Origin of the sequence: Halomonas sp. 25-S5, from assembly GCF_029889845.1 — a bacterium.
In the GTDB taxonomy this organism is placed as follows: domain Bacteria; phylum Pseudomonadota; class Gammaproteobacteria; order Pseudomonadales; family Halomonadaceae; genus Halomonas.
Genome location: NZ_JARANV010000001.1, coordinates 227059 through 281607 on the forward strand (window position 1 = coordinate 227059; position 54549 = coordinate 281607).

Consider the following 54549-nt stretch of genomic DNA (forward strand, 5'->3'; position numbering starts at 1 on the left):
GGCGCACTGATGGTCGTGATCCTCCGGGTGCTGGTGGGCATCAAGACCTCGGGCACCTTCATGCCCGTGCTGATCGCGCTGGCCTTCATCCAGACCACCCTGATCACCGGGCTGATCGGTTTTCTGCTGGTGGTGGCCGTGGGACTGGTGATCCGCAACTATCTCTCCTACCTGAACCTGCTGCTGGTGGCGCGAGTGACGGCGGTGATCATCACGGTCATCGCCATCATCTCGGTGTTCTCGGTGCTCTCCTACCGCTTCGGGCTCAACGCCGGCCTGACCATCACTTTCTTCCCGATGATCATCCTCTCCTGGACCATCGAGCGGATGTCGATCCTCTGGGAGGAGGAAGGTCCCAAGCAGGTGCTGATCCAGGGTGGCGGCAGCCTGCTCACCGCGGTACTGGCCTACCTGGCGATGAACAACCCCTGGATCCGCCACATCACCTTCAACTTCCTCGGCGTCCAGCTGATCCTGATGGCGCTGATCCTGCTGCTCGGCAACTACACCGGCTATCGCCTGCTCGAGCTGCGCCGCTTCAAGCCGGTCACGGAGGACTGACACCATGTGGACGACCCCTGCCCGCCTGCATGCCAAGGGAATCATTGGCATGAACCGGCGCAACATCCGCTACATCGGCCGCTACAACAACCGTCGGCTCTACCCGCTGGTGGACGACAAGCTCAAGACCAAGCTGCTGGCCCAGGAGTACGGCATCACCACACCGGCGTTGATCGGCACCGTGACCACCCAGTTCGGCGTCAAGCATATCGGTCCCATGCTCGTCGGCCACCACGGGTTCGTGATCAAGCCGGCCAAGGGCAGCGGTGGCAAGGGCATCCTGGTCATCGAGCGGATCGAAGGCGATCGCTACATTAAGCCTAGCGGCGCCCAGCTGACCCTCGGCGACGTCGAGCGCCATGTCTCCAATATCCTCTCCGGGCTCTATTCCCTGGGGGGGTCGCCTGACGTGGCCCTGATCGAGGCACTGATCAACTTCGACGCATCTTTCTCCGAGTATACCTACGAGGGGGTGCCGGACATCCGGGTCATCGTCTTCAAGGGCTACCCGGTGATGGCGATGATGCGCCTCTCCACTGCCGCCTCGGACGGCAAGGCCAACCTGCACCAGGGGGCCGTGGGCGTGGGCATCGACATCGCCAGCGGCACCGCGATCCGCGGGGTGCAGTTCGACCGCACCCGCCACGACCACCCCGACACCGGGCACGAGCTCGCCAGTCTGCAGATCAGCGACTGGGGCACCCTGCTGCGGCTGGCCGCCGGCTGTTTCGAGATGACCGGGCTCGGGTATCTCGGCACCGACATGGTGCTCGACCGGGACCATGGTCCCATGCTGCTGGAACTCAACGCCCGTCCGGGGCTGGCGATCCAGATGGCCAACGGCGAGGGGCTGCGCTCCCGGCTCGACCTGATCGAACGCCAGTCCGAGGGGGTCGCGCCCGAGGAAAGGGTTGCCTTCTCCCAGCATCATTTCGCCCGCTCCAGCGAGCTGCGCGAGACGGCCTGAAAGGCGTGAGGGTATTGCAGATTGCAGAATTGCTTGGGCTGATCCGGCGGCTTGCCCCCGGCGCCCCACAGTGCGGACGGCTGGCCCCTCGCCGGCCCGGCGCGTAGAATGTTGCATCCTCCCCGCCATCGCCCCGGGTGCCATGACCGATCCCCGCGACATGATCCGACAGGCCGAACGGCAGTGCCAGCAGCGCGGCGCGCGCTTCACGCCGATCCGTCGACGGGTGCTGGAGATGATCGCCGCTGCCCCCGGCAGCCTGAAGGCCTATGACCTGCTCGACCGTCTGGCGGCGGAACACGCGGCGGCACGGCCGCCTACCGTGTATCGCGCCCTGGAGTTTCTCATCGACCAGGGCCTGGTGCATCGCATCGAGTCCCTCAATGCCTATGTGGCCTGCCCCTGCCCCGAGCATGCCCACGGCTTCCAGCTGCTGATCTGCCGCCTCTGTGGCCGGGTCGAGGAGCTGCACCTGGACGAGATCAACGACCACCTGGCGCGTCGCGCCAGGGAGCTGGGCTTCGCGGTCCAGCGCCAGACCATCGAGCTGCTGGGCCAGTGTGACGCCTGCCGACAGGCAACCGAGCACCCCGCCGCCCCTGCGGAGATTTCATGAGCGACACCTTCAAGGCCCTCGAGCGGGCCGCCGGCGACAGCCGCTTCCCCCTGGCCGGGATCCTCGACGCCATCCGCTTCAACGCCGACGGCCTGATCCCGGCTATCGCCCAGCAGCACGACAGTGGCGAGGTGCTGATGATGGCCTGGATGAACCGCGAGGCCCTGGAGGAGACCCTGCGTACCGGCCGGGTCTGCTACTGGTCGCGCTCGCGGGGCAAGCTGTGGCGCAAGGGCGAGAGCTCCGGCCAGCAGCAGCACCTGAAGGGCGCGGCGCTGGACTGCGACGGCGACACCCTGCTGCTGCAGGTGGCGCAGACGGGGCCTGCCTGTCACAGCGGCAGGCTCAGCTGCTTCTACGTGGCGCTGGAGGGTGACGAGGCACGCATCGCCAGTGACCCCTTGATCGACCCCGACGCTCTCTACGGCAAGGGCTGAGACGTGCCCTGCCTGGTCGCCGGGATCCATCGCCTGCTGCGCTGGCTGGGCCGGGCCCTCGGCTGGCTGATGATCGCTGCGGTGAGGCTCTACCAGTTCACGCTGAGCCCCCTGCTGGGCCCGCGCTGCCGCTACTGGCCAAGCTGCTCGAGCTATACGGTGGAGGCGCTGCGGGTGCATGGCCCGTTCAAGGGCGGGATCCTGGCGGTGCGGCGAATCGCCCGCTGTCATCCGGGCTGCGAGGGCGGCATCGACCCGGTCCCGGGCGGACCCAGCGAGCGGCTCTGTCGGGAGGATCCGGAGCTTGACGAGCAGTTCCGCTGCCGGACGGACGACCGGCCGCCAGGCGGCCGCTGATCAGGCGGCCGCTTCCGCCTCGGCCACGCGGTAGATCCGCTCCAGCATGGCGTTGAGGCCGTTGCTGCGGGTCGGCGAGAGGTGCTTGTCGAGCCCCAGGTCCTTCATGAAGTGGGGGCTGGTGGTGCGGATATCCGCCGGGTGACGGTCGTTGTAGATGCGCATCAGCACGGCGATCAGCCCGGAGACGATAGCGGCATCGGAGACCGCATCGAAGTGCAGGGTCTCGCCGTCGCGGCGGTGGTGCATCCACACATTGGACTGGCAGCCCTGGATCTTCAGCTCGTCGACCTTCCACTCCTCGGGAAAGGCCGGCAGCTGCTTGCCCATGTCGATGAGGTACTGGTAGCGATCCATCCAGTTGTCGAACATCTCGAACTCGTCGAGAAGCTCCTGCTGGGCCTGTTCGGCGGTGGTCTCGGCAGTCATGGTCTCTCCTGGAAAAGGCGTGTGCCATTATAACGGCTCACGGCCGTCATCTCGATCATCGGTGTGTGCTGCCCTCGCCCGTCCGACCCCCAGTCCGTGCCGCGCCTGCTGGCGATGCCACTCCTCGTCCTCGGCATGCAGGTAGCGCACCGTGGTGTCGAGACGCGAGTGGCGAGCCGTCGCGGCCAGATAGCGCAGTTCCACCCCGGCCTGGGCCTGATGGGTCAGGGCCGTATGACGCAGCCAGTGCGGTGTCGCCCGACGCAGGCGCAGCACCTCACCCTGCGCCGCCTCGCCCGCCTCCCGCTCGAGCGCCTCGGCCGCCTCCCGGAAGCCATCACGGACCAGCCGATAGAGGCGGTTGTCGCCCAGCCCCCGCCGGCCGTCCAGGGCCCGCAGCAGAGGTGAGGCGTCATCCGGCGATGGTTTTCCCACCAGGCCCAGCGACCGGCGCCACGCACCCAGCAGTTCCATCATGTCCGGCGGCACCGGGATACGCGCCACCTTGTCGCCCTTCCCCACTACGTTCCACCACCAGCGCCCCTCGCGGCGCTGGAAGTCGTTCATGCGCGCCGCGCTCATCTCGCCGATCCGTGGGGCCAGCAGGTAGGCAAAGCCGAACACCAGCCGCAGCCGGGTCAGCTCGTAATGCCGCCGGGGCGAGGCGTCCTCCTCCGCCGGCCGGTTGAGCCAGTCCCATAGCCAGTCCCACAGGGGGCGCTCCAGGTAGCGCTCGATGCTCCCCTGGCGGTTGTCCAGGCGCCGGCGCTTGTCGCGCATTAGGCGGAAGGGATTGTGGCGGACCCAGCCCGCCTCCACCAGCCAGGCGAACATGCCCTGCAGGATCACCAGGCTCTGGCGGCGGCTGGCGGGCGACAGCGGTCCGCGGAAGGGACGCCAGCGCGGGTCGCGACGCGGGCGCACCGGCCCGATCCAGCGCTCGGCGGGTCGCGGATCGGCCAGGAAGGCCTCGAAGAGGTCCAGGTCTTCCCGGCGCAGCGCATCGAGCCCCCTGCCCTGCTCTGCCAGCCACAGCAGCAGGCGCTGCGCCTCGCGGCGATAGGCACGCAGGGTCCGGGGGCTGGCCCGGTATTCGTCGAGCCACTGCGCCACGGCTTCGGCATCGCTGCCGGCGGTGATGTGCAGGCCTTGCCGCTCTCCCGTCTCACCGGGCGACAGCGCGAGTCGCTCGAGCGCCGTCGATGTCGCCTCGCGCCTCTCGCCGGGCGCTGCCGGCCACGTCTCACTGTCCATATCCGCTCCTTGCGCCTTGCGCCTTGCCGCTCAGTATCCGGCCTTCCAGGCATGAAAATCAAGATAAGCCGCGTAATCTTGATTTTCTTCTGCATACCGTAAATAAAATTACATCGAACATAAAACGTAATTACCTTCAATATCGAACCGCCCGCGGGTACACTGCCCACGAAAGCCCAGGGGCAGCCCCGGCAGACAACCACGAGGACACGACCATGGCGCGCAGCGGCGTGCGTTACGAGGATGTTCAGCGGGCCATCGATGCCCTGCTGGAGAAGGGAGAGGCGCCCAGCGTGCACAAGGTGCGCGAGGTGCTGGGCACCGGCAGCTTCACGACCATCAGCGAGCACCTGCGGGAGTGGCGGACACGGCGGGAGGAGAACCGCGACCTGCCCCCGCCGCGGGGCATGCCCGAGGCCCTGCAGGAACTCGCCGAATCGCTGTGGGCGAAGGCCCAGGTGTCCGCCAACGAGGCCCTCGCCCACTACCGGCAGGAGGCAGAGGGCCGGGTGGAGACGGCGCGGGAGGAAGCCGGCGAGGCCCTGCGCCGGGCCGAGGACGCCGAACAGCGGGAGTCGGCGCTGGCCGCCCACCTGGCGCGAACCGAGCAGCGCCTCGAGGAGCAGAGCGGCGAACTGGCGCGCCGCGAGTCAGAGCGCGATGTCCTGGCGGAGCGCGAGGCGAAGCTCGCCACCCGGCAGACTCGCCTGGAGGCGCAGCTGGCGAGCCTGCAGCAGGAGCACGAGCGGCAGGCACGCGAGCAGCAGCAGGCCCTCAGCGAGCAGGCCGCGCACCACCAGGAGCGCCTGGCCCGGGAGGAAAAGCGTCACGAGAGCAGCGAGGCGCGGCTGATGGGGCTGCTCGACGAGGCGCGCCAGGAGCGACAGACCGCCGAGAAACGCCATGCTCAGAGGCTGCAGCAGCTCGAGGCGCGACTGGAGCGGGCTCAGCAGGTCGCGCAGGAGGCACGCGGCGCCCTGGCCGAGGAAGAGAAGCGTCACCGCGAGACCGAGTGGGCGCGCCTCCAGGCCGAGGAGCGAACCCGGACCCTGCAGCATGAGCAGGCCCTGATGCAGGCGCGCATCGACGAGCAGAAGCAGCTGCTGGAGGAGCAGGTGCGTCGCTTGCGCGACCTGGAGACCCAGCTCCATCGCTGCCTCTGGCAGGCGCCGGTGCCTGCCCGGAATCGCGAGGAGGTGCCCGAGAACGACGAAGGCCCCGCGGATGCGGGGCCTTCGGGGGCAAGATGAAAGGGTAAAAAGGACAACGAGTTTCGTGGGAGCGATCTTCAGATCGCGATGGAGGCCGAAGGCTTCCTGAAAGCGGGCGCCTAGGCCAGCAATCGCGCCATGAATTGTGCTCCCGGATGGGAGTCCGAGCGGCCTAGCGGTAGTAGGCGTTTGTGGTGTCCGTATGGTCGGTCACGTCGCGGATCCCGGCGAGCTCCGGGATGCGCTCCAGCAGGGTCCTCTCCACGCCGTCCTTGAGGGTGAGGTCCACCGCGGCGCAGCCCTGGCAGCCGCCGCCGAAGGCCAGCACCGCGAACTGGTCATCGGTGAGTTCGACCAGTTTGATCTCGCCACCGTGGGAGGCCAGTCCCGGGTTGATCTCGCTATAGAGGATGTAGTTGACGCGATCCTCGAGTGGGCTGTCGGCATTGACCTTGGGCATCTTGGCGTTGGGCGCCTTGATGGTCAACTGCCCGCCCATGCGATCGGCGTTGAAGTCGACCACGGCCTCCTCAAGGAAGGCCAGGCTGTTCTTGTCCAGGTAGACACGGATCTTCTCGAGCTCTAGCAGCTGATCGCTGGGCTCTTCTTCGCCGGGCCGGCAGTAGGCCAGGCAGGTCTCGGCGTAGGGGGTGCCCGGCTGGGTAATGAAGATGCGGACTGCAATGCCCTCGACGCTCTGCTTCTCGAGCAGTTCGGCAAGGTAGTCCTGGGCGCTGTCGGTGATCTGGATGCTGTCGCTCATGGTGCTCTCGCTATCGTGACATGTCGCGCCGGGGTGGCGTCGCGACAGGTACAGAAAGTGTGCTGCCCTCAATGGTAAGCGACCCGCGCGGCTGACACAATCCCGACTGAATTGCTGGGTTTTAGCCTGCCCCCTGCCGCAGCGCCGTGGCGTTTGCTAAGATGAGCGCCTTTCCCGGCGGCCTGCCGATGTCCCGGAGTCCGGCAGGACCGCCCCTGGCCCGCAGCGCCTACCTTCGACAAGACGCCCCAGGCGCCCCGCTGCCGGCTCGACCCTTGCCCCACGCTGGAGATTGATTCGACCCATGGCCGCCGCTCCTACCACCCTGACCGCCACGCTCCATGACAGCCTCGCGCGACGCATCCTGATGCTCGATGGTGGCATGGGCACCATGCTGCAGAATGCCGGGCTTTCCGAGCAGGAATTTCGTGGTGAACGCTTCACCGACTGGTCGAGCGACCTCAAGGGCAACAATGACCTGCTGGCCCTGACCTGTCCCGACCTGGTGACGCGCATCCACCGTCAGTACCTGGAGGCCGGCGCCGACATCGTCGAGACCAACACCTTCAACAGCACGCGTCTCTCCCAGTCCGACTACGGCATGGAAGACCTGGTGCCCGAGCTTAATCGGGAATCGGCGCGTCTGGCCCGTGCAGTCTGTGACGCCGTCGCCGAGGAGACCGGCGTGCCGCGCTACGTGGCCGGCGTGCTGGGGCCCACCTCGCGTACGGCTTCCCTGTCGCCGGACGTCAACGACCCGTCCAAGCGCAATGTCACCTTCGACGCCCTGCGCGAGAACTACTACGAGGCTGCCGAGGCGCTGATCGGGGGCGGCGCCGACCTCATCCTGATCGAGACCATCTTCGACACCCTCAATGCCAAGGCGGCGATCTATGCCCTGGAGGAGCTGTTCGAGGCACGCGGCGAACGGCTGCCGGTGATGATCTCCGGGACCATCACCGACGCCTCGGGACGCACCCTGTCGGGCCAGACCACCGAGGCCTTCTGGAACTCGGTACGCCATGCCCGCCCGCTCTCCGTCGGGCTCAACTGCGCCCTGGGGGCGGCGGAGCTGCGGCCCTATGTCGAGGAGCTCGCCACCAAGGCCGACACCTTCGTCTCGGCCCACCCCAACGCCGGCCTGCCCAACGAGTTTGGCGAGTACGACCAGACCACGGAGGAGATGGCGGCGATCGTCGCCGAGTTCGCCCAGAGTGGCCTGGTCAACATCATCGGCGGCTGCTGTGGCTCCACCCCCGAGCACATCGCGGCGATCCACGCCGCCATCCAGGGGCTGGCGCCGCGCCGGGTGCCCGAGCGGGCGCGCGCCTGCCGCCTCTCCGGGCTCGAGCCCTTCAACATCGAGGCCGATGCGCTGTTCGTCAACGTCGGCGAGCGTACCAATGTCACCGGCTCGGCGCGCTTCAAGCGGCTGATCGTCGAGGAGGACTTCACCACCGCGCTGGAAGTGGCCCTGGAGCAAGTGGAGAACGGCGCCCAGATCATCGACATCAACATGGACGAGGGGATGCTCGAGTCCGAGGAGGCCATGGTGCGCTTCCTCAACCTGATCGCCGGGGAGCCCGACATCTCCCGGGTGCCGATCATGATCGACTCCTCCAAGTGGGCGATCATCGAGGCGGGGCTCAAGTGCGTCCAGGGCAAGTCCATCGTCAACTCCATCTCGATGAAGGAGGGCGAGGACGCCTTCCGGGAGCAGGCCACCGCCTGTCGGCGGTACGGCGCCGCCATCATCGTCATGGCCTTCGATGAACAGGGTCAGGCCGATACCTTCGCCCGCAAGACCGAGATCTGCCAGCGTGCCTATCGGATCCTGGTCGACGAGCTGGACTTCCCGCCGGAAGACATCATCTTCGACCCCAACATCTTCGCCATCGGCACCGGCATCGAGGAGCACAACAACTACGCCGTTGACTTCATCGAGGCCACCCGCTGGATCCGTGAGCACCTGCCCCATGCCCTGGTCTCCGGTGGCGTGTCCAACGTGTCGTTCTCCTTCCGTGGCAATAACCCGGTGCGCGAGGCCATCCACTCGGCCTTCCTCTACCACGCCATCCGCGCGGGCCTGACCATGGGCATCGTCAACGCCGGCCAACTGGCCGTCTACGACGATCTGCCGGCGGAATTGCGCGAGGCCGTAGAAGATGTGGTGCTCAATCGCCGCGCCGATTCCACGGAACGGCTGCTGGAACTGGCCGACAAGTACCAGGGCGATGGCAGCGGCCCGGCCAGGAAGGAGGACCTGGAGTGGCGCTCCTGGGAGGTCGAGAAGCGCATCGCCCACTCCCTGGTCAAGGGAATCACCGCCTACATCGAGGAAGACACCGAGCTCGCCCGGCAGCGGGCCGAGCGGCCCATCGAGGTGATCGAGGGGCCGCTGATGGACGGCATGAACGTGGTCGGTGACCTGTTCGGCGCCGGCAAGATGTTCCTGCCCCAGGTGGTCAAGTCGGCCCGGGTCATGAAGCAGGCGGTGGCCTATTTGTTGCCCTACATCGAGGCGGAAAAGAGCGAGCTCTCTACAGAAGGTCAGCAGGCCAAGGGCAAGATCGTCATGGCCACGGTCAAGGGCGACGTCCACGACATCGGCAAGAACATCGTCGGCGTCGTGCTCCAGTGCAACAACTACGAGGTCATCGACCTCGGGGTGATGGTGCCCGCCGAGAAGATCCTGCAGACCGCCCGCGACGAGAACGCCGACATCATTGGCCTCTCCGGCCTGATCACCCCGTCGCTGGACGAGATGGTCCATGTGGCCAAGGAGATGCAGCGGCAGGGCTTCACCCTGCCGCTGCTGATCGGCGGCGCCACCACCTCCAAGGCCCACACCGCGGTGAAGATCGAGCCCGGCTATGAGCATCCGGTGATCTACGTCACCGATGCCTCGCGCGCCGTGGGCGTGGCCGGCAAGCTGCTCTCGCCGACTCTGAAGCCGGCCTACATCGACGAGATCCACGCCGAGTACCAGACGGTGCGGGAACGCAACGCCAAGCGTCGCCCCAAGGCGGCCGATCTCTCCTACGCCGAGGCCCGCCAGCGCAAGCCGGCCATGGACTGGGACGGCTACTCGCCACCGCGACCTGCCATCACCGGGCTCAAGGTGTTCGACGACTATGACATCGAGGAGCTGGTGGAGCGCATCGACTGGACCCCCTTTTTCATGAGCTGGCAGCTGGCCGGCAAGTATCCGAAGATCCTCGACGATGCCAAGGTCGGCGAGGCGGCCCGCCAGCTGTTCGCCGATGCCCGGACGATGCTGCGCAAGTTGATCGACGAGAAGCGCATCCAGGCCCGTGGCGTGATCGGCCTGTGGCCGGCCAACAGCGTCGACGACGACGTCATCGAGGTCTATGCCGACGAGTCGCGCAGCGCGGTGATCGAGCGACTTCACCACATCCGCCAGCAGACCACCAAGAACCGCGACGGTGTTTGCCACAGCCTGGCCGACTTCATCGCGCCTCGCTATGACGCCAACGGAGAACCGAGCGGCACGCCCGACTGGATCGGCGGCTTCGCCGTCACCACCGGGCATGGCGTGGAGGCCCTGGCCGAGCAGTACAAGGCCACCGGCGACGACTACAACGCCATCCTGGTCCAGTCGCTCACCGACCGCCTGGCCGAGGCGTTCGCCGAGCGCCTGCACGAGCGGGTGCGCAAGGAGTTCTGGGGCTACGTGCCGGACGAGACCCTGGGCAACGACGCCCTGATCGCCGAGAAGTACCAGGGCATCCGCCCGGCACCGGGCTACCCGGCCTGTCCCGACCACACCGAGAAGGCGACCCTGTTCCGCCTGCTCCAGGCCACCGACAACGCCGGTATCGACCTCACCGAGAACTTCGCCATGTGGCCCGCCGCCGCGGTGGCCGGCTGGTACTTCTCGCACCCCCGCTCGAAGTACTTTTCCACCGGCAAGATCACCCGGGACCAGGTCGAGGCGCTGGCCAGCCGCAAGGGCATGACCGTCGAGGCGCTCGAGCGCTGGCTCGCGCCGGTGCTCTCCTACGACCCGGCCTGACCCATCTGGTCCGCTGCGGCGGGCCGCCTGCCCTCACCTACCCGGAACACGGATGCTGCCCGAGTCCACCCGACGCCAGACGATCCAGCGCCTCGCCCTGCCGATCATCGCCGGCATGCTCACCCAGAGCCTGCTCAACCTGATCGATGCGGCCCTGGTGGGCTCGCTCGGCGAAGTGCCGCTGGCCGGCGTGGGCATCGGCGGCTACGCCATGTTCCTGATCACCGCCGTGGTCTTCGGGCTCTCCTCCGGCGTCCAGGCGCAGACGGCGCGTCGCCACGGCGAACAGGACTGGGCGCGGTGTGCCATGGCGCTCAACGCCGGCCTGGCGATCGCCCTGACGCTGGCCCTGCCCCTGACCCTGCTCTGCCTGTGGCAGGCGCCGCGCCTGCTGGCGCTGATCAACCAGGACCCGGCGGTCACTGTCGAGGCGGTGGAATACTTTCGCTGGCGGGTCGTCTCGCTGCTCCCGGTGGCGATGATCTTCTGCTTCCGTGGCTACTGGAACGGCATCCAGCAGACCGGCCTCTACCTGCGCATCATCCTGGTGATGCATGCCATCAACGTGGTGGCGAGCATCGTCCTGATCTTCGGGCATCTCGGCCTGCCGGCCATGGGCGCGGCCGGCGCCGGGGCTGGCACTACGCTGTCGCTCTTCGTGGGGCTCGCCATCTGGGCCGGGCTCAGCCTGCGCCACGCCACCGCCAGCGGCTTCCTGGCCGGCCTGCCCCGGCGGCCTACCCTTGCCACCACCCTGCGCCTGGCCACGCCCCACTCCTTCCAGCAGGTCTGGTTTGCCGCCGGCTATGCCGTGCTGTTCTGGATCCTGGGTCAGATCGGGACCGCCAGCGTTGCCGTCGGCCACGTGCTGGTCAACCTCTCGCTGCTGCTGATCCTGCCCGGCGTGGGGCTCGGCATGGCGGCGATGAGCCTGGTGGGCCAGGCGCTGGGCCGCCATGCCCATGGTGAGGCCCATCGCTGGGGATGGGACGTGGTGCGGCTCGCCTGGCCCTGCCTGGCGGTGCTGGCCCTGCCGATGGGACTGTTTCCCGAAGCGGTACTGGGCCTCTTCCTGCATGACCCCGAACTCGTCACCATGGGCACGTTGCCCCTGCGCCTGACCGCCGCGATGATCGTGCTGGATGCCGCGGCACTGGTGTTCGCCCAGGCCCTGCTCGGCGCCGGTGCCCACCGCACGGTGATGGCGACCACCCTCACCCTGCAGTGGCTGCTCTTCCTGCCGCTGGCCTGGTGGGTCGGGGTGGTGCATGACCAGGGGCTGGTCGGCATCTGGTGGGTGCAGCTTGGCTATCGCGTCCTGAACTCGGCCGGCTTCATGCTGATCTGGCAACGGCGGCGCTGGCAGGTGCTGGTCATCTGAGCCGCCGTCATTCCATTTTGCATATAAACTATAAACATTTATTCTTTTCTAGAATAAAAGACAGGCGGTAAGGTAGCGCCATAGTCCGCCACTTCCCAGCATCAGGAATGCGCTGAATGTATCGTTACGACACCCACGACCAGACCCTGGTCGATGAACGCGTCGCCCAGTTCCGCGACCAGATGCGCCGCTATCTCGCGGGCCGGATCAGCGAGGAGGAGTTCCTGCCGCTGCGCGTGCAGAACGGCCTCTACATCCAGCGCTATGCCCCCATGCTGCGCATCGCCATTCCCTACGGCATGCTGGCGTCCTATCAGCTGCGCAAGCTGGGCGAGATCGCCGCCCGCTACGATCGCGGCTATGGCCACTTCACCACCCGCACCAACCTGCAGCTGAACTGGCCGAAGCTCGAGGACGTACCGGATATCCTCGCCGATCTTGCCAGCGTGCAGATGCACGCCATCCAGACCAGCGGTAACGACATCCGCAACACCACCACCGACCAGTTCTCCGGCGTGGCGGCCGACGAGGAGGTCGACCCGCGCCCCTGGTGCGAGCTGATCCGCCAGTGGTCGACCTTTCACCCCGAGTTCGCCTATCTGCCACGCAAGTTCAAGATCGCCGTGACCGGCGCCGTCGAGGACCGCGCCGCCATCCAGGTCCACGACGTGGGCCTGCGCCTGTGGCGCGATCACGATGGCGAGGTGCGCGTCAGGGTGCTGGCCGGCGGCGGGCTGGGCCGCACGCCGATGATCGGCGAGGTGGTTCGCGATGACCTGCCCTGGCAGCACCTGCTGACCTACCTGGAGGCCCTGGTCCGGGTCTACAACCAGTTCGGTCGCCGCGATAACAAGTTCAAGGCGCGCATCAAGATCCTGGTCAAGGCACTCGGCGTCGACGAGTTCCGTCGCCGCGTCGAGGAGGAGTGGGCCCACCTCAAGGATGGCCCCCAGACCCTGACCACCGGCGCCGTCGAGTCCGTGGCGGCACACTTCGTCGAGCCGCCGCGCCGTGAAGTGCCGGCCGAGGCCATTGCGGCCTTCGAGGGGCTGCGCGGCGAGAACCGCGCCTTCGCCCGCTTCGTCACCAACAACGTTAGTGACCACAAGGTGTCCGGCTACAAGGCCGTGACCCTGTCGCTCAAGCGTCGCGAGCACTCGCCCGGGGACGTCACCTCGGAGCAGATGGTGGCCATCGCCGACCTGGCCGACGAGTTCGGCCACGGCGAGCTGCGGGTCACCCACGAGCAGAACCTGGTGCTCACCGACGTGCCGGTGGACCGCCTGGAGGAACTCTGGCAGCGGCTGGAGGCCCTGGGCATGGCCAACCCCACGGTGGGCACCCTGGCCGACCTGATCTGCTGCCCCGGCGGCGACTACTGCGGCCTGGCCAATGCCAAGTCGATCCCGGTCGCCCATGCCATCCAGGAGCGCTTCGAGGATCTCGACTTCCTCTACGACCTGGGACCCCTGGAGCTCAACATCTCCGGCTGCATGAACGCCTGCGGCCACCATCATGTCGGCCACATCGGCATCCTCGGCGTCGACAAGAAGGGCGAGGAGTACTACCAGATCTCGCTGGGCGGTAGTCAGGGCAACGGCACCTCCCTGGGCAAGATCCTGGGGCCCTCGTTCTTCCGCGAGGACGTGCCGGAGGTGATCGACAAGCTGCTGCAGGTCTATGTCGGCAGCCGCCAGCCCGACGAGACCTTCCTCGATACCTATCGCCGCATCGGCCTCAAACCCTTCAAGGAGCGTGTCTATGCCTGAGCAGACCGTCACCCGCCCGCTGATCGTCAAGCGCCGCCTGGTCGAGGACCACTGGATCCGCCACGACGGGGAGACCGCCCCGGCGCAGGGCCCCGCCCTGGTCCCCCTGGCGGTGTGGCAGGCCGCCGGCCGGCGCGAGGACCTGGCCCCCTGGCTGCCCAGCGACACCGAGCTCACGCCGGCGCTGGCCGACGAGCTGATGGCGGCCCCGCTGGTCGGCATCGACTTCCCGAAGTTCACCGATGGGCGGGGCTACAGCATCGCCCGGCTGCTGCGCGAGCGGCATGGCTACCGGGGCCAGATCCGCGCCCTGGGCGACGTGCTGATCGACCAGCTGTTCTACATGTCCCGCTGCGGCTTCGATGCCTTCTCGCTGCGCGAGGACCAGGTCGTCGAGGATGCCCTGCGCGCCCTGGATACCTTCAGTCGCGGCTACCAGCCGGGCACCGACGACCCCGAGCCGCTGTTCCGTCGTCGCCTGCGCGAACTCGGGCAGCAACGCGCGCAACCCGCGCTGGCCTGACGCCCCCTGCCCGTGCGGAGCACGCTGCCGGCCCTCGGGCCGGCAGCGTCGTTTTCCCGAGGACCTCAGCCCCGCCGCTTCTGCTGCCGCTCCCGGTTCGCGGACCTCGCCCGCTCGCTCTTGCGCAGCATCACCCAGGTCGCGCTCAAGCCGCCGTCTGCCTGGCCCGCCGAGACGTAGGCCTGGACCTCGTCGAAGGCGCCGAGCCACTTCGCCAAGTAGGAACGCAGCACGTTGGGCGGGCTGTCGATCTCGCGCCCGCGGCCATGGACGATCAACACCGAGCGCAGGTCGTGGGCGTAGGCCTCGCGGATGAAGGGCGGCAGCAGGCGCCGACACTCCTCCAGCGGCCGACGCAGCAGGTGCAGGCTGGCCTGCACCGGGTAGCCGCCGTGGCGCAGGCGGTCGACCACCGCCTGCTGGATGCCGTCCCGGTGGAAGGCCAGGGGGTCGAAGGGCGGCACAAGGTCGACGAAGTCATCGGAGAGGAAGTCGCGGCCCGCCGCCTCGGCCGCGGCACTCTCGCGCCGAGCCCGCTGGGCCTCGTTGGGCTCGCCACGTGTTCGCCCGGGATCGGCCCGGTTGATGGCGTGGTTCAAGGGCCGCACATCCTCCATCAGTGCCCGGAAATCCACGTCGTCGCGATTCGCCTGGCTCATGGGCACCTCCTCCTGGACGTCATGGGGAGATCCCATCCTAGCAGAGCCGCCCCGGCGGCTTAAGTCGACAGCCCGATCATGGCAGGATGACCCCTTGCCCCATGACAAGGATGCCCCATGCGACCCCTCAAGTGGCTGGGAGCCCTGGCCCTCGGTACTCCGCTGGCGATGGCCGGCTGGCTATGGCTCTCCCTGCTCAGCCCCTGGACCTACGATCGCCCCGACCAGTTGTCCCCCATCCAGCAAGGCCCCCACCGGGTCTTCGTCTATGGCACCCTGACCCATGCACCGGTCCGCTGGCTGGTCTACGGCCGAGTCGGCGACCCCGAGCCCGCCGTGCTGGAGGGCTACCGACGCGTCGACCTCGATCTGCAGGAGGCCCCTCGGGGGCAGGTGGAAGGCCTGGTGCTGACCGTCGATGCCAGAGAGCTGGCCCGCCTGGATCGCTACGAGAGACTTGGCATTCGCTATGATCGCGTCCGGGTGACGCTGGCGGATGGCCGCCGCGTCTGGGCCTATCGACGACGCGATTAGGCGGCTGCACCCGTCGCCCCCCCCGACCCTCGGAAATCGTTTCGGCTCAAGGAGGTGGCATGGAAAGCGAGATCTCGCTGTTCGATATGTTCGCCCGGTTGTGGCGAGATTCGGCCGCAGCCTACAATGAGCCCCTTCACTTCTCTTCTCGACTGATTTCCATCCGCTCGCGGCCCTGCCTCCTCAGTCCCTCAGGAACCCCCATGACCGAACACCGCCCCTATGTGCTGATCCTCTTCTACTCACGTCATGGCGCCACCCGCGCCATGGCCGAGCACCTGGCTGCCGGCGTCGAGTCCTGCCCGGGCATCGAGGCCCGCCTGCGGACCGTGCCACCGGTCTCGGCCAGCTGCGAGGCCGTCGACCCCGAGATTCCCGAGGCGGGCGCCGTCTATGCCAGCCTCGATGACCTGCGCCACTGCGCGGGCCTGGCCATCGGCAGCCCGACCCGCTTCGGCAACATGGCCGCCCCTCTCAAGTACTTCATCGACGGCACCAGCGAGCTATGGCTCGGCGGGGCCCTGATCGACAAGCCGGCCACCGCCTTCACCTCGACCTCCAGCCTGCATGGTGGCCAGGAGACCACGCTGGTCTCGATGCTGTTACCGCTGCTGCACCATGGCATGGTCTATGCCGGCCTGCCCTACAGCGAGATCGAGCTGATGGAGACCACCACCGGCGGCACGCCCTACGGGGCGAGTCACCTCGCCGGCAAGCGCAGCGACCGGCCGCTGGATGAGCATGAGCGCCACCTGGTCTTCGCCCAGGGCAAGCGTCTGGCACGGCTGACCCTGGCCCTCGAGGCCTCGCGCCGGGAGGTCTCATGAGACAGTGGCTGGAAGGACTGGAAGCCCGCAAGGGACTCGACCGGCTGACCGATGGCTCGCGACGGCTGGTACTCGGCAGCTACGGACTGCTGCTGGTGCTGATGATCTATCGTGGCGTGATCGTCACTACCGACGGCAACCCCCTGGTGCCCCTGGTGGCCTTCGTGTTGCCGCTGGTGCTCTTCCTGCCCTCGATCCTCACGCGCCGCCCCCGCGGCCATGCTTGGCTGGCCTTTGTCAGCCTGCTCTACTTCACCCAGGGGGTGATGGTGGCCACCCTCCCCGGCCAGGGACTTCGCGGCAGTGCCGAGGCCCTGGTCGCCCTGGCTCTGTTCGTCGGCTGCACGGCCTATGCTCGCTTTCGCAGCCGGCAACAGCGTGCCGACTAATGTTACGACAAGGAGGTCGACGTTGCGTCACTCTCACGCCTGGCGGGAGGCGGGTGTCACCACCCTGCCCGTGATGTTCGGCTACCTGCCGCTGGGGGCGGCCTTCGGCATCCTCGCCATCGAGGTGGGCATCCCGGCCTGGGGAGCGCTGCTGATGTCGCTGCTCATCTATGCCGGGGCCGGGCAGTTCCTGGCGGTCACGTTGCTGGCCGCCGGCGCCGGCCTGGTGGAGGTGGCCGTGGCCACCCTGATGCTGAACTCCCGCCACCTCTTCTATGGGCTCTCCCTGCTGCGCCGCTTCCAGGGCGCCGGCTGGCGCAAGCCCTACCTGGTCTTCGCCCTTACCGACGAGACCTACTCGCTGCTCACCACCCACGCCAGTGATGCCGGTCTGGACCATGCCCAGGCCTTTCGCGTCAGCCTGCTCAACCAGCTCTGGTGGGTGCTGGGCTCGATGGCGGGGGTGCTGGTCGGCACGACCCTGGCGTTCGACAGCCGTGGTATCGAGTTCGCCCTCACGGCGCTGTTCATCGTCCTGACTCTGGAGCAGGCGCGGCGGCTACGCCAGTGGCTGCCCTTCACCATCGCCCTGGCCACCGGCTTCGGGGCCATGCTGCTGTTGCCGGATCGCCATCTGCTGCTTGGGGCCATCGGAGCGGCCAGCCTGGTGCTGTTGGCCGACTACCGCCATCGACACAACCGGCAGCCCGGAGGTTGCCCATGAACGGCCTCGAACTGCTGGGTTTCATCATGGTCTGTGCCGCGGCGACTCTCGCCACCCGAGTGGTGCCCTTCGTGGCGCTGGCGCGCCAGGCAGAGCACCCGCTGATCCTCCACCTGGGTCGCTACCTGCCGCCGGCGGTGATGATGATCCTGGTGCTTTACGCCCTGCGCGACTTTCAACCACTGGCCGACGGCCACCTTAATGCCGCGGCCGACGGCTGGCCGATGATTCTCGCCTCCCTGGCGGTGGTGGGCCTGCACCTGTGGCAGCGCAACGCCCTGCTGTCGATCATCGGCGGTACCGGCGCCTACATGGCGATGGTGCAACTGGGCTGGGCACCATAAGCTTAGCCGAGAATATCTACCGCCCGCCCTGCCCGGGGTATTGAGCTCGACACGGCGAGCGGCGACCATGGCACAAAATCCGAGGAGAAGGTCATGACACGCAAGATTGCCGACATCCGGCGCGACTATGAAGGCGGCCAACTCGACGAATCCGCCACCCCCGACGAGCCCATGGCGCTGTTCGACGAGTGGCTGACCCTGGCGCTGGAGGCCGAGGGGGACGACGGCAATGCCATGACCCTGGCCACCGCGGACAGCCAGGGCCGCCCTCATGCCCGCATCCTGCTGCTCAAGGGCATCGACGACAAGGGGTTGGTCTTCTACACCAACTACCACAGCCACAAGGGCAGTGAACTGACCAACGTGCCTCATGCGGCCCTGGTCTTCTGGTGGCCGTCGCTCTCCCGCCAGGTGCGGGTCGAGGGGCGTGTGGAGCAGGTCGCCCCCGAGGAGTCGGATGCCTACTTCGCCACCCGCCCGCGCGGCAACCAGCTGGGCGCCTGGGTGGCCACTCAGAGCGTGGTGATCCCGGATCGCACCTGGCTCGCAGAGCGCGAACAGCGCTTCGAGCGCGCCTACGAGGGACAGGATATCCCCCGGCCCATCCACTGGGGCGGCTACCGGGTCGTTCCTGACATGATCGAGTTCTGGCAGGGCCAGCCGAGCCGGCTGCACGACCGCATCCGCTACGAGCGGCGCGATGGCAGCTGGCACCGCTTCCGCCTGGCGCCCTGATCGCGAGCACTAGCCCTCGACGGACGGCCCCGCCGAGTTGCGGGACCGTCGTCCTTCCGACGGCTGGCTCAGTCCGGCAGGCTCTCCAGGCGATGCCGCTGCCAGTCGCTCTCCGGCTCGTTGAGCCGCAGTACCGCATCGACCACCTGCTCCTCCATGTTGTAGCGCAGCTTGAAGCCCAGGTGTTTCATCAGCGCCCGCATCGGGTGGTTGTCGACCATGATCTTGCCGATCATCTCCAGGGTCCCCACGCTCCTGCAGTAGCTGATCATCTTCTTCATCAGCAGGCTGCCGATGCCCAGTCCCTGGAGGTCATCGCGGATGATGACTGAAAATTCCGTGCGAATGTTATCCGGGTCGTTCCATACGCGGGCCACCCCGAGCATCTCCTTGCTGCCGTCATCGCGGAGGTGCTCGGCGATGAAGGCCATCTGCCGGTCGTAGTTGATGTGCGAGAGATTCGACAGATCCCGCTGGGTCAGGTCGGCCTTGTTGTGGAAGTAGCGGAAACGGATACTCTCCTCGGAGAGCTGCTCGTGGAAACGGGTGATCAGCGGCGCATCCTCGGCGCGGATCGGGCGAACCTCGACCCGCCAGCCGTTGTTGAGCGTTACCCACTCGCGAAGCTCCTCGGGATAGGGCATGATCGCGAAACGCGCGGGGGTGCCGAGGTCCATGGCGAAATCCACCGCCACCACCCCATCGCGGTTGAGCAGCAGCGGATTGAGCTCCAGGCCGCGCAGCTGCGGCAGGTCGCTGGCCATCTGTGACAACTTCACCAGCAGCTCGCAGAGCCGTTCCAGGTCGCGTTCGGGATAGCTGGAGTGTTCGCGGATCAGTCGTGCGGCATGGGTGCGCCCTACCACGTCCGCGGCTAGGCTCATGTTGAGCGGTGGCAGCGCCACCTGGCGGTCGGCCAGGATATTGACCTTGTAGCCGCCGATACCGAACACGATCACCGGGCCGAAGACCGGATCACGGGTGATGCCGGCGCACAGCTGCATGGAGTGCTTGCCACGCTGCATGGCTTGCAGGCAGTACTCGCGGACCGCGATGTCCGGAAACTTCTCCTTCACTTTGTCGCCCAGACGGCCCACGGCCTCGGCGACCTGTTCCGGGCTCGCCAGGTCCTGGATCAGGCCGGCGGAGATCTTGTGCGGATGCTGGCGGTAGCGGAAGGGGCGGCAGTTGCCCTCGTGGATCACCTTGAGGGCCATGGGCCCCTCGAAGTCAGCCGCCGCCTCGGCGGCCTCCGCGGCGGTCTGGGGGTAGCGGCTCGGCGCCACCGGGAGCCCGTAGGCCTCCAGCACTCGGGCCGTCTCGGAGTGCGTCAGGCATTCGCGCCCCGCCTCGCGGGCCTCCTCGATCAGCGACCGGCAGTGCCGGCGGATCTCCGGGGTGGTGGCGAAGGGCAGGCTCGGCGGGATTTCCTGGAGCAGTGCCTGCACCCGCTGATAATCGACCATGTGCATGAAGGCCTTCACCGCCTTCTCCGGGGAGATGTAGGTGGGAATGCCGGCCAGGTTGCACTCGTGGCGCGCCGAGAGGGCCTCCTCCAGGCCCATCCAGCTGGTCAAGAGGTTGCGCCGGAAGCGCTTGCGTGCGGCGATGATCGCCTGGGCGGTCACCTTCGACGGGGCCTGGCGGGTCGGGGCATGGACGACCAGCACGGCATCCGCCCCCGGGTCGGCCGCCACGATCTCCAAGGCCTCCACGAGTCGCTCCGGCGTGGCATTGCCGCCCAGGTCCACCGGGTTCTCGCCGGGCTTGCTCATGTCGAAGCCGTCGCGGCGCAGGGCCTCGCGGGTCGCCTCGCTGAAGTGTGCCAGCTTGCCCCCGGCGTTGATCAGTTTGTCGATGGCCAGCATCGCCGGCCCCAGGCCATTGGACACGATGGCCAGGCGGTCCCCTTTCAGGGGCTTCATGCGCGAGAGTGTCTCCAGGGCATCGAACAGCTCGTCGGAATCATCGACCCTCACGACCCCCGCCCGGGCGAAGGCCGCATCGAAGACCTGGTCACGATTGGCGACACCGGGCGTCGGCGGCAGGCCGGAAATATCGGATTCCGCGGTGCGGCCGCTCTTGATGGCCAGCACCAGGCGATTGCGCGAGGCATCGCGCAGCGCGGTCATGAAATGCTGGGCATCCATGATGCGCTCGAGGTGAAGCAGGATCGCCTGGGCGGGCGAAAACTGGTTGATGTAGTCCATCAGGTCGGGCAGCAGGACGTCGACGCTATCCCCCACCGTGAGCAGGTGGGAGAAGCCGATGCCGCGGCCGGCGGCCCAGTCGATCATGGCATTGCCGAGCATTCCCGACTGGCCGAGATAGGCCACGCGACCGGCCTTCACCGGCTGGCTGGCATAGGAGGCGTTGAGCTTGCGTCCCGGGACGATCAGCCCCATGCACTCGGGCCCGAGAACGCGGATGCCCGATGCCCTGGCGGCGCCGAGCATGCGGCTACGCAGCGAGCCCTTGTCGTCACGCTCCTCGTCGAGATGGGCACCACCGGACAGCACCAGCGCGGCCTTGACGCCGAAGCGCCCGAGCGTGTCGATCAGGCCCGGTACCGTCTCCACCGGCGAGCAGATCACCGCCAGGTCCGGCACCTGGGGCAGTTGCGAGACCCGGCTGACACAGGGCATCGCGAAGACCGCGTCGTAGCCCTTGGGGTTGACCGCCCAGACGCTGCCGGCAAAGCCGCCTTCCCGGAGGTTGCGGATCACCTGGCCGCCCATGGAGTGGGGCTTCTCGGACGCCCCGATCACCGCGATGGTGCCAGGCTCGAAGAAGTGGCGCAGGAAGCGGGTGCTCAAGCAGGATCCTCCCTGAAGGGTCGTTGCCCTTCATTGTGTAAGACTTATTGACACTGGCCCGCAAGCGGGCGTCACGATTAAGGTGACCTCAGTCATTTCGGAGCCAGTGCATGATCACCGCTTACATTACTCACCCCGACTGCCACTTGCACCACATGGGCCCCGAACATCCCGAAAGCCCGCTGCGCCTGGATGCCATCCGGGCGAGGTTGATGCTGTCTGGCGTGCTGCAGCAGACCATGCAGTCCGACGCGCGAGAGGCCACCGAGGAGCAGCTGGCCCGGGTCCACCCCCTTCGCCACCTGCGGGCCCTGGACAAGTGCGTGCCGCAGCACGGCATCGTCACCCTCGACAGTGACACCATGATGAACCCGGACAGCCTCAAGGCGGCACGGGTGGCAGCGGGGGCGGTAGTGCGTGGCGTTGACCAGGTATTCCGACACCAGGCCGACAACGTCTTCTGCGCGGTGCGCCCCCCGGGGCACCATGCCGAGGCCAGCGACGCCATGGGCTTCTGCTTCTACAATAACGTGGCGGTGGGCGCGGCCCATGCCAGGGCCAAGTACGGGGCTCGCCGGATCGCCATCCTCGACTTCGACGTCCACCAGTGCAACGGCACCATCGATATCTTCAAGGATGATCCCGAGGTGCTGGTCTGCACCAGCTTCCAGTTTCCATTCTACCCCTGGCGCTACCTGCGCAGCGAATGGCACAACGTGGTCAATACGCCCTTGCCCGCCGGCACCGACAGCGCGGCCTTCCGCCAGGCGATCGAGGACGACTGGCTCCCTGCCCTGCATGCCTTCAAGCCGGAGATCGTGCTCGTCTCGGCGGGCTTCGACGCTCACCGTGATGACCCCCTGGCAGAGCTCTGCCTGGAGGACGAGGACTACCACTGGATCACCCACATGTCGCTGGAGATCGCCGCGCTCTATGCCGATGGCCGCCTGGTGTCGGTATTGGAAGGCGGCTATGACCTGGACTCCCTGGGGCGTTGTGCCGAGGCACACCTCAAGGCCCTGCTCGGGCTGCCCTTCGGCAATTGACCCGATTGTTTCTCGATGCCGGGAAACGGGTGAGCTTGCCACCGGTTACCCCGCTCTCCCGTCGCCCTTTGGCATGACGGGGGCGCTGGCGTGGGGCCGCGTGCGGAGACTGTGGTAGGCTGGGGGAAACCTCGTTTCCGATAGTGAACAGCGCATGACCGCCACCACCGATCAGGACGCCGCCCTGCGCATCGCCGCCGGCCGCAAGCCCTTCGTCGAACCGCTGCGCCTCGGCGAGCGCCTCAAGGAGATTCGCCTGGCCCACCGGTGGACGCTGGAGGACGTTAGCCAGCGTACCGGCCTGGCTCGCTCCACCCTCTCCAAGATCGAGAACGATCAGATCTCCCCCACCTTCACGGCGGTACAGAAGCTGATCAATGGCCTGGGCATCGACCTGCCCCAGCTGCTCTCGCCCCCCCGGGTCCAGCCCCTCACCCTGGGGCGACGCGACCTCACCCGCCAGGGCGAGGGCCAGCGCCACCCCACCCCGACCTACGAGCACGAGCTGCTCAGCTGCGAGCTCGCCCAGAAGCGCATGATCCCCTTCAAGACCATCGTGCGGGCGCGGGCCTTCGAGGAGTTCAGCGAATGGGTGCGCCACGACGGCGAGGAGTTCCTGATGGTGCTCGACGGCGAGATCCTGCTCTACACCGAGTACTACGAGCCGCTGGCCTTGGGCAGCGGCGACAGCATCTACTTCGACAGCGCCATGGGCCATGCCCTGGTCTCGGTCAGCGACGCCGATGCCGTGGTGCTGTCGGTCTGTACACGGGGCGACAGCAGCGCCTGAGACTCACGCCCGCGCCCGGTCCCCCGGGCGCTGCGCGGGAATGGCATCGAGCTCGAGCCGCCCCGCGCCATGGATCGCCTGGAAGTGGCGCCCCTTGGCCCGGGCGATCAGCAGCACGCCGAAGCGCTCGGCCAGCTCCACGCCCTTCTGGGTCACGCCAGACCGCGACACCAGCACCCCGATCCCCATCTGCGCCACCTTGAGCACCATCTCCGAGGTCAGCCGCCCGGTGGTGTAGAAGATGTCGGCATCGCTGCTCTCCGCCTCCGCCAGCCACTGGCGGCCGGCCAGGGTGTCCACGGCATTGTGCCGCCCCACGTCCTCGACGAAGTCCAGCACCGACGCCTGGCGACACAGCGCGCAACCATGCACGGCGCCGGCACTGCGATAGGTCTCGTTATAGGCGCCGAGGTTGTCGAGCAGCCGGTAGAGTACCGACTGGCGCATCACGGTGGCCGGCAACGGGTGCAGCGAGGTCGCCTCGAGCAGCCGGCCGAAGACCGTCCCCTGGCCGCAGCCGGTGGTCACCGTGCGCTGGCCCAACCGCTCCTCCAGGTCCTCCGGCAGGTGGCGGGTGACCACCGCGGCCGCCTCCACCTCCCAGTCCACGTGCACCGCCTGGAGGTCCCGCTGGTCGATGAGCAGCCCCTGATTGCGCAGGTAGCCGACCACCAGGGCCTCGGGGTCGGCGCCCAGGGTCATCAGGGTGACGATCTCCCGCTTGTTGAGGTAGACGGTCAGGGCCCGTTCCGCGGCGATGGCTTGCTGCTTCGCCGCGCCGAACTCGTCGAGCACCTCGATCTCCAGGGTGGCAGGCAGGCGCGCCCGGCTCAGGCTGATGTCGTGCATCCACGGCTCCTCGACACAACGTTGATTGATAATGATGGCATTGTCCTCCCCCTATTGTCTTTACTACAGGGGCACAAGGCCGGAGCACGTCACATGTCGCCAATCAGCAGCTCTCGCTCCCTCAGCTTCGATGTCGTCGGCGAGCCGCTCTCCATCAAGGGCTTCACCACGACCCGCTGGAGGATCATCGACCTCGCCCCCGGGCACGCGGGTCCCTGGACACTCGACCTGCAACTCTACATGACCGAGCGGGCCGCCTACCGTTTCAACCTGACCAGTGCCACCCCCCGCCTGTTCGTGCGGGCCGGTGAGGCTGGCGCCAGGCCGTCACCCACCGCCATCACCGCCAGCCAGGAGGTGGCCGCGGGCTGGCTCGATGGCGAGCATCGGGTGCTGGACGTCGACATGCCGCTGGCGATACAGGCCTGGCTCGAGGGCTACCTCGCCCATCATGGCGAGGCCCCGGCGGAGGGGCGCAAGAAGAAGCGCAAGGGTGCCGGGCGCGCCCGGGAGATCCAGACATGAGCCGATTCGAACGATGGTCCCGTCTCAAGCGCGGCGAGCTTCCGGCGTCACCGGAGGCGCCGTTGCCGCCACGCAGGGCCGAGGCGCAGGAGGGCGATGAGCCAGGCCGGGAGCCGCTGGAAACTGACCTTCTCGAACGGGATGCCGCGCCGTCCGGCTCTCCTGCGCCCGGCAGTCTCGATTATACCCTGCCCGACCCGGACACCCTGCCCGCCGGCAGCGACATCAAGGCCTACCTGGCCTCCGGGGTCAGTAGCGGCCTGCGCAAGCGCGCCCTGCGGCGTCTCTTTGCCGCAGACCATTACGGCATCCGTGACGGTCTCGACGACTACGACGATGACTATCGGAAGAAGCTCCAGCCCCTGGCCGGCGAGGTGGCCGAGCGGCTGCGCAGCTGGACCCGGCGGCAGCCGGACGATGACCAGGCCCCGGAAGCCCCTGCCAGCGAGACATCACGCCCCGATGCCGAGCCGGCTGCCACCGAACAGGCAGTCTCCGAACACGCAGTCTCCGAAGACGATCCGGTCATGGCCTCACCAGACTCTCCAGAGCAAGCCGAGGACAAGGGCCCCGAGGAGCTGGCGGACGACGCCGCTCGCCCGCCCGCCCGGTGCACCTTAGACCAAGGGAGCGTTTGCGCGTGGCGCCGATTCGACCAACACTGATAAATTAGCACTTCACAACAAGAACACGTTCAACCTACGCAACCCGACCGTGAGACTGCATGAACCAGCGAATCGATATCATGCCGGTGGATAACGACCGCAACCGGCAGGCGCGGGAGGCGGCCCGTCAGCGTGTCTCCTGGCCGGTCAATCTCACCCCGGCCAGTGTCGGCTACCACAGCGAGGGGCATGCCCTGGTGCTCGGCAACGAGCGCGATGTCCGGCGTGCCGCCCGGGCGCTGCACGACCGGGGCCTGCCTCTTCCGACCCTGCTCTTCACCGAACCGATGGCCGACGGCGAGACGCACGAGGACGACGAGGCGCTGTTCACCGACACCGTCGACATGACCCACCAGCGGCTATCCCGGGCCCAGTCCCGTACGCTCGAGATCGAGGGCTACCTGGGGCACTTCTCGCTCCGCCTGGCTGGCGAGGATGACACGCTCGACCTGGCACGGGCACTGGCCGATCGCGAGCACTTCGACCTGGTGCTCGACCTGGGCGAAACCCCGGTGCTGGCCCTCGAACTGCCCCCGCCCGGTTATGTCGCCCTCTCCTGGCATGACCCGCAGCGCGACGAGCAGCTGGCGGTGCTCGCCGGCCTGGTCGGCGAGTTCGACAAGCCGCGCTACTTCCAGATCGACAATGCGCTCTGCGCCCACTCTGCCAGCGGCTACACGGGCTGCACTCGCTGCCTGGAGGTCTGCCCGGCCGATGCCGTCACGAGCCACCAGGGGCGTATCGAGGCGTGGATCGAGATCGACCCCTTCCGTTGCCATGGCGTCGGCAGTTGCAGCAGCGCCTGCCCGACCGGGGCGATCCAGTTCCGCCTCCCGGAGACCGCCCGCCAGCAGGAGACCCTGCTGGCCTGGCTCGCCGCCTACCGGGACGCCGGCGGCACGGCACCGGTGGTGCGCTTCGCCGAGGCCGGCGACCTGGCCGCGGAAGGCGACGCCGCGGGCCATGTCCTCGATATTCCCCTCGAGGAGCTGGGGGCCGCCGGTCATGACCAGTGGCTGACCGCCCTGGCCGGCGGTGCCGCCGAGGTGCGCATCCAGTGCCGCCCCGGCATGCCCGACCGCCTGACGGCCTTCATCGACGATCAGCTCGCCCAGGCGCATGCACTGCTGAACGCCCTTGGCCATTCGCCGTCGCGGGTGACGCGCCTGATGGCCGGCGACGAGATTGCCCGTGACGCCCTGCCGGGCGAAGCGCCGCTGGAGGGCACTCCCCTGGCGCTCACCGGCAGCGACAAGCGCGACCGCCTCGATGGCGTGCTGGCCCATCTGGAGCGTCTCGGCACCCCCGATGGCCAGCGCCACGCGATGCCGGCCGGCGCCGCCTATGGCGGCCTGGCGGTCGACGGCGAGGCCTGCACCCTGTGCCTCTCCTGCGTGTCCAACTGCCCCACCCCGGCACTGGCCGCCGGCGACGACCGCCCCCTGCTGAGCCTGCGCGAGGCGGACTGCGTGCAGTGCGGGCTCTGCGCCGAGGCCTGCCCCGAGGATGCCATCACCCTGGTGCCCGGCTTCCTGGCCGACGCAATGCGACGCGAACGCCGGGTCCAGCACGAGGAGGCGGCCTTCCCGTGCATTCGCTGCGGCAAGCCCTTCGCCACCGCGAGTACCGTCGCCACCCTCAAGGCCAAGCTCGCCGACCATCCCTACTTCGCCGGCGATGCCCTGGCACGCCTGGAGATGTGCGAGGACTGCCGGGTCAAGGATGTCTGGCAGGCCATGGCCCGTGACCCCGAAGCGCAGCTGAAGGTATGAGCCCCATGAACGAGTTGAACGAGCGCGACGCCCTGCGAGCCGATGTCTACCGGCTGCTGGCGCGGCTGCTGCGCGAGGCTCCCGATGCCTCGTTGCTCGAGTGGCTGGCCGGGCTGGAGGTCGAGCAGGACGGCACCCTGCTCGCCGAACGCTGGGCGTCGCTGGTCGCCGCCGCGGGCGCGGCCACGGCCGAGGCCCTCCAGCGGGCTCACTTTCGTCACCTGGTCGGGGTGGTGCAGGGCGAGATCACGCCCTACGCTTCCTGGTACCGCAACGGCGAGCTGATGGACGCGGCGCTGGTCGCCCTGCGCCGTGACCTCAAGGCGCTGGGCTTCCAGCGTGCCGAGCACAGTCGGGACCCGGAGGATCACCTGGCCGCCCTCTGCGAGGTGATGGCCATGCTGATCGAGGCCCGCGCCCGGGACGAGGCACGGTTCTTCATGACGCACCTTGCGCCCTGGGCCGCGGACTGCCTGGCGGATCTCGGCCGGGTCGACACCCCCTTCCACGCGCAGCTTGGCCGGCTCGGCCAGGCCTTCATCGAGGAGGAGTCCCGGCGACTCGAGGCCGAGTCGCGCGAGGATCCCGTCAGGATCGTCGAACCCTGACGCCCCACACCGGACCGTGATGCCACCAACACAAAGACCATCACAACAAGGGCCCGGCTAGGGCCACAGACAGCATGAGTAGAGGAGACATCCCCATGCCCAACACACGCAACCCGGAGCGCCGGCGCTTCCTCAAGACGCTCGGTATCGGTACCGCCGCCGCCGGCGCGGCGGCGGCCGTCGGCCACGTGACCCTGGCCCAGGCCGACGCCAAGCCGACGACGAAGGAGGCCAAACCCTCCGGCGAGTATCGGGAAACCCCCCACATCCGTGCCTTCTACGCCACGCTGCGTGACTGACGGCCCCGAGCCAGGAGAGCGATACCATGCGTCTGACACCTAGATCCGATACCCCGAGGGCCGGTGGACTGGGCATTTCCCGCCGCCAGTTCCTCAAGCGCAGCGGGGCCACCACCGGCGGGCTGGCCGCCGCAGGCTTTATGGGCGCCCCCATGATGCAGCGCGCCGAGGCCGCCGAGAAGACTGCCATCTCCGACGCCCCGGTCGAGACCAAGCGGACCGTCTGCTCCCACTGCTCGGTGGGTTGCGGCGTCTATGCCGAGGTCCAGGAAGGCGTCTGGACCAAGCAGGAACCCGCCTTCGACCACCCCATCAACCGCGGTGCCCACTGCGCCAAGGGCGCCTCGCTGCGTCAGCACGGCCACTCGAGCCGCCGCCTCAAGTACCCCATGAAGCTGGTGGGCGGCGAGTGGCAGCGGCTGAGCTGGAATGAGGCCATCGAGGAGATCGGCAGCAAGGTGCTGGAACTGACCGAGGCGCACGGCCCGGACAGCATCTACTGGCTGGGTTCGGCCAAGTTCAACAACGAACAGGCCTACCTGATGCGCAAGTTCGCGGCCCTGGCCGGAACCAACAACACCGACCACCAGGCGCGCATCTGCCACTCCACCACCGTGGCCGGGGTCGCCAACACCTGGGGCTACGGGGCGATGACCAACTCGCTCAACGACATCCAGCACAGCAAATCGATCATGTTCATCGGCTCCAACCCGTCCGAGGCGCACCCGGTGGCCATGCAGCACATCCTGCTGGCCAAGGAAAGGAGCCAGGCGCAGATCATCGTCGTGGACCCGCGCTTCACCCGCACCGCGGCCAAGGCCGACAGCTATGTGCGGATTCGCCCCGGGTCTGACGTCGCCTTCATCTGGGGCCTGCTGTGGCACATCTTCGAGAATGGCTGGGAGGATCAGGAGTACATCGACCAGCGCGTCTACGCCATGGACGACGTGCGCGACGAGGTGGCCCAGTTCCCGCCCAGCGAGGTGGAGCGCATCACCGGCGTCTCCGAGGAGGCGATGCGTGACACCGCTCGGCGCATTTCCGAGAATCGCCCCGGCTGCGTGGTGTGGTGCATGGGCGGGACCCAGCACACCACCGGCAACAACAATACCCGTGCCTACTGCATCCTCGAGCTGGCCCTGGGCAACATCGGCAAGTCCGGCGGCGGGGCGAACATCTTCCGCGGCCACGACAACGTCCAGGGCGCCACCGACCTGGGCCTGATGTCCCACTCCCTGCCCGGCTACTACGGCCTCTCCGAGGGCGCCTGGAAGCACTGGGGCCGCGTCTGGGATCTGGACTACGAGTGGCTGAAGAGCCGTTTCGATCAGGCCGAGTACACTGACGGCCAGCCGATGTATTCCAGCGGCATCACCGTCTCGCGCTGGATCGACGGCGTGCTCGAGCAGGAGGAGGACATCTCCCAGCGTACCCGGCTCAAGGCGATGTTCTACTGGGGCCACGCGGTCAACTCCCAGACGCGCGGTCCCGAGATGCAGAAGGCCATGAAGCAGCTCGAGATGATGGTCATCGTCGACCCCTATCCCACCGTGGCGGGGGTCATGCACGACCGCCAGGACGGCGTCTACCTGCTGCCGGCGGCCACCCAGTTCGAGACCTACGGCAGCGTCACCGCCACCAACCGCTCCATCCAGTGGCGCGACCAGGTGATCGAGCCGCTGTTCGAATCCAAGCCCGACCACGAGATCATGTACCTGCTGGCCAGGAAGCTGGGCTTCGGTGAGGAGCTCGTCAAGAACTACCAGATGAATGGCGACGAACCGCTGATCGAGGACATCACCCGGGAGTTCAACGCCGGCATGTGGACGGTGGGCTACACCGGCCAGAGCCCGGAGCGCCTCAAGGCCCACCAACAGAACTGGCACACCTTCAGCTTCCGTGACCTCAAGGCCGAGGGCGGGCCCGCCGACGGCGACTACTACGGCCTGCCCTGGCCCTGCTGGGGCACCGCCGAGATGGGCCACCCCGGCACGCCGATCCTCTACGACACCAGCAAGAAGGTATCCGAGGGCGGCCTGACCTTCCGCGCCCGCTTCGGCATCGAGCGCAACGGCGAGAACCTCCTCGCCGACAGTTCGTTCAGTGAAGGCTCAGAGCTCGAGGACGGCTATCCCGAGTTCACCGACGCCATGCTCAAGGACCTCGGCTGGTGGGACGACCTGACCGAAGCGGAGAAGGCCGAGGCGGAAGGCAAGAACTGGAAGACTGACCTCTCCGGGGGCATCCAGCGGGTGGCGATCGCCCACGAGTGCGCCCCGTTCGGCAATGCCAAGGCGCGCTGCAACGTCTGGACCTTCCCCGACCCCATCCCCAAGCACCGCGAGCCGCTCTATACCAGTCGCCGCGACCTGGTGGCCGACTACCCGACCTGGGACGACGTGGCCTCCCACTACCGCCTGCCCACCCTCTACAAGACCATCCAGGACAAGGACGTCACCGGGGAGTACCCGATCATCCTCACCTCCGGGCGCCTGGTGGAGTACGAGGGCGGCGGCGAGGAGACCCGCTCCATGTCCTGGCTCGCCGAGCTGCAGCAGGAGATGTTCGTCGAGATCAATCCGGCCCTCGCCAACGACCTGGCCATCGCCGAGGGCGACATGGTGTGGGTCGAGGGCGCCGAGGGTGGCCGCGTGAAGGTCAAGGCGCTGGTCACCCCGCGGGTCGCCCGCGAGGTGGTCTTCATGCCCTTCCACTTCGGCGGCATGTTCCAGGGCGAGAGCCTGCATGACCGCTATCCGGAAGGCTCGGCACCCTATGTGCTCGGCGAGGCGGCCAACACCGCCACCACCTACGGCTATGACTCGGTGACCCAGATGCAGGAAACCAAGTGCACACTGTGTCGCATCGAGAAGGCAAGCTGAGGAGAACACCATGGCCACTATGAAGTTCATGTGCGACGCGGAGCGCTGCATCGAGTGCAACGGCTGCGTCACCGCCTGCAAGAACGCCAACGAGGTGGAATGGGGCGTCCAGCGCCGTCGCGTGGTGACCCTCAACGACGGCGAGCCCAGCGAGGTCTCCATTTCGGTGGCCTGCATGCACTGTGACGATGCGCCCTGCATCGCCGTCTGCCCCACCGAAACCCTGTTCCAGCGCGATGACGGCATCGTGCTGCACGACAAGGACCTGTGCATCGGCTGTGGCTACTGCCTCTACGCCTGTCCCTTCGGCGCCCCGCAGTTCCCGAAGCAGAACGCCTTCGGCGAGCGGGGCAAGATGGACAAGTGCACCTTCTGCGCCGGCGGTCCGGCGGAGACCAAGGAGGAGGAGTACCAGAAGTACGGGGCCAACCGCATCGCCGAGGGCAAGCTGCCGCTGTGTGCCGAGATGTGCTCGACCAAGGCACTGCTGGCCGGCGATGCCCAGGAGGTCGCCGATATCTTCCGCCAGCGGGTCGTCCAGCGGGGACACAAGGATGGCGGCTGGTCGGGGAACCCCAGGGCCGACGCCGATTCGCTGGCCTACGACGCCACCCAGCAGGGGTAAGGAGGTCATATCATGAGCAAATCCACACCCTGGCGGGCGCTGTGGCAACTGCCCCTGCTGGTGCTGGCCCTGGTGGCCAGCCTGGGGCTTGCCCAGTTCGCCCTGGCCCAGGCCGACCCCGATCGCGAGGCGGCCACGGCGGTTCCCGCCCTGGATGCCGATGCCTGGCGGCAGATCAAGAGCGGCGAGACCGGGCCCAACTACCGGGACAGCCGTTTCGACTCCAACTACAACCTGATCAACGCCAGTGGCGAGACCTGGCGGCAGCTCCGTGAGCGTTGGGTCTCCCCCTTCGGCGTGATTGTCGTGGTGGGCATGATCGTAGTGATCGCCGTCTTCTACCTGGTGGTCGGCCGCAAGAAGCTCGACGAGCCGCTAACGGGCCGCAAGCTGCTGCGCTGGTCCTTGGTGGTCAGGTCCCTGCACTGGACGGTGGCGACCCTGTTCATCCTGCTCGCCCTCACCGGACTCAACCTGGCCTATGGCAAGGCCGTCTTCCGCCCGCTGTTCGGTGACGGCTTCTGGGCGGCCATGATGTCCGGCACCAAGCTGATCCACAACTACCTGGGGCCCCTGTTCGGCGTCCTGCTGGTGATCCTGCTGCTGCGCCTGCTGGCCCACAACATTCCGCGCAAGCATGATCTGGCCTGGTTCGCCAAGGGCGGCGGCCTGGTCGGCAAGGAGCATCCGGATGCGGGCTTCGCCAATGCCGGCGAGAAGCTGTGGTACTGGCTGCTCGCCACCGCCGGCATCGCGGTGATCGCCAGCGGCCTGGTGATGGACTTTCCCAACTATGGCCAGGTCCGCGACACCATGCAGTGGGCCAACATCATCCATGCCGTGGGTGCCTTCGGCCTGACGGCGGTAGCGCTGGGCCACATCTACATCGGCACGCTCGGTACCGAGGGCTCCTTCGAGGGCATGGCCAGCGGCTATGTGGACGCGACCTGGGCCAAGGAGCATCACAACCTCTGGTACGAGGAGGTCAAGGACCAGGCCGTTCCCGAGGAGCAGCTGGCCGAGAGCCGCCCGACATCCGAGGGCGACGCACCGGCGCCGCGCTCCGGCTGAGCGTTGGCAGGGAGCCGCCCACTGACACCGCCTACGGGCGGTGTCTTTTGTTAAGCTGGTGCGACAGACGCAATCGCCACCCCGAGGAGACCTCCATGCAGCATCTCGACGACGCCACTCGCACCGAGCTTGAGGCAGCCGCCTTTCGCCGCCTGCTCCGCCACCTGGATGAGCACAAGGAGGTGCAAAACATCGACCTGATGATCCTCGCCGACTTCTGCCGCAACTGCCTCTCCAAGTGGCTGGTGGCCGCCGCCGACGAGCGCGGTGTCGACTTCGACTACGACAGCGCCCGGGAGCACGTCTACGGCATGCCGTACGCGGAGTGGAAGACCAGGTACCAGCAGGAGGCCACCCCCGAGCAGATGGCCGCCTTCGAGGCGCGCCAGGCCGCCAAGCAGGAGCAGAAGGACGGATGAGCGAGCCGATGACTCCCCTCTCCATTGCGGTGCTGACCATCACCGATACCCGCAGCGAGGAGACCGACCGCAGCGGCCAGGCACTGGTCGAGCGCCTGACCGCCGCCGGCCATCGCCTGCACGAGAAGCGCATCGTGCCCGACGACGTCTATCGCATCCGCGCCGTGGTGGCCGGCTGGATCGCCGATCCCGACGCCCAGGTGATCCTGACCACCGGCGGCACCGGCTTCACCGGCCGTGACTCCACGCCCGAGGCGATCTCGGTGCTGCTCGACAAGCAGATCGAAGGGTTCGGCGAGCTCTTCCGACACCTTTCCTGGCAGGAGATCGGCAGTTCCACCGTGCAGAGCCGCTGCCTCGGCGGACTGGCCAACGCCACCGTGGTGTTCTGCCTGCCCGGCTCCACCGGCGCCTGCCGTACCGCCTGGGACGGCATCCTGGTCGAGCAGCTCGACAGTCGGCACAAGCCCTGTAACTTCGCTAACCTGGTGATCCCCGAGCGAGGCCAGCATGGCTGAGCTGCAATCGATCGAGGTGGCACTGGCGGCGCTGCTGCGTGATGTGGCCACCACACCGCCGGAATCCCTGCCCTGTGACGAGGCGGCGGGCCGCGTGCTCGCCGAGGCCATCGAGGCCCGGCTCGACGTGCCCGCCTTCGATAACAGCGCCATGGACGGCTATGCCCTCCACCACCGGGATGCCGGCAAGTGGCTGCCCATCGCCCAGCGCATCGCCGCAGGCTCACCGGCCGCGCCCCTGGCGCCCGGCACCTGTGCGCGCATCTTCACCGGGGGCGAGATTCCCCCGGGGGCCGACTGCGTGGTGATGCAGGAGCGCGTCGAGGTGGCGGCCGGACTGGCCGCGATACCGCCCGACATCCCGGCCGGCGACAATATCCGCCGCCGCGGGCGTGACGTCGCGGCGGGCGCCCCCCTGCTGCCGGCCGGCGAGCGGCTGGAGGCCGCGGCGCTGGGCCACCTGGCCGGTCAGGGCATCACCGAGGTGGTGGTCCGACGTCGGCCGCGGGTGGCGCTGCTCTCCACCGGCGACGAGATCGTCGACCCGGGCCAACCCCTTGCCGCGGGCCAGATCTACAACTCCAACCGGGCGATGCTCAGGCGGTTGCTCGAACGCTTCGGCGCGGAACTGACGCTGGTCACCTCGATTCCCGATGACCCGGCGGGCACCCGCGAGACGTTGAGCGCCGCCGCCCAGGAGGCCGACCTGGTGATCAGCACCGGCGGCGTCAGTGTCGGCGAGGAGGATCACGTCAAGGCGGCGCTGGAGTCGCTGGGCCGGCTGGACCTGTGGCGACTGGCGATCCGACCCGGAAAGCCCCTCGCCCTGGGCCGCCTGCCGGGACCTGCGGGCCAGGACGTGCGCTTCGTCGGCCTGCCTGGCAACCCCGTCTCCTGCTTCGTCGGGGCGTGGCTGTTCCTGCGTCCGCTGCTGGGTGCCCTGCAGGGGTGCCCGGCACTCGCGCAGCTGCCCTGCCTGCGGGCCCGGGCGGATTTCTCCACGCAAACCGGCCCGCGGCGCCATTACATGCGCGTGATGCTCGAGTTCGGCAGCGACGGGATCCTGGCCCGGGCCTTCCGAGATCAGAATTCCGGCGTGCTCTCCTCCTGCATCAGCGCTGATGCGCTGGCGGTGATCCCCGCCGAGAGCCGAATCGAGCCGGGTGATCCGGTCGACTGCCTGTGGCTCAGGGTCGAGTGACCCCTCCCTGGGGTGAGGCAATCCCCAGGGCATCATTGACCGCGGGCCAGAGCCTTTCGAAGTCCACGGCGAGTCGCTCGTAGTCCTCCTCCAGCCAGGGCACCAGCTCGGCCAGGCGGTTGGGACCGGACAGCCGCCGGCCGATGCCCTCGATGGCCCGGCAGGTGAAGGCAAAATCGGCGTAGCGGTTGAGCCAATCCTGCTCCACCAGGACCGGCATCATCGCCGCCAGCCGCGCCGGGGCGGGTTGCGTCCCCAGTACCCGGTAGCAGCGATGAACCAGCCGGCGCCGCTCATCGCCAGGAAGCGACCGAGCCGCGAAGTGGTCCCAGACCAGGTCCAGGGCGATGCCGGCATAGCGGCGTTGCCTGCGAGGGGATCGTGCGAGCACGCCCGAGACCACCGGATGGCCATCGACGAAGGCGTCTACCCGCCGATGGTGGCGCATGCCGGCGGCCTGCTCGGCATTCCAGGCCGACAGGTCCGAGCCCTTGACCCCATCGGCGATCAGGTTGCCGTAGAGGAAGTCATCGTGGCCGCCCCGGGCGAGCCAGCCATGCGCAAGGAAGTTCATGATCGGCGGGTCACAGGCAATGGGTGGGCTTGGGCAGGCCGGCCAGGCGGGCGGCGACCTTGGCCGGGCTGCCCGGGAAGAGTCGCATCAGGTGGATGGAGCGCCCCTTCTCGGGGCCAAGGGCCCGCCCCACCGCCTTGACCAGGGGGCGCATGGCGGGCGCCATCTCATAGCGCGCATAGAAGTCGCGCAGCACCTGGAGGATCTCCCATTGCTCCGGTGTCAGTTCAATGCCCTCTTCTTGCGCCAGGGCCTCGGCGACCTCCGGCGACCAGTCATTCATGTCGACGAGATAGCCTTCCGGATCCAGGCCATATCGCCGTGATCCAACAGGAAGATAACGGTATATTTCTGTCGTTGCCATCAGTACCAGCTCACCGTACGCTCGGCTTCCTCGGTCAGCTCCACGAAACCATCCACATCGACCACCTGCACGCTGGCATCGCAGCGCCCCAGCAGCCCGCGGGACTCCAGGTCCTCCTTCAGGGCAAACAGGCGACCCTCCAGGCCCGTGTAATACCGCACCAGCTGAGGGAGCGCCCCCTGGACCCCATCCTCGATCAACAGCAGGCGATCGTCCGGCGACATGCCGGCCAGGGCCTGCTGATAGACCCGGCTGGTCGCCGGAGAACGGTTCACGACATGCAGCAGCATTGGCGCACTCCTTGCGACAGGCTAGAAGGTCAACACCAGGCGATGTCCGCAGAGGACACGCGCCAGTGCCATGGGCGACAAACACGCCACCTCGAGCATCAAGTCGTCGCTCGAGAGGCCGAGACACGATAGCCCCTGCTCTTCCACCAGCAGGGTCTCGATATCATACATCTCCAGCATCTCCAGCGTTGCGGCCGTGCCCTTCTGCCCCAGGGGGCCCACCTGCTGCCCCGGCAGCAGTGCCGTCACCCCCTCGCCCATGAACAGCAGGGAGACGCGGCGCCCGAAGGCGGCGGCGACCAGGGCGGCATCCAGGCCCTCCCTCAGCCAGCTGCTGCCGTGGGGACCGTGGCGCAGGATGACCAGCAGGTCACTGTCGTCGTGGTGTTCTTGCATCGGGACTCCGTCGAATGCCCTCAGGGGCCGAAGGTGACCAGGCGGTCGCAGCGGGTGCCGAGATCGACCAGTTGGCCCAGCCCGGTCAGCTCGAAGGGCGCCTGAACGCTGACGCCGTCCTTGCCATGCCTTGCCGCTTCCCGTTCGTCCAGCAGGCCGCGGCGCAGCGCGGCGGCGATGCAGACCTGCAACGCGACCCGATGCTCGTTGGCGAGCGCCGCCCATGCATCGACCAGGTGTGGCTCGTCCTGGGGGGGAGCGGCCAGCCGGGCGGCATTGTGCACCCCATCATGGTAGAAGAACACCGCCTCGAGACGGTGGCCCCGTGCCACCAGGGCACGGGCGAAGCGCAGGGCGGAGTGGCTCGCCTGGTCACTGTAGGGGGCACCCATCAGCAGGATGGCATAGCGCATGGGGGTCCTCCTGAAACAGCCTGGCCCCGCCGGAAGGCGGGGCCAGGGATCCGTGATGTGGCGGTGGCCGTCAGTCCTGGCTCATGATCCCCAGGATGGAGAGCAGGCTGATGAACAGGTTGTAGATCGAGACGTAGAGGGTAATGGTGGCGAGGATGTAGTTGGTCTCGCCGGCCCGATGGATAATCTCGCTGGTCTGGTAGAGGATCGCGGCCGAGGCAAACAGCACGAAGCCAGCCGAGACCATCAGCGACAGTGCGGGGATCTGCAGGAAGATGCCCGCCACCATGGCAATGATCAGCACGATGGCACCGGCCATCAGGAAGTTCGCCAGGAAGCTGAAGTCCTTGCGCGTGATCAGCGCCACGACCGAGAGGCCGACGAAGGTCACCCCGGTCATGCCCAGCGCGGTCATGATCAGCTGGGCACCGTTGGGCAGGGTGAGGTAGGCGCTGAGGATCGGCCCCAGGGTGAAGCCCATGAAGCCGGTGAAGGCGAAGGTGGAAAGCAGGCCGAGCGCCGAGTTGGCGGTCTTGTGCACCAGGAACATCAGGCCATAGGCGCCGATGAAGAACACCAGGATGTTCATTCTCTCGATGCCCATCGACATGGCGGCACCGGCCGTCACGGCGGAGAACAGCAGGGTCATCGCCAGCAGGCCATAGGTATTGCGCAGGACCTTGCTGGTACCGACGGCCTGGGTCTGCTGCCGTGTCATCTGCGTGTCTTGGTAAGCCATGGATCCGAAGCTCCCTGTGTGGTTGATCTAGTCACTTGACCTAGCATGCCGCCAGAAGGTTCCCGACGCAAGAGACTGGCTAGTCTGGCTTCAACGCGCTTTCTGCGGACATCGCCTCGGCCAGCACCCGGCGCGCCACGCGAGCGGCCGAGTCACAGACCTCCCCATCGTCCTGCTCGAGTGCCGCGAGGTCCATCCAGCGCAGCTCGGTGGCATCGTCGGCAGCCGCCTCCACCCCGCCCTGCCACTCAAGCTGCACCACCACGATGACGAAATGCATCCTCAGCAAGCCCGCCTCGTCGTGGTCGAACAGGTCGATGGCTGTCAGGATGCGTCGGGGCGCCGCGAGCACACCGGTCTCTTCCATCAACTCCCTCGCCGCCGCCTGCTGGAGACTCTCGCCCGCCTCCACCTTGCCGCCGGGCAGGGCCAGCATACCCACGCTGGGCGGGTTGCGTCGTCGCACCATGAGGATGCGGTCACCCTTGATCACGGCGGCCGAGACGGCAGGGACCGGACGAACCCCGGCGCTCACTGTGGGCTCAAGCATGATGCTCTCCTGCCGTTACTGATTTCTTCATTGTGCCTCACCTCGCCATGAGAGGCCTAACATCTTGATCCCTAGGCGCTCTTGACCCGGCGGGGAAAGCTGGTAGTATACCCACCGGTAAGCCGGAGGGATGGCAGAGCGGTTGAATGCACCGGTCTTGAAAACCGGCGAAGGTGAGAGCCTTCCCAGGGTTCGAATCCCTGTCCCTCCGCCACTTCTTATTAAGAATCAGGCGCCTACGGGCGCCTTTTTCATGGGGCGGACATCCTGCCCATTACCCGGGCAACGCTTGTCATTGTCGTCGCCCTCCTCACCTCAGCAACTCGCGTGCATCGACCAGCGTCAGGCGGCCGGTGCTGAAGGCGCCGGTGTCGAGGTAATGGACGTTGCCCAGGGTCAGCGGCCGCTCCACGATGGTGTGGCCGACGACGACGGCGTCGATCCCCGCCACCGGCGTCGCGTCGCCCCGCTGGATACGCGAGCGCCCCCAGACCAGCGTTTGCGGGTCGGCCGCCTCGATACACGTCCAGTCGGCCGGCGGCTCGGCGTGCACCATGCCGACGCGCTTGCCCATGACCGCGACCTCGCGCGCCAGGGGCAGATGGCGAAGCGCCGCCTGCAGGACCCTTCGCGTCTCGCTCACGCCGCTCTCGACGACCCAGCCACCGCCATTGATCATCCACAACGCCCAGGCACTGCTGCCCTCGCCGTCCCACAGCGCGTTGTGGGCCAGTTCCTCATGGTTGCCGCGCACGGCGTGACACCACGGCATGAAGGCGAGCTTCAGACAGTCGAGCGAATCAGCACCTCGGTCGATGAGGTCGCCAACGCAGAACAGACGGTCCTCCGAGTGGCTGAAGGCGACGCCCTGCAAGGCTTCCTGCAGCAGGCGGTACTGGCCGTGAATGTCACCCACGAAGAAATCGCGGCCCCTGATGTTCGCTGCGTGCTTGGTCAGCATGGTACGACCTCCTTCCCCCGACGACGGCGACCAGGTCATATGTCATGATGGCAGGCCCTATTTCCCAGAAGGGCGAGCGGCTTAGCCACATGGCACTGAAGGCAATGATCCACAAGGTCCAGTTGCAGATCGCCGACATGGACCGGCACTACTATGCAGACCACACCCTGACCGTGGCTCGCCATCCGTCGGAAACCGATGCGCGCATGATGGCCAGGCTGCTGGCCTTCGCCCTGAACGCCGATGAGTCGCTCGCCTTCGGGCGTGGCGTGAGCACCGAGAACGAACCCGACCTCTGGCGCAAGGACCTGACCGGCGACATCGAGCTCTGGATCCAGCTGGGCCAGCCCGACGAGAAGTCCGTTCGCCGCGCCTGTGCCCGCGCCAAGCGAGTGGTTCTGTATACCTACAGCGGCCAAGGCGCCGCGATCTGGTGGGACTCGCTTGCTGGCAAGCTCGCCACCCTCGACAACCTGACGGTGGTCGACGTCTCACCGGTATCGGTCGAGGCGCTGAGCGGGCTGGCGGCGAAAAGCATGACGCTAAGCTGCATCATCGAGGATGGCGGTGTCTGGCTGACCAGTCCAGAGCGAGGGGCTGTCGAGGTGCAACTCGAGGTGCTCAAGGACGCGCGCGCCGGTTGATGCCCGGGATGGCCACGGGTCAGTAGAGCCTGAGCCCCACACGGGTGACCTTGTTGCCGTCCATCTCGCTGACCACCCAGTGGATGCCGTGCCAGTCCACGTCATCGCCCACCACCGGGTGACCACCGACCCGCAGGGAGATGAACTCGGCCAGCGTCATGTCCTGCTCGCCGGGGCTCAGCGTCAGGCCATAGGCATCGGCGATGTCGCGCATCTGGGCCTCGCCGTCGAAGGTGAAGGTACCGAAGAAGGCCCGCTCGCGCTTGAGCTTGGCATCCCCGTTGAACAGGCGGTTGAGCGCCGGCAGATCGTCGGTGCGACCGATCACGCAGATCACGTCACCCAGCCGCAGCCGGGTGCTGCCCTTGGGGTGCAGCATGGCATGCTCGCGGAAGAGCGCCGAGATCAGCGCCCCGGAGGGAAAGCGCAGCAGCCGGATCGGCACGTCCTCGAGGTCGGCGTTCTCGACCTCGTAGACGAACATCTCGTAGTCGTTCTCGGGCAGGATGCCCAGTGGCCCGCGCCGGTTAGGCGTCACGCTGGGTGGCAGCTCGACCCTCATGCGACGCGCCATCCACGGCAGAGTGCCGCCCTGGATCAGCAGCGACAGCAGCACCACGGCGAAGGCGACGTTGAAGTAGAGCGAGGCATTCTCCACCCCGCCGATGACCGGGAAGATCGCCAGCACGATGGGGACCGCCCCGCGCAGGCCCACCCAGGCGATGAAGCCGGTCTCCCGCCAGCGGAACTTGAAGAAGGGCTTGACGGCGACCAGCACCGCCAGCGGCCTGGCGACGAAGATCAGCGCCAGGGCCACCAGCAGTGCCGGCAGCGCGTAATCCAGCATCTCGCTGGGGGTGACCAGCAGGCCCAGCACCAGGAAGAGGCCGATCTGGGAGAGCCAGGCCAGGCCATCGTGTACCGGCAGAATGAAGGCGAGGTGGCGCCCCGGCCGGTTGCCGATCATCAGGCCGGCCAGGTAAATGGCCAGGAAGCCACTGCCGCCCAGCGCACTGGTCAGGCCGAAGATGCAGAAACCCAGGCCCAGTGCCAGCAGCGAATAGAGCCCCGGGGCCAAGTCCAGCCAGCTGAGCAGGCGCGCACTCAGCCAGCCGAAGCCCACGCCGATGACGATGCCCAGGCCGAACTGCTGCACGAGGAACAGCAGGGTCTCGCCTACCCCGCCGATATCGCCGACCAGCACGTCCACCAGCATCACCGTGAGAAATATCGCCATGGGATCGTTGGTCCCGGACTCGATCTCCAGCGTCGCCCCGACCCGCTCGTTGAGATTGACGCCCCGGCCACTGAGCATGGAGAACACCGCCGCGGCATCGGTGGAGCCCACGATGGCCCCCACCAACAGCCCCTGCACCAGGCTCAGGTCGAACAGCCACATGGCAAACACGCCCACCAGCGAGCTGGTGATGAAGACCCCCAGGGTGGCCAGGGAAAGCGCCGGCCGGAAGCCGACGCGGAAGGTCTTGAGGCGAGTTCTCAGGCCACCGTCGAGCAGGATCATGGCGAGCGCCAGGTGGCCGATCAGAAACGCCAGCGAATAGTCATCGAACTGGATGCCGAGCAGGCCCTCCTCCCCGGCCAGCATGCCCAGGCCCAGGAAAATCAGCAGCAGGGGGACCCCGGCCATCGAGGAGAGCCGGCTGGCAAGAATGCTCAGGGCCAGCAGGAAGCCGCTGAGCAGGAAGAGGGTATTGATCGAATCCATGGCATCCTGCCTCGGCTGCGAGAGAACGGATTATCGCATGCCGCGCCGGTCACGGCGATTTGCGTTTGTGGTCATGACTGGCCGCGGCCCGTGGGCAGCGGTTAAGGTTGTGCGGCACCAACGCAAGACCGGATAGCGCGCATGGCAGGAGACCCGTTCCGATGATCACATCCGTTTTTCGGCGGTCTCTTTGCTGGAGCCTGCTGCTGTCGGCAACCGCCCTGCTGGCGACGCTACCCGTCGCAGCCGACCCACCGGCCGCCGCCGTGGAACCGCAGGAGGGCTACCCGCCGCTGGGCACCGAGGTGATGGTGCCCGACCTCAAGGCCCTTGCCGACGAGGCGGCAAGGGCCGCCGCCGAGGCCGCGGCCTGGGCCGAGACCCGCCGTCGCTACCGAGAGGCCCCGACCGGGCCCAGCGTCGACACGCCCTCGCGCCCCAGCGTCCCGGCCATCGCCCTGCGCCCGGCGGAACCGATCGAGCCGCCGCCGGTCACCTCGCTACGCATCATGCTGGACGGCTATCCCAGCCCTCGTCATGCCGCCCTGTTCGTCGCCCGGGAGAGAGGCCTGTTCGCCAGCCGCGGACTCGAGGTGACCCTCGCGACACCGGCCGATCCGGATGTGCCCAGCAAGCTGCTGGCGGCGTCACGGATCGAGCTGGCGGTGGCCCGCCAGCCACTGTTGCACCTCGAGGTCGATCGCGGCATACCGCTGGTCCGCATCGCCACCTTGGTCGCCATGCCCTTGAGCGCCCTGGTAGTGCGCGAGGACGGGGCCATCGAGACCCCTGCCCAACTGGCCGGTTCGCGCATCGGCCATGCCAATATCGACAGCCGTGACGTGCTGCTGGCGGCCCTGCTGCGCGGCGCGGCGATCCGCGACGACGAGATCGAGACCGTGGCGCTGCACTTCCGGCTCGACGATGCCCTGCGTGAGGGGCGCGTGGATGGCGTGATCGGCGCCATGCGCCATCTGCTGCCCCGCCAGCTCGCCGACGAGGGGCTGGCCACCCGGGTAATGCGCGTCGAGGAGTTGGGCATCCCGCTCCATGATGGCCTGGTGCTGCTCGCCAATCGCGACCACCTGGCACCGCAGCGGGACGCCATCCGCCGCCTGGTGGCGGCCATCGAGACGGCCACGGCCTGGATCGCCAACCACCCGGACGAGGCCTGGACGCTGATCGCGAACGCGGAGCCGGCCCTGAACACCGCGGTCAACCGCGAGGCCTGGGAGATGGTCCGCTCGCGCCTGAGCCTCAGCCCGGCGGCCCTGGACCAGGGCCGCTACCGCCGCTTCGAGGACTACCTCTTCGAGGCCGGCCTGATCCGGGAGCGCCACCCGGTATCGCGACTGGCCATCGACCCCGGAGCGCCGCCCCGCTAGCCCTCCACGCGCTCGAGGAAGGCGTTGACCGCCGCCTGAAAGGCCTTGGGCTGCTCGGCATGCAGCCAGTGGCCCGCCTCCAGGGTCTCGATCTCGGCCCGCGGCAGCACCTCGCGCAGCGCCGGCAGCATCTCGTCGGTCACGTAGCGTGAGCGGGCACCGCGCAGCACCAGGGTCGGCCCGTCGAAGGCGCCCTCTCCCGCCGGCTCTCCCATGATCGTCTCGTAGTCGTCCTGGATCGCGTCGAGGCCGATGCGCAGCCGCAGGATGCCCTCGTCGTCGCGCTCCAGGTTGGTGGCCAGGAAGAGGCGCACCGCGGACTCCTCGACATGCTCGGCGAGCAGCGCGTCGGCCTCGCGGCGATTGGTGGGCTGACCCGTCTCGACGCGGCGCAGGGCGGCGAAGACGCTGTCGTGGTCGTGCCCGTAGGCGAGCGGCGCGATATCGGCGACGATCAGCGAGGCCAGGCGGGACGGGGCCAGCCTGGCCAGGCTGATCGCCACCTTGCCGCCCATGGAGTGACCCAGCAGGTGGGCCTTGGCCACGCCGAGCCGATCCAGCAGGGCGAGGAGGTCCTCGGCCATGGCGTCGTAGCCCATCCCCGCGACATGCGGCGAACGACCATGGTTACGCAGGTCGACGGCTATCACCCGATGCCGGCGCTGCCACTGCTTGAGGTGGGAGCGCCAGTTGTCGGCACTGCCGAGCAGGCCGTGGACGACCACCAGCGGGGTCTCGTCGCCCCCGGTATCGATGTAGTGAAGTGCGATGGGCATCTCAGTCTCCTCGGCTGGGGGTAGAGTCAGATTCGGGCCCGTGCCGCGCCGGGCATCAGGTCGGGGCTGCCCGTCACGGCCACCAGGCGGCGGCTGAGCCAGGCCAGCAGCACGCCATACAGGGGCAGGAAGAACGCCAGGCTGATGCCGAGCTTGATGACGTAGTCGACCCAGGCGATCTCCGGCCAGTTGGCGGCCATGAAGGGATCGGGGCTCTCGTGGAAGGCAATGGAGAAGAAGGCGAAGGTATCGACCAGGTTGCCGAGCACCGTGGAGACCGCCGGCGCCACCCACCAGGCCTTCAGGGTGCGCAGGCGGTCGAAGACCTGCACGTCCAGCAACTGGCCCAGCACGTAGGCCATGAAGCTTGCCAGCGCGATCCGCGCGACGAAGAGATTCCCCTCGCCCAGCCCCTCGAGACCGGCAAAGCCGCCGCGCGGAAAGACCACCGAGACGACATAGGAGATCACCAGCGCCGGCAGCATGACCCTCAGCACGATGGCTCGCGCCGGCTCCTTGCCGAACAGGCGCACGGTGAGATCGGTGGCCAGGAAGATAAAGGGGAAGCTGAAGGCGCCCCAGGTGGTATGGAACCCGAACAGGGTGAAGGGCAGCTGGACCAGGTAGTTGCTGGCGGCGATGACCAGGATATGGAAGGCGACCAGCAGCGCCAGGCAGCGCCGATACTGGGCATCGGAAAGCACGAACATCACGGCATCCTTTTTTGGGGAGGGGTGAGGGAACCCTCGTGTCACGGGAGCCGCCCGTGGGGCGGACGGGCCGGGCATTATACGGCCTGACCCGGCGCCTGGCCATGGCTCGCCCTGCCCCGGAGACGCCGCCGCCCTTCAAGGGCGGCGGCGTCTTGCGGTCGAGGTCAGGCGTCGGCGCGGCTGGCGTCAGATCGGGCGGGCCTCGTGGGCGGTACCCACCGAGCGATCCTTCATGGCCTCGTGCACGTCCTGCAGGCTCGCCGGGTCGTCGATGGTCGAGGGCACGCCGAACTCCTTGCCGTCGGCGATGTTGCGCAGCAACTTGCGCAGGATCTTGCCGGAACGGGTCTTGGGCAGGCGGTCGACCACCAGCACCTGCTTGAAGCAGGCGACGGGCCCGATCTTCTCGCGCACCAGGGCGATCAGCTCCTCCTCGAGCGCGACCTCGTCACCGTCGAAGCCATCCTTGGGAATCACCAGCCCCACCGGCAGCTGGCCCTTGAGGGCATCGTGAATGCCGATCACCGCGCATTCGGCCACGGCGGGATGGGCGCCGACGACTTCTTCCATCTCGCCGGTGGAGAGCCGGTGGCCGGCGATGTTGATGACATCATCGGTGCGCCCCATGATGAACAGGTAGCCATCCTCGTCGAAGTAGCCACCGTCACCGGTCAGGTAGTAGCCGGGGAAGGCCGCCATGTAGGCGCTGTGGAAGCGCTTCGGGTCACCCCAGATACCGCTCAGACAGCCAGGCGGCATCGGCTGCTTGATCACCACGCTGCCCTGCTCCATGGCGCCGACCGGCTCTCCTTCGCGATCCAGGACCTGGACGTTGAAACCGGGCACCGGCACCGTCGCACTCCCCGCCTTGGTGGGCATCGGCTCCAGGCCCTGGAGGTTGGCGGCAATCGGCCAGCCGGTCTCGGTCTGCCACCAGTGGTCGATCACCGGCACGTCCATCAGGTCGTCCAGCCAGTGGAAGGTCGGTGGATCCAGGCGCTCACCGGCCAGGAACAGCGCCTTGAGGCAGGAGAGATCGTACTGGGCCATCAGCCTGGCGTCCGGGTCTTCCTTCTTCATGGCGCGGAAGGCCGTGGGCGCGGTGAAGAAGCTCTTGACCCGGTACTCGCTGATCAGCCGCCAGAAGGCCCCGGCATCCGGGGTCTTCACCGGTTTGCCCTCGTAGACCACGGTGGTGCAGCCGCGCAGCAGGGGGGCATAGACGATGTAGGAATGGCCGACCACCCAGCCCACGTCGGAGGCCGAGAAGAAGACGTCGCCGGGAGCCACGTCGTAGATGGTGTCCATGGAATAGCTCAGTGCCACGGCATAGCCGCCGGTATCGCGCACGACCCCCTTGGGCTTGCCGGTGGTCCCGGAGGTGTAGAGGACATACAGCGGATCGCTGCCCTTGACCGGCACGCAGTCGGCCGGTTCGGCCTTCTCGACCAGGGTTGCCCAGTCGTGGTCGATCGCCCCCAGTTCAACGCGATGCTGGTCGCGCTGGAACACCACGCAGGCCTCGGGCTTGTAGCGGCTCTGCTCGATGGCCGCGTCGATGATCGGCTTGTAGGGCAGCACCCGGTCGACCTCGACCCCGCAGGAGGCGGCGACGACGACCTTGGGCTCGGCATCCTCGATGCGCACGGCCAGCTCGTGGGGGGCAAAGCCGCCGAACACCACCGAGTGCACGGCGCCCAGGCGCGCGCAGGCGTACATGGCGACCAGCGCCTCGGGCACCATGGGCATGTAGATCACCACCCGGTCGCCCTTCTCCACGCCCAGCGCCTTCAAGGCCCCGGCGAAGCGGGCCACCTGGTCACGTAGCTCGGCGAAGGTGAGGGTCCGCTTGCTGTCGGTGACCGGGGAGTCCCAGAAGATGGCCGGCTGATCGCCACGGCCCTGCTCGACATGATGATCGAGGGCGGCATGGCAGATATTGAGCTCGCCATCCACGAACCAGCGAGCATGGCCCGCCGCGTCGTATTCGAGAATGGTCGTGGGCGGGGTGAACCAGGGAATGCGCCTGGCCTGCTCGGCCCAGAAGGCCTCGGGGTGATCAATGGAGCGGCGAAACTCGTCTTGGTACATGCTCATCTGCATCCTGTCAGCAATCGAAGGGGCGTTAATTGTTGACACTCTAGAGCAACTTCGCGGTCCTAACCTCATACCATCGGCTAATCATCGACAAAAGTGCAAGGCATCCGGGCTCAATTGTCGACAACAAGGCGGGCGACGCAGCGGATTCGCCATTGATCCAGCGTTGACTCGGCGACAGACGCCAAGCTGGACTATTATTGAGGATAAGCTGAATCAGGATATGCACGAGCAACTGACGCCACCCGCGAACGGCGGGCTCATGGGAAGGCACTCAACAGCGCAGGCAACCGGCAACCGGGATGCCGGACCTGCCCGGCAGGGGACAGATCATGGGCAATACCAGCGGCGCTGCAGCACGCCTCCTGGAAGGCGGCACAGCGGTTATCGACGAGGCCAGCGCCCTGCTCAAGGCGATGGCCAACGACAACCGGTTGCGGATACTCTGCCTGCTCGACGGCACCGAGCTGTCGGTGACCGAGCTCAACCAGCGACTCTCGCTCAGCCAGTCGGCGCTCTCCCAGCACCTGGCGATCCTGCGTCGCGAGAACCTGGTCAGTACCCGCCGCGAGTCCCAGACCATCTACTACTCCTTGCATGGCAAGCGGGCGAGAACCCTCATCGAGGCCCTCGGCAGCCTGGAATTGGGCGGCAGGCCTTAGGAGCCTGCCGATCAGCGCTTCTGCCAACGCCCGGCATCGAGCATCTCCAGCCCCCGCTCGATGCTCTGCTCCACGCCCCGCGAGACCGCCAGGCCCAGACGGTCGCCGAGGCTGTGCTTCTGTTCCAGCTTCAGGCTGATCACCTGCGCCTGCTGCATGCGCTCGACCAGGTAGGCCTCGCTGGTACCCAGGGCATCCACCAGGCCTCTGGCCAGGGCATCACTGCCGTACCAGATCTCGCCGGTGGCCACCGCCTCGATGTCGAGCCCCGGACGCCGCTCGGCCACATGGCGCTTGAAGAGCTGGTGGGTGGTCTCGAGGTCCTCGAGGAACTTCTCGCGGCCCTCCTCGGTATTCTCACCGAAGACCGTGAGGGTGCGCTTGTAGCGCCCCGCCGTGAGCAACTCCACGTCGATGTCGTGGCGCTTGAGCAGGCGATACAGGTTGGGCAGCTGGGCGACCACCCCGATGGAGCCGATCACCGCGAAGGGGGCGGCTCGCAGCTGGTCGGCCGCGCAGGCCATCAGGTAACCGCCGCTGGCGGCCACCTTGTCGACACACACCGTGCTGGAGAGGCCCGCCTGGCGCAGGCGATCCAGCTCGGCGGCCGCCAGGCCGTAGCCATGCACCAGGCCGCCGGCCGACTCCAGGCGGATCACCACCTCGTCCCCCTGGCTGGCCACCGCCAGCACCGCCGAGACCTCCTCGGCCAGCTGCCCGGTGCCACTGGCCTTGATGTCACCATGGAAATCGAGCACCCAGACCGTCGGCGAGGCCTCCCCTTCCTCCTTGCGACCGCGACGCTCATGTTTCTTGTCATCGCGCCGGAAGGCCTTGGTCAGCCGTTTGCGCGCCCCCGGCTGGCTGGCCGCCAGCTGCATGCGCCGACGGCGGTAACGGCGCGTGCCGTTGAGCTCCTCGAGTCGCAGTCGGGTGCGCTCCCCGGTCTCGCCCCTGACCCGCAGGATCACCGCCACCGCCAGGCCGATGACCACCACCAGGGTCAACAGCTGCGCCACGAACATGCCGAATTCCGTCAGCCACTCGTTCACCGTTTTCTCCTCTGTCCTCGCTGTCCCGACATCCTGCCCGCGGCCTTCCCGCCGGCACAAGGGCGCTTGATTAAAACGATCGTTTCAAATACGCTCTGACACCGGACACCCTCCCCTGCGATCAAGGATCCCCATGTCAGACGCCACCATCGACAAGCTCCAGCGTCGCTTCGACGCCGAGGCCGCCAGCGGCATGCATGAAGTCTTCCAGTTCCACTTCTCCGATGCCGACGACCATTATCTGGTCGTGGACGACGGCACGCTGGACGTCCACGAGGGCGAGCACGACGACCCTTCGGTCAGCCTGAGCATGAGCCGCGAGACCCTCATGGGGGTGATGAACGGCGAGATCAACGGCATGAACGCCTTCATGACCGGCAAGCTCAAGGCCACCGGCAACGTCATGCTGGCCACACAGCTGACCCGCCTGTTCCCCGGCCACTGAGCACTCATCCTGGGGTCAGACCCTTCAGCATCCTAGCCCCGAGGCTCGACCTCCCTGAGGTGGGTCTCGATCAGCGCCCGGGAGATGGAGTAGAGCGGCGGCAGCTGGGGCAGGCGCCGCGGGCTGAACCAGGCGGCATCGGCGATCTCGACGCCGTCGATGCGGATGCGCCGGCTGGCCGCCTCGGCAAAGAACCCCAGCATCAGCGAGTGGGGGAAGGGCCAGGCCTGGCTCTTGTAGTAACTGACGCGCCCCACGCTGAGCCCCACCTCCTCGAAGATCTCGCGGCGCACGGCCTCCTCGGCCGATTCGCCGGGCTCAATGAACCCGGCCAGGGTCGAGTAACGCCCCGGCGGGAAGCGCGGACTACGGGCCAGCAGCAGCGACTCGCCATGGGTGACCAGGGTGATGATGCAGGGCGAGATGCGCGGGTAGTTGCGATGGCCGCACTGCTCGCAATGCATGGCGAACTCGGCATCGAGGCGCCTCGTCGGCGCACCGCAGCGGCCACAGAAGCGGTGGTTGTCGAGCCAGGCCGCCACCTGGAGCGCCGTGGAGACCAGTGGGTACCAGGATTCCGGCAGGCGGGCCAGCCAGGCCCGGGCGTCGAGCCAGTCTTCCCCGGGCTGTGCCTCCAGCGAGAGCGCCACCGGCTCCTCCTGCCACCAGCACAGCGGCTGCATCCGCTCATGCCAGGGCTGGAAGGCTTGCAGCGGACCCTCGTCGACCCCGGGCGCGATGCGCCCCCCGGCCAGGCGAATGACCCGCCCGGCCGCCTCTTCGCTGGGCAGTTCTCGCCGCAGCATCAGGGTGACGGCTCACCGACGGGCAGGCCGGGGTGAGCATCCCAGCGACACTCGCCGGCCGCATCGCGGATACGTTCCAGCTTGGCCCGATGGGCCGCCAGTTCCGCCTCGTCGGGTGGCACCACCCGCAGCTGGCCCGGGGAAAGGGACAGCCGGCGGATGGCTAGCCCCTGCGGCTCACCGGCACGCCCTTGCGAGGTCGCCGAGGCGTCCAGGGAGAGCAGGGTCTGCCCCCCGGTCATGGCCAGGTAGACGTCGGCGAGGATCTCGGCGTCGAGCAGAGCGCCGTGCAGGACACGATGCCCGTTGTCGATCTCGTAGCGCTTGCACAGGGCGTCCAGGCTATTGCGCTGGCCGGGATGCTTGTCGCGCGCCAGGGTCAGGGTATCGAGGATCCGGCAGTGGTCGGCCACCGGACCGAGCCGTGGCTCGCCGCGCCGCGTGTTGAGCCTGCCGAGCTCATGATCGATGAAGCCCACGTCGAAGGGGGCGTTATGGATCACCAGTTCGGCCCCCTCGATGAAGGCCCAGAAGGCATCGGCGACCTCGGCGAAGACCGGCTCCTCGGCCACCCGCTCGTTGGTGATGCCGTGCACGCCCACGGCCTCGGCCTCGATCTTGCGCTCGGGGTTGATGTACTGGTGATAGCGATTGCCGGTAAGGCGGCGGTTGACCATCTCCACCGCCCCGATCTCGATCAGGCGATGGCCGTCACGGGGATCGATGCCGGTGGTCTCGGTATCCAGAATGATCTGACGCATGGCAGTCTCTCGTCGGGTCGCAAGGGAAAAGCGGGACGTCAGGCGCGGGCCCGGTGTTCGTCGATGGCCTGGTTGGCCAGCTCGTCGGCCCGCTCGTTGCCGGGATGGCCACTGTGCCCCTTGACCCAGTGCCACTCGATCGCGTGGCGATGGGTCTCCTCGTGGAGCTCTCGCCATAGCTCGGCATTCTTGACCGGCTGGCGGGAGGCGGTCTTCCAGCCACGCTTGATCCAGTTGTGGATCCACTCGGTGATGCCCTTGCGCAGGTACTCCGAGTCGGTCCACAGCGCCACCCGACAGGGGCACTTGAGCTCGCGCAGCGCCATGATCGCCGCCATCAGCTCCATGCGGTTGTTGGTGGTCTCCGCCTCGTAGCCCTTGAGCGCCTTCTCGTGGTGACCACTGACCAGCAGGGCCCCCCATCCGCCGGGGCCGGGATTACCGCGGCAGGCCCCGTCGGTATAGATCGTCACTGTCTGCGGGGGCTCGGCGTGGCGTCTGTCAGTCACCCTTGCGGTTCCTTTCCGGTTGTGGCCCGACCCGCGTGGCGCTGCCCAGCGCCGGCCCGACCAGGGGGCGGGCCAGCTCGAAGTGCGAGCGCTGCGACTGGGCGAGTTGCGCCCGGCGGCGGGCATGAATCATGTAGCTGTCACCCAGCGGCAAATTGTGGCGCCGCCCGAGGGTCTCCAGTACGGTATTGCGCGGCAGGCTGCCGGGCAGATGAAAACCGCAATAGTCTACCCGCTCTATCTCGAAGTCGACAAACGCCAGCCAGTCGCCAAGCCGCCCGGGAGAGCGCCAGTGGCCTCGCCAGGGCATGCGACGTCGTCTGCCCGGCCAGGCCCGCGAGAGCCCACCGGCGCTCAGCGGACACCAGCCGAAGATGATCAGTCGTCCATTGTCGGCGGTGACACGCGCCGCCTCCTGCAGCATGTGGTGCGGTTCGTCCACCACCTCAAGCAGATGGTGGACCACCACCAGGCTCAGGCTATCATCGGGGAGAGGCAGGGCATCCGGGGGGCACACCAGGGTCGCGTCATGGTCGGCCATCTCGCGGCTCGGTGACCAGCCCAGGGCATGGCGGATCGGGCAGATGTCGCTGAGCACGGGGGCCATGCCCAGCTCCAGACTGTGCTGCCCGACGAGGCGTTCGCAGACCGGCCCCAGGCAGGCGCGCTCGGCCCGCCACAGCGCCTGACCGGCCGTTGAGGCCCAGTAAAGCCGTCCCTCACGGACCAGTCGCGTCAGGGTGTGGGGATCCCGCGAATTTGACATAGTGCCGTTTTCCCTCCACAGTGCCGGATTTTGTAAACCCTATCGCAACGAATCGCGGCAGCGTCTGGCAACGCCTCCGTCAAGGACCCCAAGCCCATGTTGAGCGTGACACCGATACCCGCCTTTAGCGACAACTATATCTGGTTGCTGCGCCAGGACACGAGCCAGGCAGTCTGCGTGGTGGACCCCGGCGATGCAACGCCGGTGATCGAGTGGCTGGAGCGCGAGGGGCTGAAGCTGGGCAGCGTGCTGATTACCCACCATCATCACGACCACACCGGCGGCCTGGCGGAGCTGATCAAGCGCTATTCGCCGCGGGTGATCGGCCCGGACAACCCCGAGATCGAAGGCATCGACGAGCGGGTCGGCGACGGCGACGAAGTACGGGTAATGGGCCGGCTGTTCGAGGTGTACGCCCTGCCCGGCCACACCCTGGATCATATCGGCTTCTTCACGCCGGGCATCCCGCCGCTGCTGTTCAGCGGCGACGTGCTGTTCAGTGCCGGCTGCGGCCGGCTCTTCGAGGGCACCCCGGCACAGCTGCATGCGTCGCTGTCGCGCCTCGAATCCCTGCCCGAGGACACCCTGGTGTTCGCCGCCCACGAGTACACCCTGGCCAACCTGGCGTTCGCCCGCGCCGCCGACCCGGACAACCCCGATGTCGAGGCCGCCGTGGCGGAGTGCCAGCGCGCCCGTGAACTCGACCGCCCCACCCTGCCCACCACCCTGGGTCGCGAACGGCGCATCAATCCCTTCCTGCGCTGCGCCTCGGCCGGCGTGCGCCAGGCCGCGGCGGCGCATGGCGACACCGACAGCGATCTGGCGACCTTCACCACGCTGCGCGCCTGGAAGGATGCCTTCTGAACACGCCGTTGTTGGACGACACGAAGCCTGCCCGTGGCGGCAGGCCCCTGCATGACCAGGAGATCACCTTTCGATGACCTACCACACGACACGTCGACGGATCCTGGGCTTCACCAGCTGTCTCGCGCTGATGGGTTCACTGATGGCCACCACCGGCAACAGCCAGGCCTCACCGACACCCCAGCGCGTATTCAAGGACGATTCGGCCAGCCACACGGCCCAGCCTACCCCGCTTCCTCCGAACCAGAGCTTCTGGGATGCCCTGGCCCTCGAGCCCGGGGATGCCTGGTCGCGCCTCGCCGAGGCCTTCCAGTGGCAGGAGGACGCCGATCAGGCACGCGTGCAGCAGTGGATCGACCACTACCGCCAGAGCCCCCACAACATCGTCGAGATCACCGAGCGCGCCCGGCCCTGGCTCGCCTGGATCACCGCGCGGGTGGAAGAGCGCGGCTTGCCCGGCGAGATCGCCCTGATCCCCTTCATCGAGAGTTCCTTCGACCCCACCGCCCGTAGCCACCGCGGCGCGGCAGGCCTCTGGCAGTTCATGCCCGGCACCGGCAACGCCCTGGGGCTGCGCCGCGGCGGCGGCTACGATGGCCGCCTGGATGTAGCGCGCTCCACCCGTGCCGCCCTGGACTACATCGAGATGCAGGCCGAGCAGTGGTACGAGGGTGACATCGCGCTCTCCCTGGCCGCCTACAATGCCGGTGCCGGCACCGTGAACCGTGCCCGCAGCGCCGCGCTCTCCCGAGGGCAGGCCGGCAGCTATTGGGACCTCGATCTGCCGCGAGAGACCATGGCCTACGTCCCCAAGCTGATTGCCATCTCGGCGATCATCGCCGAACCGGAACGCTACGACGTCGAACTGCCCCAGATCGACGCCGCGCCGGCCGTCGCCGAGGTCCCGGTGACCCGGACGCTGAAACTCGGCGAGGCGGCCCGCCTGGCGGGCGTCTCACGCACAGCGCTGGCCGACCTCAATCCCGGCCTGCTCGGTAACCGGGCCGACCCCCGCCACGTCAAGCGGCTGCTGGTGCCCGCCGACAGTGCCACGCGCATGGTGGCCCGCCTGCGCAGCGATACCCCCGGGCGCACGACTGTCGACGACGAGGTCTACGTGGTCCGCCGCGGAGACAGCCTCTCCGCCATCGCCTCGCGCCACGCCGTGGCGCTGGCTGACCTGGCTCGCTGGAACAGCATCGAGCGGCCCGACGCTTTACAACCGGGCCAACAGCTGACACTTTCCGGTAGTTGATGATCGGGGCCACGCCCCCGCCTGCTACAAGGAACCTGATCGATGCGACACGCTGCCCCTGGCCTGGGCCTGCTGCTGGGCACGTTGCTCGGCGGACCGGCCCTGGCGGCCGCCCCGGCCGATGTACCGACCGTGCACGGACTGGCCCTCTATGGCGACCCGCGCCTGCCGGCGGACTTCGCGCACTTTCCCCATGCGAACCCCGACGCCCCCAGGGGGGGCAGCCTGGTGCGCTCAGCCATCGGTAGTTTCGATTCCACCAACCCCTTCATCATCCGCGGCACCCCGGCCACGGGGCTGACCGAGATCTACGATACACTGCTGACCCAGAACCCCGACGAGCCCTTCTCGATGTATGGCCTGCTCGCCGAGGGCGTACGGCTGGATCCCGAGCGGCAGTGGATCGAATTCGACCTGCACCCCGAAGCACGCTTCCATGACGGCGAGCCGGTCACCGCCGAGGACGTGGTGTTCAGCTTCGAGACCCTGACGGAGAAGGGCCAGCCCTTCTACGGCGCCTACTATGCGGACGTCGCGGGAGTTCGCGCCGTGGATGAGGACACGGTGCACTTCGACCTGGCCGACAGCGAGTCCCGTGAGCTGCCGCTGATCATCGGCCAGCTGCCGATCCTGCCGGCCCACTTCTGGCAGGAGCGTGACTTCGAAGCCACCACCCGCGATGCCCTGCTCGGCTCCGGCCCCTACCGCATCGGCGAGGTGGAGCCGGGACGGCGCATCGTCTACCAGCGCGTCGACGACTACTGGGGACGGGACCTCCCGGTGAACCGGGGCCGCCACAACGTCGAACGGCTGGTCTACGACTACTACCGCGACCAGACGGTGGCCCTCGAGGCCTTCAAGGCCGGCAACCTCGACATGCGCATCGAGACCAGTGCGCGGAACTGGGCCACCGCCTATGACTTCCCGGCCCTGGCAGAGGGGTTCGTCAAACGGCTCGAGGTGCCGGACGGCCAGCCCGCCGGGATGCAGGCCTACGTGATGAATCTGCGCCGCGACAAGTTCCAGGACGTTCGGGTCCGCGAGGCCCTCAACCTGGCCTTCAACTTCGAGTGGCTCAACCGCAATCTCTTCTACGGCGCCTACCAGCGCACCGAGAGCTACTTCGCCAACTCCGAGATGGCCGCCGAGGGCCTGCCGAGCGAGGCCGAGCTGGCCCTGCTCGAGCCTCACCGCGAGGC

59 protein-coding genes and 1 tRNA gene (2 of these 60 cut by a window edge) are annotated in these 54549 nt (G+C 67.7%); 37 read left to right on the forward strand and 23 right to left on the reverse strand.

Annotated elements, in window-relative coordinates:
- The 5 genes from OP498_RS01030 to yidD all read left to right on the forward strand — a co-directional run.
- A protein-coding gene (locus OP498_RS01030) for a UUP1 family membrane protein (RefSeq protein ID WP_280545853.1) crosses the window boundary here: on the forward strand, window positions 1-561 show its 3' portion. Its footprint begins 945 nt before the window's first position; the window shows 561 of its 1506 coding nt (coding positions 946-1506); its start codon lies beyond the left edge, outside the window; its stop codon occupies window positions 559-561.
- A gap of 4 nt (window positions 562-565) precedes the next feature.
- Window positions 566-1528: an alpha-L-glutamate ligase-like protein gene (locus OP498_RS01035; RefSeq protein ID WP_280545852.1), complete on the forward strand. Its 963-nt coding sequence runs from the start codon at window positions 566-568 to the stop codon at window positions 1526-1528.
- A 142-nt stretch (window positions 1529-1670) separates the two neighbouring features.
- Window positions 1671-2144, forward strand: coding sequence for a transcriptional repressor (locus OP498_RS01040; protein ID WP_280545851.1), 474 nt, complete (start codon window positions 1671-1673; stop codon window positions 2142-2144).
- The gene (hisI, locus tag OP498_RS01045; RefSeq protein WP_280545849.1) at window positions 2141-2581 is read left to right on the forward strand and encodes a phosphoribosyl-AMP cyclohydrolase; all 441 of its coding nucleotides are present in this window, start codon (window positions 2141-2143) and stop codon (window positions 2579-2581) included. Before OP498_RS01040 ends, hisI begins: the two co-directional genes overlap by 4 nt.
- A 69-nt stretch (window positions 2582-2650) precedes the next feature.
- On the forward strand, window positions 2651-2938 hold the full coding sequence (gene yidD, locus OP498_RS01050; RefSeq protein ID WP_280546023.1) for a membrane protein insertion efficiency factor YidD: 288 nt from the start codon (window positions 2651-2653) through the stop codon (window positions 2936-2938).
- Here the strand turns inward: yidD and OP498_RS01055 are convergent, their stop codons facing one another.
- Window positions 2939-3367 carry a SufE family protein gene (locus tag OP498_RS01055; protein ID WP_280545848.1) on the reverse strand — a complete coding sequence of 143 codons (429 nt, stop codon included), beginning with the start codon at window positions 3365-3367 and terminating at the stop codon, window positions 2939-2941.
- A 27-nt stretch (window positions 3368-3394) separates the two neighbouring features.
- Window positions 3395-4621, reverse strand: coding sequence for a site-specific integrase (locus tag OP498_RS01060; protein ID WP_280545847.1), 1227 nt, complete (start codon window positions 4619-4621; stop codon window positions 3395-3397).
- Between the two features lie 215 nt (window positions 4622-4836).
- Between OP498_RS01060 and OP498_RS01065 the strand changes: the two genes are divergently transcribed.
- A complete protein-coding gene (locus OP498_RS01065; protein WP_280551679.1) occupies window positions 4837-5871 on the forward strand; it encodes a DNA-binding protein in 1035 nt (344 codons plus the stop codon).
- A gap of 133 nt (window positions 5872-6004) precedes the next feature.
- Here OP498_RS01065 and nfuA read toward each other — a convergent pair whose 3' ends face one another.
- Window positions 6005-6595, reverse strand: coding sequence for a Fe-S biogenesis protein NfuA (gene nfuA / locus OP498_RS01070; RefSeq protein ID WP_280545845.1), 591 nt, complete (start codon window positions 6593-6595; stop codon window positions 6005-6007).
- 304 nt (window positions 6596-6899) lie between these two features.
- Between nfuA and metH the strand changes: the two genes are divergently transcribed.
- The 4 genes from metH to OP498_RS01090 all read left to right on the forward strand — a co-directional run bounded on the left by metH (window position 6900) and on the right by OP498_RS01090 (window position 14304).
- Entirely contained in the window at window positions 6900-10631 is a 3732-nt protein-coding gene (gene metH, locus OP498_RS01075; RefSeq protein WP_280545844.1) for a methionine synthase, read from the forward strand.
- Between the two features lie 52 nt (window positions 10632-10683).
- The gene (locus tag OP498_RS01080) at window positions 10684-12012 is read left to right on the forward strand and encodes an MATE family efflux transporter (protein ID WP_280545843.1); all 1329 of its coding nucleotides are present in this window, start codon (window positions 10684-10686) and stop codon (window positions 12010-12012) included.
- 116 nt (window positions 12013-12128) lie between these two features.
- Entirely contained in the window at window positions 12129-13781 is a 1653-nt protein-coding gene (locus OP498_RS01085) for a nitrite/sulfite reductase (protein ID WP_280545841.1), read from the forward strand.
- A complete protein-coding gene (locus OP498_RS01090) occupies window positions 13774-14304 on the forward strand; it encodes a DUF934 domain-containing protein (RefSeq protein ID WP_280545839.1) in 531 nt (176 codons plus the stop codon). The genes OP498_RS01085 and OP498_RS01090 overlap by 8 nt, the downstream gene beginning before the upstream one ends.
- Before the next feature lie 65 nt (window positions 14305-14369).
- Here the strand turns inward: OP498_RS01090 and smrA are convergent, their stop codons facing one another.
- A complete protein-coding gene (gene smrA / locus OP498_RS01095; RefSeq protein ID WP_280545837.1) occupies window positions 14370-14963 on the reverse strand; it encodes a DNA endonuclease SmrA in 594 nt (197 codons plus the stop codon).
- Between the two features lie 117 nt (window positions 14964-15080).
- Between smrA and OP498_RS01100 the strand changes: the two genes are divergently transcribed.
- The 6 genes from OP498_RS01100 to pdxH all read left to right on the forward strand — a co-directional run bounded on the left by OP498_RS01100 (window position 15081) and on the right by pdxH (window position 18516).
- Window positions 15081-15497 (forward strand): gamma-glutamylcyclotransferase family protein, encoded by a 417-nt coding sequence (locus OP498_RS01100; protein WP_280545835.1) that lies wholly within the window; start codon window positions 15081-15083, stop codon window positions 15495-15497.
- 203 nt (window positions 15498-15700) lie between these two features.
- Window positions 15701-16324, forward strand: coding sequence for an NAD(P)H:quinone oxidoreductase (wrbA, locus tag OP498_RS01105; RefSeq protein ID WP_280545834.1), 624 nt, complete (start codon window positions 15701-15703; stop codon window positions 16322-16324).
- Window positions 16321-16713, forward strand: coding sequence for a DUF2069 domain-containing protein (locus OP498_RS01110; RefSeq protein ID WP_280545832.1), 393 nt, complete (start codon window positions 16321-16323; stop codon window positions 16711-16713). Before wrbA ends, OP498_RS01110 begins: the two co-directional genes overlap by 4 nt.
- A gap of 22 nt (window positions 16714-16735) precedes the next feature.
- Complete coding sequence (locus tag OP498_RS01115; RefSeq protein WP_280545830.1) at window positions 16736-17437, forward strand: AzlC family ABC transporter permease; 702 nt, start codon at window positions 16736-16738, stop codon at window positions 17435-17437.
- Window positions 17434-17781 (forward strand): AzlD domain-containing protein, encoded by a 348-nt coding sequence (locus OP498_RS01120; RefSeq protein WP_280545829.1) that lies wholly within the window; start codon window positions 17434-17436, stop codon window positions 17779-17781. Before OP498_RS01115 ends, OP498_RS01120 begins: the two co-directional genes overlap by 4 nt.
- Window positions 17782-17874: 93 nt before the next feature.
- Complete coding sequence (gene pdxH, locus OP498_RS01125) at window positions 17875-18516, forward strand: pyridoxamine 5'-phosphate oxidase (RefSeq protein ID WP_280545828.1); 642 nt, start codon at window positions 17875-17877, stop codon at window positions 18514-18516.
- 68 nt (window positions 18517-18584) lie between these two features.
- On the opposite strand, the gene OP498_RS01130 is transcribed toward pdxH, so the two are convergent.
- Window positions 18585-21332 (reverse strand): bifunctional acetate--CoA ligase family protein/GNAT family N-acetyltransferase, encoded by a 2748-nt coding sequence (locus OP498_RS01130; protein ID WP_280545827.1) that lies wholly within the window; start codon window positions 21330-21332, stop codon window positions 18585-18587.
- A 110-nt stretch (window positions 21333-21442) separates the two neighbouring features.
- Between OP498_RS01130 and OP498_RS01135 the strand changes: the two genes are divergently transcribed.
- Together OP498_RS01135 and OP498_RS01140 are read left to right on the forward strand one after the other, a co-directional pair.
- Window positions 21443-22378 (forward strand): histone deacetylase family protein, encoded by a 936-nt coding sequence (locus tag OP498_RS01135; protein ID WP_280545825.1) that lies wholly within the window; start codon window positions 21443-21445, stop codon window positions 22376-22378.
- 154 nt (window positions 22379-22532) lie between these two features.
- On the forward strand, window positions 22533-23168 hold the full coding sequence (locus OP498_RS01140; RefSeq protein ID WP_280545824.1) for an XRE family transcriptional regulator: 636 nt from the start codon (window positions 22533-22535) through the stop codon (window positions 23166-23168).
- Between the two features lie 3 nt (window positions 23169-23171).
- Here OP498_RS01140 and OP498_RS01145 read toward each other — a convergent pair whose 3' ends face one another.
- On the reverse strand, window positions 23172-24017 hold the full coding sequence (locus OP498_RS01145) for a formate dehydrogenase accessory sulfurtransferase FdhD (protein ID WP_280545823.1): 846 nt from the start codon (window positions 24015-24017) through the stop codon (window positions 23172-23174).
- Between the two features lie 93 nt (window positions 24018-24110).
- Between OP498_RS01145 and OP498_RS01150 the strand changes: the two genes are divergently transcribed.
- The 11 genes from OP498_RS01150 to glp all read left to right on the forward strand — a co-directional run bounded on the left by OP498_RS01150 (window position 24111) and on the right by glp (window position 34602).
- Window positions 24111-24542, forward strand: a complete 432-nt coding sequence (locus tag OP498_RS01150; RefSeq protein WP_280545821.1) for a DUF3305 domain-containing protein — start codon at window positions 24111-24113, stop codon at window positions 24540-24542.
- Window positions 24539-25207 (forward strand): DUF3306 domain-containing protein, encoded by a 669-nt coding sequence (locus tag OP498_RS01155; protein ID WP_280545820.1) that lies wholly within the window; start codon window positions 24539-24541, stop codon window positions 25205-25207. The genes OP498_RS01150 and OP498_RS01155 overlap by 4 nt, the downstream gene beginning before the upstream one ends.
- Before the next feature lie 59 nt (window positions 25208-25266).
- Entirely contained in the window at window positions 25267-26979 is a 1713-nt protein-coding gene (locus tag OP498_RS01160) for a 4Fe-4S binding protein (protein WP_280545819.1), read from the forward strand.
- 5 nt (window positions 26980-26984) lie between these two features.
- Window positions 26985-27587, forward strand: a complete 603-nt coding sequence (locus OP498_RS01165) for a molecular chaperone TorD family protein (protein ID WP_280545818.1) — start codon at window positions 26985-26987, stop codon at window positions 27585-27587.
- Window positions 27588-27682: 95 nt separating this feature from the next.
- Complete coding sequence (locus tag OP498_RS01170) at window positions 27683-27886, forward strand: twin-arginine translocation signal domain-containing protein (protein WP_280545817.1); 204 nt, start codon at window positions 27683-27685, stop codon at window positions 27884-27886.
- Window positions 27887-27912: 26 nt separating this feature from the next.
- Window positions 27913-30768, forward strand: coding sequence for a molybdopterin-dependent oxidoreductase (locus tag OP498_RS01175; protein ID WP_280545816.1), 2856 nt, complete (start codon window positions 27913-27915; stop codon window positions 30766-30768).
- Between the two features lie 10 nt (window positions 30769-30778).
- Window positions 30779-31393 (forward strand): formate dehydrogenase FDH3 subunit beta, encoded by a 615-nt coding sequence (gene fdh3B, locus OP498_RS01180; RefSeq protein WP_106231288.1) that lies wholly within the window; start codon window positions 30779-30781, stop codon window positions 31391-31393.
- Between the two features lie 12 nt (window positions 31394-31405).
- On the forward strand, window positions 31406-32464 hold the full coding sequence (locus OP498_RS01185) for a formate dehydrogenase subunit gamma (protein ID WP_280545814.1): 1059 nt from the start codon (window positions 31406-31408) through the stop codon (window positions 32462-32464).
- A 95-nt stretch (window positions 32465-32559) separates the two neighbouring features.
- Window positions 32560-32883: a DUF1244 domain-containing protein gene (locus OP498_RS01190; protein ID WP_280545813.1), complete on the forward strand. Its 324-nt coding sequence runs from the start codon at window positions 32560-32562 to the stop codon at window positions 32881-32883.
- On the forward strand, window positions 32880-33401 hold the full coding sequence (gene moaB / locus OP498_RS01195; protein ID WP_280545811.1) for a molybdenum cofactor biosynthesis protein B: 522 nt from the start codon (window positions 32880-32882) through the stop codon (window positions 33399-33401). Before OP498_RS01190 ends, moaB begins: the two co-directional genes overlap by 4 nt.
- The gene (gene glp, locus OP498_RS01200; protein WP_280545810.1) at window positions 33394-34602 is read left to right on the forward strand and encodes a gephyrin-like molybdotransferase Glp; all 1209 of its coding nucleotides are present in this window, start codon (window positions 33394-33396) and stop codon (window positions 34600-34602) included. Before moaB ends, glp begins: the two co-directional genes overlap by 8 nt.
- Here glp and OP498_RS01205 read toward each other — a convergent pair.
- From OP498_RS01205 to OP498_RS01235, 7 genes are all read right to left on the reverse strand, one after another.
- Entirely contained in the window at window positions 34589-35176 is a 588-nt protein-coding gene (locus OP498_RS01205; RefSeq protein ID WP_280545808.1) for an ACP phosphodiesterase, read from the reverse strand. The two genes, glp and OP498_RS01205, sit on opposite strands and share 14 nt — an antisense overlap.
- 10 nt (window positions 35177-35186) lie before the next feature.
- Window positions 35187-35540, reverse strand: a complete 354-nt coding sequence (locus OP498_RS01210) for a TusE/DsrC/DsvC family sulfur relay protein (protein WP_280545805.1) — start codon at window positions 35538-35540, stop codon at window positions 35187-35189.
- Window positions 35540-35830: a sulfurtransferase complex subunit TusB gene (gene tusB / locus OP498_RS01215; protein WP_280545804.1), complete on the reverse strand. Its 291-nt coding sequence runs from the start codon at window positions 35828-35830 to the stop codon at window positions 35540-35542. The genes OP498_RS01210 and tusB overlap by 1 nt, the downstream gene beginning before the upstream one ends.
- 21 nt (window positions 35831-35851) lie before the next feature.
- Complete coding sequence (tusC, locus tag OP498_RS01220) at window positions 35852-36226, reverse strand: sulfurtransferase complex subunit TusC (RefSeq protein WP_280545803.1); 375 nt, start codon at window positions 36224-36226, stop codon at window positions 35852-35854.
- Window positions 36227-36246: 20 nt separating this feature from the next.
- A complete protein-coding gene (gene tusD, locus OP498_RS01225; protein WP_280545802.1) occupies window positions 36247-36639 on the reverse strand; it encodes a sulfurtransferase complex subunit TusD in 393 nt (130 codons plus the stop codon).
- A 70-nt stretch (window positions 36640-36709) separates the two neighbouring features.
- The gene (locus OP498_RS01230; RefSeq protein WP_280545801.1) at window positions 36710-37378 is read right to left on the reverse strand and encodes a Bax inhibitor-1/YccA family protein; all 669 of its coding nucleotides are present in this window, start codon (window positions 37376-37378) and stop codon (window positions 36710-36712) included.
- 79 nt (window positions 37379-37457) lie between these two features.
- A complete protein-coding gene (locus OP498_RS01235; protein WP_280545800.1) occupies window positions 37458-37928 on the reverse strand; it encodes an NUDIX hydrolase in 471 nt (156 codons plus the stop codon).
- 124 nt (window positions 37929-38052) lie between these two features.
- Between OP498_RS01235 and OP498_RS01240 the strand changes: the two genes are divergently transcribed.
- A tRNA-Ser gene (locus OP498_RS01240) sits at window positions 38053-38142 on the forward strand.
- 96 nt (window positions 38143-38238) lie between these two features.
- On the opposite strand, the gene OP498_RS01245 is transcribed toward OP498_RS01240, so the two are convergent.
- On the reverse strand, window positions 38239-38889 hold the full coding sequence (locus tag OP498_RS01245; protein WP_280545799.1) for a metallophosphoesterase: 651 nt from the start codon (window positions 38887-38889) through the stop codon (window positions 38239-38241).
- An 89-nt stretch (window positions 38890-38978) separates the two neighbouring features.
- Here OP498_RS01245 and OP498_RS01250 point away from each other — a divergent pair, with 89 nt between their 5' ends.
- Window positions 38979-39533, forward strand: a complete 555-nt coding sequence (locus OP498_RS01250) for a YaeQ family protein (protein ID WP_280545798.1) — start codon at window positions 38979-38981, stop codon at window positions 39531-39533.
- 19 nt (window positions 39534-39552) lie between these two features.
- Here OP498_RS01250 and OP498_RS01255 read toward each other — a convergent pair whose 3' ends face one another.
- Window positions 39553-41259: a potassium/proton antiporter gene (locus OP498_RS01255; RefSeq protein ID WP_280545797.1), complete on the reverse strand. Its 1707-nt coding sequence runs from the start codon at window positions 41257-41259 to the stop codon at window positions 39553-39555.
- Between the two features lie 161 nt (window positions 41260-41420).
- Here OP498_RS01255 and OP498_RS01260 point away from each other — a divergent pair, with 161 nt between their 5' ends.
- Window positions 41421-42644 carry an ABC transporter substrate-binding protein gene (locus tag OP498_RS01260; protein ID WP_280545795.1) on the forward strand — a complete coding sequence of 408 codons (1224 nt, stop codon included), beginning with the start codon at window positions 41421-41423 and terminating at the stop codon, window positions 42642-42644.
- Here the strand turns inward: OP498_RS01260 and OP498_RS01265 are convergent.
- The 3 genes from OP498_RS01265 to OP498_RS01275 form a co-directional block, all read right to left on the reverse strand.
- Window positions 42641-43420, reverse strand: coding sequence for an alpha/beta fold hydrolase (locus tag OP498_RS01265; RefSeq protein WP_280545794.1), 780 nt, complete (start codon window positions 43418-43420; stop codon window positions 42641-42643). The genes OP498_RS01260 and OP498_RS01265 overlap by 4 nt on opposite strands.
- A 26-nt stretch (window positions 43421-43446) precedes the next feature.
- Window positions 43447-44130 carry a 7-cyano-7-deazaguanine/7-aminomethyl-7-deazaguanine transporter gene (locus OP498_RS01270; RefSeq protein ID WP_280545793.1) on the reverse strand — a complete coding sequence of 228 codons (684 nt, stop codon included), beginning with the start codon at window positions 44128-44130 and terminating at the stop codon, window positions 43447-43449.
- Window positions 44131-44319: 189 nt separating this feature from the next.
- The gene (locus OP498_RS01275) at window positions 44320-46230 is read right to left on the reverse strand and encodes a propionyl-CoA synthetase (RefSeq protein ID WP_280545792.1); all 1911 of its coding nucleotides are present in this window, start codon (window positions 46228-46230) and stop codon (window positions 44320-44322) included.
- Window positions 46231-46562: 332 nt separating this feature from the next.
- Between OP498_RS01275 and OP498_RS01280 the strand changes: the two genes are divergently transcribed.
- Window positions 46563-46892 carry a metalloregulator ArsR/SmtB family transcription factor gene (locus OP498_RS01280; protein ID WP_280545791.1) on the forward strand — a complete coding sequence of 110 codons (330 nt, stop codon included), beginning with the start codon at window positions 46563-46565 and terminating at the stop codon, window positions 46890-46892.
- A gap of 11 nt (window positions 46893-46903) precedes the next feature.
- On the opposite strand, the gene sohB is transcribed toward OP498_RS01280, so the two are convergent.
- Entirely contained in the window at window positions 46904-47944 is a 1041-nt protein-coding gene (gene sohB, locus OP498_RS01285) for a protease SohB (protein ID WP_280545790.1), read from the reverse strand.
- 133 nt (window positions 47945-48077) lie between these two features.
- On the opposite strand from sohB, the gene OP498_RS01290 reads away from it, so the two are divergent.
- Window positions 48078-48389, forward strand: coding sequence for an SCP2 sterol-binding domain-containing protein (locus OP498_RS01290; protein ID WP_280545789.1), 312 nt, complete (start codon window positions 48078-48080; stop codon window positions 48387-48389).
- A 32-nt stretch (window positions 48390-48421) separates the two neighbouring features.
- Here the strand turns inward: OP498_RS01290 and nudC are convergent, their stop codons facing one another.
- From nudC to OP498_RS01310, 4 genes are read right to left on the reverse strand one after another with little or no spacing between them, the layout of a single operon-like run.
- Window positions 48422-49195, reverse strand: a complete 774-nt coding sequence (gene nudC / locus OP498_RS01295) for an NAD(+) diphosphatase (protein WP_280545787.1) — start codon at window positions 49193-49195, stop codon at window positions 48422-48424.
- Window positions 49195-49956, reverse strand: coding sequence for a DNA polymerase III subunit epsilon (gene dnaQ / locus OP498_RS01300; protein ID WP_280545786.1), 762 nt, complete (start codon window positions 49954-49956; stop codon window positions 49195-49197). Before dnaQ ends, nudC begins: the two co-directional genes overlap by 1 nt.
- A gap of 38 nt (window positions 49957-49994) precedes the next feature.
- Window positions 49995-50465, reverse strand: coding sequence for a ribonuclease HI (gene rnhA, locus OP498_RS01305; RefSeq protein ID WP_280545785.1), 471 nt, complete (start codon window positions 50463-50465; stop codon window positions 49995-49997).
- Window positions 50458-51231 (reverse strand): methyltransferase domain-containing protein, encoded by a 774-nt coding sequence (locus tag OP498_RS01310; protein ID WP_280545784.1) that lies wholly within the window; start codon window positions 51229-51231, stop codon window positions 50458-50460. The genes rnhA and OP498_RS01310 overlap by 8 nt, the downstream gene beginning before the upstream one ends.
- A 96-nt stretch (window positions 51232-51327) precedes the next feature.
- Here OP498_RS01310 and gloB point away from each other — a divergent pair, with 96 nt between their 5' ends.
- The 3 genes from gloB to OP498_RS01325 all read left to right on the forward strand — a co-directional run.
- Window positions 51328-52095, forward strand: coding sequence for a hydroxyacylglutathione hydrolase (gene gloB, locus OP498_RS01315; protein WP_280545783.1), 768 nt, complete (start codon window positions 51328-51330; stop codon window positions 52093-52095).
- A gap of 73 nt (window positions 52096-52168) precedes the next feature.
- Window positions 52169-53350 carry a transglycosylase SLT domain-containing protein gene (locus OP498_RS01320; RefSeq protein ID WP_280545782.1) on the forward strand — a complete coding sequence of 394 codons (1182 nt, stop codon included), beginning with the start codon at window positions 52169-52171 and terminating at the stop codon, window positions 53348-53350.
- A 42-nt stretch (window positions 53351-53392) separates the two neighbouring features.
- Window positions 53393-54549, forward strand: partial view of an extracellular solute-binding protein gene (locus OP498_RS01325; RefSeq protein WP_280545781.1) — the 5' portion only. Its footprint extends 673 nt past the window's final position; the window shows 1157 of its 1830 coding nt (coding positions 1-1157); its start codon is at window positions 53393-53395; its stop codon lies off the right edge, out of view.

Excerpts from the sequence above, each read along its gene's own strand:
- dnaQ (WP_280545786.1), bottom strand. The coding sequence starts at position 49,956 with ATGCGTCAGATCATTCTGGATACCGAGACCACCGGCATCGATCCCCGT.
- OP498_RS01100 (WP_280545835.1), top strand. The coding sequence starts at position 15,081 with ATGCGACCCCTCAAGTGGCTGGGAGCCCTGGCCCTCGGTACTCCGCTG.
- nudC (WP_280545787.1), bottom strand. The coding sequence starts at position 49,195 with ATGCTGCGGCGAGAACTGCCCAGCGAAGAGGCGGCCGGGCGGGTCATT.
- OP498_RS01310 (WP_280545784.1), bottom strand. The coding sequence starts at position 51,231 with ATGTCAAATTCGCGGGATCCCCACACCCTGACGCGACTGGTCCGTGAG.
- OP498_RS01275 (WP_280545792.1), bottom strand. The coding sequence starts at position 46,230 with ATGAGCATGTACCAAGACGAGTTTCGCCGCTCCATTGATCACCCCGAG.
- metH (WP_280545844.1), top strand. The coding sequence starts at position 6,900 with ATGGCCGCCGCTCCTACCACCCTGACCGCCACGCTCCATGACAGCCTC.
- OP498_RS01120 (WP_280545829.1), top strand. The coding sequence starts at position 17,434 with ATGAACGGCCTCGAACTGCTGGGTTTCATCATGGTCTGTGCCGCGGCG.
- gloB (WP_280545783.1), top strand. The coding sequence starts at position 51,328 with ATGTTGAGCGTGACACCGATACCCGCCTTTAGCGACAACTATATCTGG.
- OP498_RS01185 (WP_280545814.1), top strand. The coding sequence starts at position 31,406 with ATGAGCAAATCCACACCCTGGCGGGCGCTGTGGCAACTGCCCCTGCTG.
- pdxH (WP_280545828.1), top strand. The coding sequence starts at position 17,875 with ATGACACGCAAGATTGCCGACATCCGGCGCGACTATGAAGGCGGCCAA.
- yidD (WP_280546023.1), top strand. The coding sequence starts at position 2,651 with ATGATCGCTGCGGTGAGGCTCTACCAGTTCACGCTGAGCCCCCTGCTG.
- OP498_RS01265 (WP_280545794.1), bottom strand. The coding sequence starts at position 43,420 with ATGCCCATCGCACTTCACTACATCGATACCGGGGGCGACGAGACCCCG.
- OP498_RS01290 (WP_280545789.1), top strand. The coding sequence starts at position 48,078 with ATGTCAGACGCCACCATCGACAAGCTCCAGCGTCGCTTCGACGCCGAG.
- OP498_RS01280 (WP_280545791.1), top strand. The coding sequence starts at position 46,563 with ATGGGCAATACCAGCGGCGCTGCAGCACGCCTCCTGGAAGGCGGCACA.
- OP498_RS01155 (WP_280545820.1), top strand. The coding sequence starts at position 24,539 with ATGAGCCGATTCGAACGATGGTCCCGTCTCAAGCGCGGCGAGCTTCCG.
- OP498_RS01190 (WP_280545813.1), top strand. The coding sequence starts at position 32,560 with ATGCAGCATCTCGACGACGCCACTCGCACCGAGCTTGAGGCAGCCGCC.
- tusB (WP_280545804.1), bottom strand. The coding sequence starts at position 35,830 with ATGCTGCTGCATGTCGTGAACCGTTCTCCGGCGACCAGCCGGGTCTAT.
- OP498_RS01035 (WP_280545852.1), top strand. The coding sequence starts at position 566 with ATGTGGACGACCCCTGCCCGCCTGCATGCCAAGGGAATCATTGGCATG.
- smrA (WP_280545837.1), bottom strand. The coding sequence starts at position 14,963 with ATGAGCCAGGCGAATCGCGACGACGTGGATTTCCGGGCACTGATGGAG.
- OP498_RS01140 (WP_280545824.1), top strand. The coding sequence starts at position 22,533 with ATGACCGCCACCACCGATCAGGACGCCGCCCTGCGCATCGCCGCCGGC.
- glp (WP_280545810.1), top strand. The coding sequence starts at position 33,394 with ATGGCTGAGCTGCAATCGATCGAGGTGGCACTGGCGGCGCTGCTGCGT.
- OP498_RS01090 (WP_280545839.1), top strand. The coding sequence starts at position 13,774 with ATGCCTGAGCAGACCGTCACCCGCCCGCTGATCGTCAAGCGCCGCCTG.
- OP498_RS01245 (WP_280545799.1), bottom strand. The coding sequence starts at position 38,889 with ATGCTGACCAAGCACGCAGCGAACATCAGGGGCCGCGATTTCTTCGTG.
- OP498_RS01175 (WP_280545816.1), top strand. The coding sequence starts at position 27,913 with ATGCGTCTGACACCTAGATCCGATACCCCGAGGGCCGGTGGACTGGGC.
- OP498_RS01135 (WP_280545825.1), top strand. The coding sequence starts at position 21,443 with ATGATCACCGCTTACATTACTCACCCCGACTGCCACTTGCACCACATG.
- OP498_RS01250 (WP_280545798.1), top strand. The coding sequence starts at position 38,979 with ATGGCACTGAAGGCAATGATCCACAAGGTCCAGTTGCAGATCGCCGAC.
- OP498_RS01170 (WP_280545817.1), top strand. The coding sequence starts at position 27,683 with ATGCCCAACACACGCAACCCGGAGCGCCGGCGCTTCCTCAAGACGCTC.
- OP498_RS01060 (WP_280545847.1), bottom strand. The coding sequence starts at position 4,621 with ATGGACAGTGAGACGTGGCCGGCAGCGCCCGGCGAGAGGCGCGAGGCG.
- OP498_RS01065 (WP_280551679.1), top strand. The coding sequence starts at position 4,837 with ATGGCGCGCAGCGGCGTGCGTTACGAGGATGTTCAGCGGGCCATCGAT.
- OP498_RS01210 (WP_280545805.1), bottom strand. The coding sequence starts at position 35,540 with ATGGCAACGACAGAAATATACCGTTATCTTCCTGTTGGATCACGGCGA.
- OP498_RS01270 (WP_280545793.1), bottom strand. The coding sequence starts at position 44,130 with ATGTTCGTGCTTTCCGATGCCCAGTATCGGCGCTGCCTGGCGCTGCTG.
- OP498_RS01230 (WP_280545801.1), bottom strand. The coding sequence starts at position 37,378 with ATGGCTTACCAAGACACGCAGATGACACGGCAGCAGACCCAGGCCGTC.
- fdh3B (WP_106231288.1), top strand. The coding sequence starts at position 30,779 with ATGGCCACTATGAAGTTCATGTGCGACGCGGAGCGCTGCATCGAGTGC.
- OP498_RS01160 (WP_280545819.1), top strand. The coding sequence starts at position 25,267 with ATGAACCAGCGAATCGATATCATGCCGGTGGATAACGACCGCAACCGG.
- OP498_RS01145 (WP_280545823.1), bottom strand. The coding sequence starts at position 24,017 with ATGCACGACATCAGCCTGAGCCGGGCGCGCCTGCCTGCCACCCTGGAG.
- nfuA (WP_280545845.1), bottom strand. The coding sequence starts at position 6,595 with ATGAGCGACAGCATCCAGATCACCGACAGCGCCCAGGACTACCTTGCC.
- OP498_RS01040 (WP_280545851.1), top strand. The coding sequence starts at position 1,671 with ATGACCGATCCCCGCGACATGATCCGACAGGCCGAACGGCAGTGCCAG.
- wrbA (WP_280545834.1), top strand. The coding sequence starts at position 15,701 with ATGACCGAACACCGCCCCTATGTGCTGATCCTCTTCTACTCACGTCAT.
- tusD (WP_280545802.1), bottom strand. The coding sequence starts at position 36,639 with ATGCGCTATGCCATCCTGCTGATGGGTGCCCCCTACAGTGACCAGGCG.
- OP498_RS01055 (WP_280545848.1), bottom strand. The coding sequence starts at position 3,367 with ATGACTGCCGAGACCACCGCCGAACAGGCCCAGCAGGAGCTTCTCGAC.
- hisI (WP_280545849.1), top strand. The coding sequence starts at position 2,141 with ATGAGCGACACCTTCAAGGCCCTCGAGCGGGCCGCCGGCGACAGCCGC.
- OP498_RS01255 (WP_280545797.1), bottom strand. The coding sequence starts at position 41,259 with ATGGATTCGATCAATACCCTCTTCCTGCTCAGCGGCTTCCTGCTGGCC.
- OP498_RS01205 (WP_280545808.1), bottom strand. The coding sequence starts at position 35,176 with ATGAACTTCCTTGCGCATGGCTGGCTCGCCCGGGGCGGCCACGATGAC.
- moaB (WP_280545811.1), top strand. The coding sequence starts at position 32,880 with ATGAGCGAGCCGATGACTCCCCTCTCCATTGCGGTGCTGACCATCACC.
- OP498_RS01165 (WP_280545818.1), top strand. The coding sequence starts at position 26,985 with ATGAACGAGTTGAACGAGCGCGACGCCCTGCGAGCCGATGTCTACCGG.
- OP498_RS01080 (WP_280545843.1), top strand. The coding sequence starts at position 10,684 with ATGCTGCCCGAGTCCACCCGACGCCAGACGATCCAGCGCCTCGCCCTG.
- OP498_RS01110 (WP_280545832.1), top strand. The coding sequence starts at position 16,321 with ATGAGACAGTGGCTGGAAGGACTGGAAGCCCGCAAGGGACTCGACCGG.
- OP498_RS01085 (WP_280545841.1), top strand. The coding sequence starts at position 12,129 with ATGTATCGTTACGACACCCACGACCAGACCCTGGTCGATGAACGCGTC.
- tusC (WP_280545803.1), bottom strand. The coding sequence starts at position 36,226 with ATGCAAGAACACCACGACGACAGTGACCTGCTGGTCATCCTGCGCCAC.
- OP498_RS01260 (WP_280545795.1), top strand. The coding sequence starts at position 41,421 with ATGATCACATCCGTTTTTCGGCGGTCTCTTTGCTGGAGCCTGCTGCTG.
- OP498_RS01150 (WP_280545821.1), top strand. The coding sequence starts at position 24,111 with ATGTCGCCAATCAGCAGCTCTCGCTCCCTCAGCTTCGATGTCGTCGGC.
- OP498_RS01235 (WP_280545800.1), bottom strand. The coding sequence starts at position 37,928 with ATGCTTGAGCCCACAGTGAGCGCCGGGGTTCGTCCGGTCCCTGCCGTC.
- OP498_RS01320 (WP_280545782.1), top strand. The coding sequence starts at position 52,169 with ATGACCTACCACACGACACGTCGACGGATCCTGGGCTTCACCAGCTGT.